Consider the following 57671-nt stretch of genomic DNA (forward strand, 5'->3'; position numbering starts at 1 on the left):
TTCTTTAATTAAGCCTGTCTACAAGCCTATTTCCTCTATAGGTTAGCTTTGCTATTCTCAATTTTGCCCAATATAAATTTTTTTATTAAACCACTTGACTAACATTAGCTGGTTTATATGATGTATGGACGGGTACTAAACTTCGTTGAAAGATGAGACATATTGATCCAATACAAGTTATTACTTCTTATTTTTAATTATTTCGGATTTACATAAATATCAAGTCCATATTTTTTGCCTTCATTGATAATTCTATCTGTTTGAAAACGGCTAAGACATTCAGCAAACACATACTTGCTACTATTCCTAGCTATTTGTAATAACTCTGGTGTACTCTTTTCAATACCCGGAAATATTTTTTTGAGATGAATTATTTGTTTTGTTAATGGAATATTAACAGACCATTTTATTGCTAAATCAAATCTGGGCGCAAAATGTGGGGTACACTCTAAATTCAACTCAAATTTCTCTCCTGTATCTGAGCATCTATATACTTCTTTATCATCTTGAATGCTAATTAAAGTTGGTATTGGTCTTTTATCTAATAAATAATTAAGTAATTCTATTCTAACTATTTTGTTTCCGTTTTGTTTCATTTGGTTTATAACAAATTTTGCTTCTTCATTATCTTCAATAATCAGTGCAGCATTGTTAGTTATATTAAATATTGAATAACTATCTTCTGAAGATTTTATAAGTACATAGTCATCCTTTTTAGATTTCCATAAATATTCATTCTCTTCACTCAAGCTTATTCACCTCGTCAAATATATTAGAATGCTTATATCTGTGTATAGAAATATAAATTTTCTATAGTCCATATGTCATATAACACTTAGTAGTGTATTTGAAGTAAAGCACGCTTTTAATCAACACCTATAAACAAAAGTTGCAGGCTCTAACTAAAAAATTAAATCATGCTCTATTTCAAATACGCTTAGTTGAACGAAGCCGGTTAGGCTGTCTATGGTATTTCAATTTTTCACACCCATCACAACAGAATAACTTAGACATCGTAATTATAATTTTACCATATTTGTCCTAGAACTCTATCTATATTTTTGAAATATTTTGACATATTCATGCTATTTAGATACACTTTCCCCCTCCCCAAGCAACCTTCGGTTTATGAAGTTTTTATTTTCACTGGATGAGAGCATGCTGTAGGCCGTAAGCTAGCCGTTCTTTTCATTATTCCGATTTCGCAGCATGGACATTTTGATATATCTTTCCCCCAAATCTTTAGTATCAGTTCTTCTACACTTAACCTCTTGTTCCTTTCTAAACTCATCGTAGTCTTAGTATTAGTCAATCTTTTGCAGTCCTTCAGCTTTGTCTTCCTATTTCTGTTGCCAAGTATTCCATAGTGTCTTATCTTAACAAACTTGTCGGGCAGAATGTGCATCAGGAATCTCCTTATGAACTCCTCAGAGGGCACAGTCATTAGCTTATCCTTATTATCCCTGTAATCTCTCCACTTATATGTAACAAAACCATTCTCACAAGATACTATTCTGTTGTTTGATATAGCTACTCTATGAGTGTATCTGCCAAGATACTGAAGCACATACTCGGCAGTCTTGAATGGGGCTTTACAGTAAACAACCCAATCCTTTTGCCTTAAGCCTTCCATAACATACAAAAACACATCTGCTTTTGACAGCTCTTCTATTTCGCCCATGAATTTTAGCTCTTTACTGAAATATGCGTTCTGAAGGTATGCTATAAACTTTCCTTTGAATTTCTTAGATAATACCCTAACGGGGATAAAGAATTTCTTTTTTGAGTTTATCCACCTTACTCCACTTGCTGAAAGTCCTCCTGAGGGTACTATGCAGTGTATATGAGGGTGAAACATAAGATTTTGCCCCCATGTATGAAGAAGCGCAGTAATGCCTACTTGAGCTCCAAGATATTTAGGATTTAAAGCAAGCTCAAGAAGAGTTTCAGAAACAGCTCTGAATAGTATTTTATATACAACCTCCTGGTTTCTGAGTGCTATCGCACTAAGTTCTGATGGCAGAGTAAAAACAACATGAAAGTAGGCCACGGATAGCAAATCAGCCTTGCGATTCTCAAGCCACTGCTCTCTAGCAAGGCTTTGACATTTTGGACAATGTCTGTTACGGCAGGAATTATAGGAAATCCTAGTATGTCCACATTCATCACACTTATCAACATGTCCTCCAAGTGCAGAGGTTCTGCAGGCCTCTATTGAGCTCATGGCCTTAAGCTGATTAAGCGGCAGCTTATGATTTTGACGATACCTAGAGCCAAATTGCTGAAATATATTTTGTACTTCAATCATGCTCGTACCATTAAAGCATATCTAGAGGGCTTTTTATGTTTCTGATTTTCATATTGGTCATATGGAGGTATATACTTGTGGACTTTATATTAGTATGACCCAAGAGCCTTTGTATATAGTAGATGTCTACTCCGCTTTCGAGAAGGTGGGTTGCAAAGCAATGCCTTAAGGTGTGTACTGTTGCAGGCTTTGCTATCCCAACCTTATGCACAGCTTTGTCCATCATCTTTTCAACACTTCGTGTTGTAAGCGGCTTATCTTTGTCTTGTCCGGGAAAAAGCCAGTCTATAGGTCTGAAATATTTAAAGTAGTCTCTTAGAAGTTTAAGATTTCCGTCTGAAAGTAACGTAAGTCTATCCTTACTTCCCTTGCCTTGTCTTACTCTTATCTGCATATTTGTACTGTCTATGTCTGATATCTTTAAGTTTACAACTTCACTAACCCTTAGGCCTGCGGCATAAATAGTAGTTAAAATAGCCTTGTGTTTTAAGTTTCTAACAGACTCTAATATATCTTTAACTTCCTTTTGGGATAGTACTTGTGGCAGCCTCTTTTCCTTCTTTGTCCTCGGTATTTTTTTCATGTCCCATTGTTTATTGAGAGTAGTCTCATAAAGAAATTTTAATCCACTATAAGCCTGATTCACAAAGGACTTGCTTAGATTTCTTTCAGAGATGAGATAATGGAGATAGGCTTTGATATCTTCAGTATCCAGTAGCTCTGGCGACTTGTTGTAGTGCTTGGCAAACAATGCTACATGGCTTAGATATGATTGTTGGGTACTAGGGCTGAAACCCTTAAGTTCCATGTCTCTTTTGAATTGTTCTCTTAATTTTGTCATAATAAAAACTCCTTTTTATATTAAGATTTTTGAATCTTATACAAAAGGAGTTATTTCCACATTCTAGTATTTAAAACACTTTATTAAATTTTATAATAAATCTTAAGTTGTTGCATATTCCCCACCGCACTCAGTGCGGTTTAGTTCAACATGCGGCATTTGCGAACCTGTTTCGCAAATGCTTAACTATATCTGATAATTCCATAGTGAGTAATATTATACAGTCCTGCATTAACTGCAACAACTTGATTAATATAACCCATAAGAGATTCTGAACTAATTACTTTTCACGGAATATTTCCATAGCCTGTCCCGGAGCGTAATATACTTGCTCCATCATCATCTTCAAGTATTTCTGCTAGTGTTCGATTATCACACATGCTATTAGAAAGAGTTGAAATAAATTCTTCAACTTGTTTTTCAGTTTTTAGCAACTTTTTTTGTATAATTCCCAAGGAATTTGCTTACCAAAATCTGATTCACATTCATAATTGATCTCACAATGATATTCAAGCAAGGTCTCCTTATATTTTGAAATGTCTATTTTTCTATATATTCACCATGAATACATACTCTCCCATTATCTGGACATCTTGCGTCAAATTGTTTTGAACGACTATTTCCATAGTCTAAATCTGCACCATTTTGCAAAGCATAAACATAAGGATATATGCAATTCCAAAACTCATGGCATAATGGAGGACATAAATCTTCTACTATGTATTCATCACCTTTTTTGAAATAACCACCTCTACATTTACTTTCAGTTACTGTTAGTTTTACTTTTCCCATTGTACTTTTTCCTCCATAAATTCCATTTATCTAACTCACAATATCTTATTATCATTCATTTGCATTATTAGCTAACCATATATAAGCATTATTCACCACTTACTTTTTTAACAATAATTTTATTCCAAAGTAAATAAGAATGATACCTACTGAAAAGTTAAGAATTTGAATAATTATTTGTGGTAAGAACCCACTTAAAATGCTCCCCAAAAACGCTACAATTGTCAAAAATGATATTGTAGACAGGATGCATCCAATCCCAAAAAAAACAAGTTGTTTTTTGCTAAAATCATTTTCAGCAACTTGAGATGAGAATACACTCCCCCAAAAGATAATAGTCAGCGGGTTTGATGCAGTTAAAAGTACACCTTGGAGGAAAACACTGTGATTAGTCGCATTTGAGAATAATGTTAAATCTGGCAATAATGTAAAACCAAATGCTCCCGTTGCTGTATTTATCCCAAACAGTACTAATACAATACACCCTAATACTTTAATGGTGGTTTTAATCTTTTCTTTATTAATAATCATGGCGACACCAAGACCAGATAATATTATGTATAGCCCATCAATAAGAGAAATTGCCATAACAAGCGATAGACCCATCAAAAAGCCATATGTAGTTGAACTGTTAAATACCATTAAGCACATTGGGCCAACAGCAAGTTGTAATAACATTCCAAACTTAAATCCCTTAAAAATCATTTCTTGTCCTCCGATTTATGAATAATATCTATTCCGCATTGTTTTACTATTGCAAATTAACCCTATTATAATGTTGAAATTGGAGGCAGCTTTGATGGGGTGCTTTTATTGGGCCATAAAAGAATATTCCTAGTTACAGAAATTAATTATTAAATATCTCAACTGTAATATCAGCATCATTTTTATTATAAAACTTTATACTGTTAATATCTAAAAATGTCCTTTCTGTTTCAGAAGGCACTGAGCAATATGCCATATAGTATTCCTGCTTTGGAATAGTAATCTTGTACTCTTTATTTTCTAATAGTACACTTGCATATGAAATTTTATTATCATAGTTTTTACCCTTTAGAATAAGATATTTTCCTCTATTTGTCTTAACTATTTCATCTCTAAAAGAGCCATTACCATATCCTGTAGTGTCAATTTTGTATTTATTATTAATTCCTTAAAATATTATTCATTAACGTTTCTTGCTGCCGACGTTCCTGAACCTAGTGCGATGCCTTTGGTGAAGAAATGTTCCTTGGCAATGGTTTTAAGATTTCCGTAGAATATACTTGGAAAAATCTCTTAGCATATTTTTATCATCAATTTGTTTTAAAACACTGTTTTCTAAAACTAAAGAGAATAGCATTAATCCAATAAAAATATCAATGTATACATCTTTTAAGTCGAAGGTAAAAAAACCATTTACTAATATATAATCTAAACTGCCATTCCAAAAGATTTTATCAATTAGTGAACACATAGCACCAGAAAATATAAAAGCAAACATAATATTTATAATTTTATTTGTGCCTAATTTCGTATTTAGATATTTATAAAACAAATATATTAATATGATCATAATTATCACTAATATAATATGTATCCATTTACCCACATTTAATTGCAACATAGAATTAACCCATGAATAATCCCTATTAAACATTGGCTTAAAATATAGCAAAGGAGGTAATATAGGCAATCTTTTATTAAGAAAATTATAATTAATTATTATTTTAATAACTTGCTCTATTGTTATTAATAAGGCCACACCTGTCCAAGTTTTTTTATTCTCTATCTTCATGTTTCTCTATACCACCTAATCTAAATTATTTTTTCTACTATGTCCTAAACAAAATCTTATAAGGTTTTAATATTGATTGATTTTAGTAGCTACAGCCAATATTACCATACATATAATTATGACTAAAGATATCCATCTACTTATGCTTGCACCTAAATTATTTTTGAACTTATACCATATAAGAAGATTACTAAGCAACTATACTTACACTATGAATACCTTATGCTGCCTGCTAATATATTTTTTCAGCCTCCTTCTTAATAGGTACATAATTACTATTGAGTCTTAGTAAAATTATTAAAGACTTTGAACTGTAAGAATTTTTATACAAAATTACATATAACATCTTGTGCTGCCTACATTTCCGAACCCTAGCACGACGCGCTTGGTGAAGGGATGTGCCTTGGCGTCATTACACATTAAGCCTATATATTGATTATAAACCATATACTTACACAGCACTATATAAAAAAGTCCTCCAGCCAGGGCGGACGGCAGCATTTTGTTATATGTATTATTAAGTTATTCACTTTAAATAGAGCTAGTTTTAATTGCTTGTTATATTTATATTATGTATTCATCATATTCACAGTTTTTGAGAACATATTTAGAAAAGTCAACCTCTGATGCATTATTAAAATATTTATAAATAACCTTTGATATATATCCATGTGTTACAATAAGCACATTTTTATCTTTTGAATAATCATTGAGTATTGTATGTAACGCCTTATGCACTCTCTTTTCCACAGTCTCCAAAGTTTCTGCACCATCAGGCGAGTTTGCTTCCCACATCAAAGGATATTGATTTTTAGCCTCTTCTCTTGTTAACCCCTCATAAACCCCCACACATTTTTCAACAAGTTCATTCATTTCTATAAATGGGAGTTTCATTTCATTACTGATGATTCTCGCTGTTTCTTTTGCTCTTTTTAATGTTGACGAAATGATAATATCGATAGACATATCTTTAAGCTTTTCAGCTAGTATTTTTGCTTGCTCATAACCTTTATCATTTAACTCTATGTCCGTACTTCCGGTATATCTACCCTCCACATTATAATTTGTTTCTTCATGCCTAACCACTATTAACTTCCCCATAGTGTTCCCCCCTCAATTTTCAACCTTTAATTTAAATAGATTTCTTGGCTAAGATAAATCATATATAGATCTATGCTCTGGCAATCTATTTATACAAAATTACATATAACGTTTCTAATTTCCGATACCGAGAAGCTTAGAAAGCTCTTTTCTTAGCTTCGCAGGTATAGCTTGGCTATCTTTTCAAGCGAAGCTGAACGGAAATTTTTTGTTATCTGTAGTTTTTGCAACTACACTTTAAAAGCCACTATCCAAAATAGTCTTTTATAGGTTAGCGATCTCTGAAAGTTTCGAAATAAAGCTTACGCCTATAATATATGGTTTTATTCTTTCGAAGTAATGTGTTCGATTCCAGTCATGATTGCTGATAGTTTCGTTTTAAAAAACTCGGGAAACACATGAAACTGTTCTAAATTCTCAATAGGCAACCAATGCAAATGTTCTTTTGCTCCTTGGTCTCCATAGCTTTTACATACAAAATTCTCATTGTTGTTTTCTTTCATCAAATAGAAGAAGGCAATTTCATGATAATGTTCTCTTGTTATTTCTTCACGAAAAAAGTGTTCGTGGATAAAGGCTAACCTGTCAATTTCAAATTTAATACCAGTTTCCTCAAATGTCTCACGAACAACAGCTTCTTCGGATGTTTCATTTAATTTTACTCTTCCACCAACTGAATAATAATAAGGTGCACTATCATTTTTAATCATAAGTATTTTTTTGTCTCTTATTATAATTGCTCCAACCCTGTAATTAAATGTCCCTTTACTAGTTTTAAATGTCAAATCTTGCTTATCCATTGTAATTCCCCCATTAGGTAAATTATATTTGTATCGTAATATTCTACAATTGTGTCTCAATAAATAATTTTAAAAACCTTTGAGCTATTACTCTGTTTTTCAAAAATTATATCTAACTATTAAAACAAAAACAGGTTCGCTAAATATGCTATATTTAGTTAGACTCGCAACCTGTTTCACTAATTATTAACTATAACTGATAATTCCTTAGTGCGTAATAAATTACCACTATCCATTTGCTTCTTTGACATATTTATATCCTCCTTTTTTGATTAACTCACAGTATTTTACACTCGCGAAACAATATTTTACTATCGCGCCATATACGAAAATTATGAACCAACTAAACTTTATATTATGCTCATTATAGGTTTCAATTCTATCTTAATTAACGGGAAGCCATCTTAGCTCATCTGCTTTAATTGCGCTGTTGACAATCTCATATCCGAGCTTATATAAAGGCTTATTATCACTTGAATATGCGATAGCATTTAAAACATTCCATGGTATACCTTTATTCCATGTAAAAATTACCACTTCGCCGTAAGGGATGTTTTTTACAAGTAAATCACTATTTGAACCCATTTTAATATAGGAAACTTTTTTGTCAAAACTCTGAACAGGAACAGTTGTAACACCTTTCTCTCCATTGTTGAGACTACACCACCCAACTAGCTTTATATTATCATCTGTTTTATTTGCCCAATACGAGTTTCCGTTTAATCTCCAAAAAGGAAATACACGTTCCGTTAAGACTGTACGATATTTATCATCATTTTCATAAAAGAACACTCTGTAAGAACCAATTTTAACGTCGCCAAGTAATATTGATTTTTCATTGACATACGAGTTGTATTTAGCCGCCTGAATAGCATTAAATCGTATTCCACTGAAATAAGAGAAAGCAATTGCAAGACATAAGCAAATAACGAAAGTTAAATAAAACTTTCGTTGCTTTAAAAACTTGTTTGTACTCATAAAACTCTCCTCCATCCTATTTACCAACAATACTGTAGAAAACTTATCTTAACTCGTCATAAATTACAGGGTTGCACTAACCTTTCAGACTTGATTAATGCAATCCATAGGAAGATTACGAAGCAAAACTGTTAAAAAATATAAGTTTTGCTTCGCCCTAATCCATTATTTATCCATCAACTTTTTACAAATAAAAATACTTATTATATTTAGCAATCCTCCAGCTAGTATGCAAATCCCTATTGGAAACTTATCAAATAGCAATCCAAATATTATTTGACCTAATGGAGCAAGTGCAAAGGATAGACTCATCATAGCACTTTCTACTCTACCTAGAATATTTAATGGTACAAAATCTTGTTCTATCGTATAAATAGCTAGATTAGCAATTAAGTCAAATAACATTATCGTAAAAAATATGATAAATAATATTATTATTGGAATTAGGCTCACTTTTGTAAGTTTGAGAAATAAGCTATTTGATATAAAACTTAAACTTAGTATTATAAGCGAACTTATTCCCAAGGATTTAATCATAAGATTTTTTAGCTGAAACTTTCTTGAGGCTAAAGTAAATAAAAGCGGAGCGATAAACATAGGTATTATTAAACCCGACTGAAATAAACCATATTGTATATCAGTGGCATTAAAGATATTTTTCAGTATATAAGGTTGACCTATAGTAATTATTGGAGATAGAAAAAAATTAATGGTCATAAGCAGTATACATATAGAAAGTATTAATTTTTGATTGACAATAAATTTAATTCCTTCAGTAAAGTCTATCCAAAAACTTTTCACTGTAATTTTTTCTGGCAAGTTATTATTTCTTGGTACTTGTATAAACACTTCACTTAACCCTGATAATAAGAAACTAATTGAATTAATTACAAGTATAAAAGATAAACCCAAATACTGCAGTAACACACCTGCAATTATCGGAGCTAATATGTTAGCTGCCGAAGAAGTTACTGTCCATAGGCTATTTGCTTCCGGAAGTTTTTCTTTATCAACAATACTTGGAAGTATTGTTGTAATTGCTGGTTGAAATATTGTTGAAATAATAGATAAAAGTACAACCAAGATTGATAATCTAAATATACTCAAGGAATTATTTATCAAGTACATGAAAGCGAATATTAGAGCCAATAACCCACTTAATACATCTAATAGAACTACTAACTTCTTTCTGTTAACCCAGTCTACAATTACACCTGAAATTGGTCCTATTATAAGTTCGGGTACAAAAGAAAGTGATAAAATGGTTGCAAATTTCGAAGCAGAACCAGTTATGTTTAAAACATAAAGAGCTAACGCAAAGCTCTGCATTTTAGAACCTGCACCCGAAACAACCTGACCAATTAATAATAAAACAAAATTTTTATTTTTTAACAGCTCAAATTTCAATTAATATATCTCCCTTCATTTAAAACTTATTAATTGAAATTTGAGCTTGAGTAAATCGTGTTTGTCACACTTGCACCTCCTGAAAGCTATATTATTAAAATTTTCTGCTCCAATCCCACGTTTCATGAATTGTCTCAACTTTAAAACTTAAATCCCAATAAAATTGCTGATCTCCGCCAAGCATTCCTCTACACTTTGGTGATATTCTCATTACGCGATTTGCTGCCTCGTATATCAATGCTCTTGCAATCCCCTTTCGTCTTTCCCACCATACAACTCCAAGGGGCTCCAGTTCGCAATAAGGCATTTTTTCATCATACCATATAATAGCAATTCCTACTGGTTTACCTTCCTCATCCAGTACGCATAAATCAAGTTCCGGCTTATATCCTGGCATTTTTCTTAAATTATAAAATCCGCTTTCAATAGTTTCTGCTATTGGCAGCGTATAGTTAAATGAAAACATATGTGTATTTGACATAAAAAAATCTGGTGTTTTGTTACCATCAGCTATGGTATATCCTTCTGTAAGAACAACATCAAATTTATCTCCTGTAAACGGTAATATCAGTGACCGTTCAACATCCTCTGATAATGAATAACCTCTCTCCTGTGCCATCTTTTTTACCAAGTCATATTCTGGTGAGATCAACAGGTGCAGAAATCTAGTCTTATTCGGATAGTTTTTAGGGATACAGGACATATGGGTTTCTGCGTGATGAAACATCCTCTCAAGAAGTTCTCTATCGCTTTGTCTTTCTATGGAATCAAAAAGAAAGAATGCCTCCCCATTCCAAGCTCCTTCACTTATAACTGCTGAAACAACTTTTCCGGCTTCTTCCCATATTCCAACAGTATGTCTCCAATTATCCACTACATTTCCCCATGCAACATGCAATCCAAGGCTAAACTCATGACGACTAAATCCCCAAGTTGGATTTCCCCACGCATAGCTTGCAAACACAAGTTCCTCTAACTTTAAAAAGTCTTTCTCCTCATAATACCTAAAAGAAATACCCATAATATTTCCCCCTTATTCATTGCAATTCTATAATATTGTTTTAGTTCGTAAAACAACAAAAAATATATTCTGTCCGCTAGTGAGTAAGACAAAGACACTAGTTATTTCTTCAATAACTTTTCAAAATAACCATAATTAAAATCCTTATTCTCTATCACATGGTTTCCACCTTCAAAGTTAGAACAGGCCGTTGTCAATTCTCTATCAACCCACCATACTGCAATCTCTTTTTCATCATGATAGAATGTGATAATAAATCGCACTTCATTAAGCGGTTTACTCATCTGTCTAACTTTCATAGAATTATAAATGCCAAGAATATTCTTAATTTCTGTTTCATCCGTAATAGTCACTTCAAAATCTACCTTATCTTTTTCTGCTTCATGAACAACTTTAATCCTATTTGCCTCTATTGGAATAACTGAAACAATTTTTTTGGCCCCACCTACTGCTATTGTTTCATGTTTGCTGCATCCTATAAGCATGGACACAATACAAACTAGTGAAAGGGTTAATACAATAATCTTCTTCATACTATCATCCTCAACTATGCTTAAATATATAATATTTACACCATATTTTTTTGAAACTATTTCAATAAGCTTGATCATTGCCATCTTTCCATATCCTCTGCCCTAGTACTTTTCATCAATCATTATTCTATCAATCCAAGTATCCTTATTAGGCTCAAAAGAACCATACATAGCATACCCAATAACTTCCTCACTATAATATATAGCTACAGGATTCCATTATTTACAAATATTTGCTTCTTTTAAACATTCGTCTACAGTCTCAATAAATTTTTATTGACCACGCTTTAATTTTATCTTCCTAACAGTGCTTTCATTATTGTGATCAACATCTTTAAAAAAACATATTACTCATCTTATTCCCCTCAACTATTTATTATTTTTGAGTAAAATGAGTTAAATGAATATCTTTAATTTAAGACTTCGAAGTCCAGCCCCGATATTGCCATTGCATATAGCATTTCTAATTTCCGACCCCGAGAAGCCTAGAGCGACCGCACTTGGGTTTTTAGATGTGCCTTAGCGTCCTATGAATTAAACCTATAAATTGATTATAAGTTATATTTTTACATATATCTATATAAAAATATCGCCTTAGCTAAGGCGAACTGCAGTACATTGTTATTTGATGTTTCAGGTCTTTTACTCTCTATATGCGTAGGGTTATTCCTCAAAATTTCTTTCCATGTTATTTACAATAGTTGATAATAGCAAACTAAAGTTTATTTTTAATATCAACAATACTATTCTTTTGAAACAATATGCTCTATGCCCACTATGTTGTCTAATAATTTAGTTTTAAAAAACTCTGGAATTATATAAGTTTCATCTAAACCTTCGATAGGCAACCAATTCAAACTTTCTTTGGGCCCTTGATCCGTAAAACTTCTATTTGATAAATCTATTTTAGGGTTTTCTTTCATTAAAAAGTAAAAGACAATTTCATGATAGTGTTTTCCTGCCATTTCAAAAAATCGCTCTTGGATAAAAGAAAGTCTATCAATTTGAAATTCAATTCCTGTTTCCTCATAAGCCTCACGTATAACGGCTTCTTCCGAGGTTTCGTTTATTCTAACCTTTCCACCGACTGTATAATAACATGGATAATCTTCATGTTTTGCCATAAGCAATTTATTATCTTTTATAATAATTGCCGCGACCCTATAAGTAAAGCAACCTTGATTAGTTTTAAATGCTAAATCTTGCTCTTCCACAGATTTCCTCCTGTTCATGATATAAATAACTTTTTTATAGTAACATCCTACTATTGCAATTTATCTTTATTTAATAAAAGTCAAAAAAATTTAGATGCGTAAACTAAGACTACCATAGACCCGAAATTTCAAATAACGTTTCGTGTTTCCGATGTCGTCAGAACCTTAGTGCTCGCACTTAGGCTGTGGCGATGTCGGAAACATATTGTTAGATGACGTCCCCCCTCGTAAATTTCCAGTAATTTCAAGCAAAATCACTATTAACTACTACGTACTTAATAGACATTATGAAGTAAAACAACTTCTGATTATGCTCAAACATCACATAAAGCATATTTTTCATACCATATGCGGACGTACGTTCACCAATCTTGTGTATATTAGATGTTTAAAATTATTATAGAAATGACTCTATCCTATGATTCTTTTGTTCTTTGTGATAACAGTTATTCTAATTATCATTGTTCTTACTTTCAAGCATGTTCTTACCGAGCACAATACATTTCAAATAGCATAACATATAATGTTACCCACTTATTAGGTTGTCCAACCATTCCAACATCGAAATATGGTACCTTGAATGAATTACTAAGTAAGTATTTTCCCTCATCGCCTTCATAACTGTGTAATATCTCCCACGCTCTTTGGCAATTATCATTATTTCCAGAACCAAGAATAGAAAGCCCATACATTATCATTTGTAGACCTATATGTACGTGATCAATTGGATAAAAGGTACTTGTCATATCTTTTATGATTATCTTTTCAGTCACATAATCATGAAACACAACATTGTGACTCATATAGAAATTAATTATTGAATCAAATTGCGGTAAAGTAATACCAATCTTTTTTAATTCAGCTGCGAGTAAAAGATATGTCGTAATCTGTCTGTAGCACCCCATATCTGGTAACTTAGAATCGTTTGTTTTCTTACCTTTGTCTAGGCAACGAACTGTTCCATCCTCCCGTATAGTAGAAAATGACAAATATATTTGCTCTTCTACCCACGGATGCTCATAATATCCAAGTGAGACTAGATTCCTTAGTAATAGGGTTTTGGCACACTTCATGCTTAGGTTTATCTTCTTTATTATACGTTCAACATATTCATCAATAGGTATATCATTACGTGTTAATCCAAATTCAGTAATAGACAAGAGAGCGTTAATATGTTCCCACTTGTTATTTACCTGAAACTTATCCAACACTAAACTAAGTGTTTCTGAATCTAATAAGTTATCATATGCTTTCTTAACCTCGATGTCGTCTTTTGTTCGCCCTTGAAGTTCTATCATTGTACGGTATTTGATTTGTGGTGTATCATCTTCAAGAAGCCAATTGATTACATTATTCATTGTTATCCTCCCTAGTATATAAGTATACCTAGTACATATTCTTTACTTTGATTATGAAATCTTCATAACAATATATATCTTAGCATTCACTCTTAAGTACCCCTTTATCGTCTAAATCAGTTTAATCCTATAATAATCGTGATAATCTCTGTATGTATCAATGTACTCCCATCTATTGTTTTCTAAAGCTTCACGACGCTCTAATGCCTTAGAAATAGCCTTTGTGACTATGCATTCATTACCAAAGAACGCATAGAAATTATCTCTTGCAAAATTGAATAGTTCAGATAGATAGCATGCTTTCTCATATTCACTACAAATATCTATACGTAGAACCCCCGTTTCACCACTAAAGCCCTCGATTGTACCTACAGTCTCTTCTGTTGCATTATCAACTATAGAAAACCTAACAAAGTATTTCTTTTGGTAAAAATTAATCCAATAGCCTATTGTCTCTTGCATCTTCTCCTCAGAATCAACAAAAAAACCGAAATCGCAATTATCATCATTCATAAATTCAACCGCTCTTATGTCATTATAGCATCTAAAAAGTGATTTGCTGTCATCTTCTCTAATAAGTCTAATTATAAAGCTCTTTGTTGTTATTATTGGGCATTCTATATATGGATTCATTCTTATAATCTCCTTTATCTCAATTTAATAATTTTGATTTGTATGTAATTATTCTATAGATATCATTTATAAGCTATGCAGCTAAATTAAGCGCGTTTCTTGAATTAATGCTTTTATTTGAACAAAACAAATACTATGTGTTTTATAAATAATCTCTAGTTCGCACTTGGAAACTAATTGTATATAGTAGCGCTCTATATATTAACAATCGATATTATACATGTGATACTAATCTTTTTTTCTAGGGGGATGTCATCTAACGTTCCCGCACTCAAGACGTTCCTGAACCTAACCCAAAAGGAATACCTCTTGGCGTGCTTGCACCGGTGAAGGAATGTGCTTTGGCTACTTTGAAGGCTTGACCCCATACAGCCAAAGCGAACTTGAGTGCTTTGTTAGATGAAGCGCGATATAACTTCAATTTCAATTAGTGCTATTTTACTCATATTTTGATAAATAATATAGGTGATATACACATAATTAAAGTTGAAACTATGCTAACAGACCCTTACAAATTGGAATTTGTACATTTCGACTTATCTTACTCTGAATGAAATAAGAATCATAACTACTCAAAAAACTTTCCCTTATAAAAATTCTCATTCCCAAGTTTTTTTGCCATCAGCCTAAACATAACACAACCATCTGGGCATACAATATCTTTGCTATATTTACTAGTTCCACCGATATTCTCTAAATCACCGCCACTCCTGACAGCCTCCATTATTGGAAACATAATCATCATGACTTTGGAACAAATACCTTGTCCATCAGTATTTACAGGACAGCCATAGGTACAGGTATACTTATCTCCGACTTCCTCTCCATTTCGGCAATATCTCTCAGTGTGGTCTCCACGAAGAAACCCTATAACCTCGATTTCCCATTCATACTCCTCATCATACCATTTTTTCATGATAAACCTCCTTATTCTAACTTTTCTGATCTTGCTAATATCAAGACAAATTACTATTTGTTTTCTACTATTGTAATAAAAATTCTTTATAAAACAATCAATATTGGCATTTCTTACTTTAGCGTTTCATCTAACGTTCCTAATTTCCGACGCCGAGAAGCTTAGAAAGCTCTTTTCTTAGCTTCACAGGTGTAGCTCGTCTATCTTCTCAAGCTAATCTGAACAAAAATTTATTGTTATACGCTACTTTAGCCTCTACACCTTGAACTGAATCTATTTAAAAACTCTAATTTACTCACATAAGAAGAAGAGCGTGAATCAAATATTATTCTTACAGATTTTTATTAGAACATGCTCTCCAGTGATTTTCATCTAAATCAAGTTATAGATAAAATTTCAATCTTTTCAATTTTCATGGTCTATAATTACCTCCATTTATGAAATACTCTTCTACTCAAGTGCATATTTTATTGCTTGTTCAACAAATTTCTTTGTCATGGCCGTTTTGCTAACTACTTCATCAACGGATAGCCCTTGTTTATAAAGACGATTCACTACACCCTCCATTGCTTCTCCAATTGATACAATGTGTTTATCAGGGTCATAGAACGTTATACCCCTTTGCCCCCAAGGTGCTTCCTGTATTTCATGTATGAATTCGACCTTTAATTGTTTGAGTTCATTATATACATCATCTAACTCTTCCGTTTCAAAATTTAACTCAACACTATTAGACCCATATAAGATTTTATGAGAACCTCTCATCATGTGTATTTCTTCAAAGTGAGTTCTTAAATGAACTGCTAAGCCACATTCAAAAGAAACATTGACTCCAAAATCATATATTACCTTTTGTCTTAAAATCTTTTCATAAAAATTCCTTGAAAGTTCGAGATTTTCAACCAATATAATTGGACCCATAAATTTCATTTTTCCATCTCCCCATATTTCATTAAATTAATACTTAGGTGTTGATTATATGTAGTACATAACTCAGCTTAATTCGTAGCATTCTGCAATTACGTATCAGTAAATTTAAATCTAAGCAACTCGTACTATTTGCTTTTTATCATCAAAGTTGCGTATAACGTTGCTTGTTCAAGACACCGAGAAGCCTAGAGCGACTGCACTTGGCTTCGCAGGTGTGCTTTGCAGTCTTTTCATGCAAAACTGACTTGAACATATTGTTATATGTAGTTTTTGCAACTACACTTCAATCTAATACTTATCTAAACAACTCCAAATAGTTTCGTGCTAAATGAATATTGTGTACTTTGGATCATCCCATTTGATGTGGGTGACATCACTGCATATTCATTGTCACGATGATTTCTTCTTCAATTCCCTCAATCCAATCACGTGGAATATTTTCTCTGTTTATCAATGCCAACATTACTACTATATCCGCTATTTTTCCTAGCTTATGCCAATTTTCAGGTAATGTTCTATAGCTCATAACATTATATCCCTCGGCAAAATCTCTTTTCATTTTATCATCTATATATTCAGAATAATTCTCTCTAGTTCTAAAAAGTTTCCCAATGTCATAATAACACGGTGCAGAAAAACAATATTCAAAATCAATAAACCATGGTGTATCATGAACGTCTATAAGGATATTCGAGGGGATAAAATCACCATGACAGAATACGTTTTTTTTGGATATTCGCTCTATTAAGTGGCGATTATCGTCAATGAAATGTTCTAAATCTCGCTTTAGTTTTTCGTTCAAATGTTTTCCTGGCATTCCAGCAAGAAAGAATTCATATTGATTTTCAAATTGTGTTACTTGTTTCTTAATGCATAAATCGTCATCTAATAATGCCGTACAGTCATATTCCTTTCTATGCAATAACGCAAGCATACTTCCGATTTTATAGGCAATATTGTTTGTGAAACCTCTGTTTTTTGCCACATACTCTCTCAATGTCAGTCCATCAATGTATTGAAAAATCGCATAAGTATTATCAATTATGGTTTTACTGTTATCAAAATGCAGTATCTCGGGTACTTTAATGATATAGTGAGCGTGCTTATAAGCAGCTATTTCAATATCGCTATGGTCATTGTTTTTAGGATAAACTTTAAGCAAATACTTTTTGTTGTTCGCTTCAACCATATAATTACTTGTACTCATTCCGTCTGTGATTGGAACTATATTTTGAATTAGAAGTCGGTTATTATATTTAGAGAAAATAGTGTGAATAACTTCTGTGTCTACGGATTCAAAATTAAATAATCTTTCGTTATTTTGTGACATGTAACCACCCCGCCTAATATAAATAATCATTACCTCACCATTATTTACAAATCCAAATTATCTTTATCTTGCAATACCCCAAGAGCCTCCTGCGTAGTATACTCTTTAATAGACCTAAAATGTCTCATAACGTCTCGCATTCGAGACACCGAGAAGCTTAGTGCGACCGCACTTGGCTTCGCAGGTGTGCTTTGCAATCTTCTCATGCAAAGCGAACTTGAACACATTGTTAGCAGATGGAATATTTCTACGCTCACTTTTTCGATAGTTTTAACTTCCTCTGCTCTGTACTATTGCATCACAATATGAGAAGACTGCGAACTATCAGTTCGCAAGTGCACATCATTTTAATATTGTTTCATTATACTAATGTCCAAAAGAATCTATTAGTCAAGGTGAATTTTTGTCTTTTCTGATCAAAAAATTATTATATTCTCTAATTCTAATTTCTCTTTATTTCCATCAACTTTTAGTATTCTTAAGCCATCTGTATTCAGCCATAGCCTCTTCTTCACTTTTAAATACCTTCATAACTCTCCCGAGTTCAACTGCAAATTCAATAAACCCCTGACCTGTTGAAGTTATTATATTACCATCAACTACAACATCCTTATTTAATATAGTTGATTTTTTAAATAATGGCATACATTCAAGATGAGATTTAAGCCCTTCACCTGCTCCAGTGCACCTTCTACCCTCAAGCATTCCATAGCTTGCCATAAGAACTGTGCCCCCACAAATCCCCGCAATAAACTTATTTTTTGCATTTAATACTCTTACAAAGTTCCTAAGCTTTACATTGTCATAAAGGTGCTTCGTATCTCCACCTGGAATTAAAAAAAGATCAATTTCATCAGGATTAAGTTCCTCGATTGTCTTGTCAGGCATAAATTTTTGTTTTGCCTCGCTTACATAGACACGATCTTCCAGGGCTACTGAAAAGATATTTTCATTTCTAAGTTCATTTAAAGCAAGCCCAACCTCATAACCCCAAAATTCATCATAATATAATATACATACATTCATACAATTACCTCCCCTTTAATATTTCAATAACTTACAATACAATCTCTAGCGCAACGCGCTTGGCGAAGGAATATGTTTTGGCTGTCTTCTCAAGCCAAAGCTAACTTGAGTGCGTTGTTAGCTTATGGAATATGCTAGCCTAATACTTTAGTCGAAAATCATTTTAGTCCTCTCTTCTTTTCTTAGGCTTTTAATTCAACATATAAGAAAAATTCGTCTTAACTCCGATAATTTATTTTATCTAAATTTAAGAATATAATTATCCTCTTGATCAGTGGAACTCTCTACTTTAAAATTACAATTAGATAATACTTTATTAGACCCTAAATTTGTTTTTAAAACCTTGGCAGATATCCCTTTACAACATTGAAACCCGTAAGCCCATTTTACTAATATTTCTAAAGCCTCTGTCATAAGTCTTTGCTTTCTATAATTAGGTGAAATACTGTATCCAACTTCTGAATAACCATTCTCATCTGGTAATCCTTTAAAACCAATAAAACCTATACCTTTCTCATTGTCCTTATCAATAATCAGCCAGTATGTATACCATTCGTGGATATCTTCACTAATATTTTTCATTTTCTCAAGTTTCTTTAATATTGCTAATTTAACAAAATCAAATATTGCTTCTAATTCAATGTGGGTTTCAACATTATCAATCTCATTGTTATAAATATGTAATAGTTCATTAAATGATAAAGGTTTTAAAAGTAATCTTTTTGATTCTAAAACTTTCCTACTCAATCCAATACCTCCATTTTATTATTTTTTTTATTGCACAATATCTTACAGGTCTTATAATATCCATGACTACGGAATAATAACTTTCTTAAGCATACTCTTTCTGCTAACGTTCCTAATTTCCGACGCCGAGACACTTAGCCAGCCTTGGCTTAGTGTCTCAGGTGTAGCTTGGCTATCTTTTCAAGTCAAGCCGAACGGAAATTTTTTGTTATATGATGTTTTAAATCTTTTGCTATCTATGTGTGTGGTTATTATCCATATAAATGTATCTTCCTTTAAGTGTACAATATAAGAATAATATGAACTAATTCGCTTTTATAAATTTCTATGTCTCACGCTGCTAATATATCAAACAGCGGTAAAAACAATATTAAGAATATACTTATAGGAACTATAAGCTGAAACTTCCAAACTAAATCATGCCCCCAATTATAAAATATTGTTATTATCACTCTGGAAAACCAAATGAATAGAAGTAAACTATAAAAACTAATTGCAACTATTTCCTTATTAAACACTTCTCTTTGGAATATTAATAATATAATACTCAATCCAGTTAAACTGATAGAGAAAAATATATTACACCAATTAATTGCAACCCATAACCATTTCGGAACATCAGGGATATACTTATGCCATTTATATATTGATGGCACAAAAAAGTGCCAAATTCCTACTCCTGCACTTAAAAATATACCTATTATGAAAAAAATTCTATATGGATTCATTGCCTCACCCCACTAAACTTGTTGAATAATAGTTTACTCTTGCATCGTCATAAATAAAGATTGCGAATTAATTTACTTCGTACTATGCTTATACTATTCGCCTGCTCTTTTTGTCGTATATCACAACGGTTACAATTGAAACAAGAAAAATCACAGCATTTTCGGCAATGGTTCCCGCCCAAGTCATAGTCATGGTGCCAAAGATGGGGGATGCCGCATTGAACATGGTGTGGAATAATACGCACATAAACACACGGCCTTTGCCTGATATTTTGTAGATTGCCCCGTTGAAAAACCGAAACACCATGAGTTGAACTGCAAACATCCAAAAGTTAATGAGTCCCTCTCCGTGATTCGTACCCGGAATGAAGAAGAGAGGGATATGCCATAAAATCCAAATGATTCCAACAAAAACAGAAGATAAAACAAAGCCATATTTTTTGTCAAGCTCAGGCTGCAATATGTACATCCAGCCAGCTTCCTCCAAGCCACCGATAATAAGACCACCAGGCAGAGAAAGGAAAAACGTATAAAATGGAAGCACCATTTCCGTGCGGCCTGAAACTGCAATATGTATCAAAAAATACAGTGCAAGCCCTGCAACAACGAACAAATAGAGGCATATGTTATTTTTGGCGTAAAAAACAGTTTTCAACCATTCCTTAAAATCTGCTATTTTGTTATTTTTCTTCAGAACGATATATGAAGCAATAGCGGGCGACAAAATATAGATTGCAAAAGGAATATTCATCCCGAATTGCTGTAACGAGTGAACCCAATTGTGAACCGAATATCCGAATTGCCCAAGAGCAATCAAAGCACCTGACACAAGATAGGCTATGCAAAATGTCAGCATCGTAAATTGTACTATGATTTTTTTATCTGTCACGATTTCTTCACCTCACGTTTTGAAATATACATTAAATTTTGACGGATGGACGCTTTGACTTTTATCACCTAATGTTGCTTTCTGCCAATTCAAAGTTGCGCTCCGCAAAAATATAAATTTTCTACGTTCGTATTAATCTACTATTGTGACTCTTCACTATATAATTAAAATAAAAAATGTAATGCGTAAACATAAACTTTATTAGATTTAAAATGTCATTTAACGTTTCGCATTCAAGACGTTCCTGAACCTAGCCAGACCTGGCTTGGTGAAGGAATGTGCTTTGGCTTCTCCAGAGGCTTGACCCTAATTTAACCAAAGCGAACTTGAATGCATTGTTATGTGAAGTGTACTTGCTATAATGTTTTTTTAAGCCTACATAATTCTTCAATTAAATATCTTTAGCTATCCCAACTATACTATAATTATTACAGTATAGCTCTAGCAATTCATATGAAAGTTTAGGTATGTATTGTTTATATTCTTTTGTCCCATACGGTGTCTTCTTGAGAATAGTTTTCAACTCAACAAACTGAGGTTGTTTCACCCTTGATACCATATATTTTGCTTTAAGTAATTCATCGTTTAGTTCATAATTTAGAGTTTGGTGATTAACTTTTAAGTTTGAAATATAATCTAAGCCAGTGTTTAGTATTAAATCGTGTTCAAGTTTGCAAAATCTGTCCTCTAAGTATTGTAATCCATGCTTTTTATAATCATTAGCTATCATAGAAACTGCATTTTTAACCGAATAAATATTATCATCATGAAAATAGTAAGCTTCTTTTATATTTGAAACTTTATTTTCATTGATGAGCACTTTTAATCTTATATTCGGGTTAAGAGTTCCGATATTTAGTGCATGGCTAAGTTCATATTTTTTATTAAAACAAGACGATATAGAACAATCAAAACTTTTTCCTTTTAAAGAATAACTAATGCTAAGCGTTTCATAGAGTTTATTACCCTTGTATCCTTTTACTCGGCTAAAATAATAAGTACTATCTTGGTACCGAATAAATGAAAATTCAGGAACTGAGATAGAAAATTCATTTATAAGTATCCCTTTTACATCTCCATTTTTTAATTCTCTACTCATGTCATCAGTATTTGTATTTCCTTTTGATTTACTCATCCATTTCATAAACTCTTCCACCTAAAAAACAATTTTTCATTTTAAATTTAATCCTACCCTTTTAAGGGCATTTCACATAACGTCTCGCATTCGAGACGTTCCTGAACCTAGCCAGACCTAGCTTGGTGAATGGATGTGCTTTGGCTTCTTCAGAGGCTTGACCTTAATATAGCCAAAGCGAACTTGAATGCATTGTTAGGTGTAGTTTTTCCTACTTTAAGCTTAAAAAACGAGGTAACTATAAACATGTTTAGCCTATATATGTCTTTACCAATAACCTTTATCTTTACCGTAATGAAATTTGTAGTTGGTATTCAAAATTTTGTCAGGCAATTCCTTATTCTTTATTCCTATTATCATAACAGAATCATTTGTTTTTTCTTTACCAAGAGCATCAATAAAATATGCATCTCTCTGAAGAAATATATACCCTAATAACTGATATAGCTTATAGGCATTATGTTTTCTGTCAACACATAAACTTGCAATATCACAGCTTATTTCATATAATTTTTCAATAGCTTTTTCTGCCAACACTTTTCCATATCCATTTCCTCTGTATTGAGGCAATATTGCTAATTCTCCAAAGCCACCTAAAATATACTCCTCTCCAACATATTCGCATTTCCTTTTATGTATCCCACAACTACCAATTGCTTTATTATTATCATACATGATAAATTTTCCAAAACTAACATCAACAAAATCTAATTCGCATTCTTCATCAGGAATATCTGCAAAACATATATTATTTATTTCCGTTATTTCTTTATTTTCTTTTTCACTAATATTTTCAGTAAGCATAAATTTTATTTCCATTACCATATCCCCCACTTCCAATCATTCAAATAATGTTGATTTACATTACTCTGCTATAGTGTTCTTATAGAATTTAATCCAAAAGTTCGTAATTTGCTACTTTAATTAGCGAAATTACACCTAACGTTTCGGATTAGAGATGTACCTGAACCGGACCCCAGAGGACTACTTCTTGGCGGTGCTTTGCACCCGGTGAAGGGATGTCTGCTAATCTTTTGTTAGGTGATGGAATTTGCTAATGTAAAACTTACATCGATAATATTTTTTATCTTAGTTTTTCCGTATTAAACCAATGACCTATAAAATACATACATTTCATTCTATTTTAAAAAACATAGAAATTGATTACTCTAAAGATATTTCTCATGTTAACTTAGTAACTTAAAACATTCTAAAAAACCTATTATGTGATATGTTTTAGTATTATTTATATGAACATCATATATTGAAAAAACAAAATAATTTCTTCTTTTCACTAACGGATGATAATCGTCTCTGTAGTCCTTTAAGTTCACTTCTCTAATCTGATTTATTATTTCACTATTATTTGTAACTGTTCTTATATTTTCAAAAACCATACTATTAAATGATCCTCTATTAGGATTTAAAATAGCTAATAATATTATAACTATAAAAGTAAATATTACGGCTAATCTAATAATATAAACAACCATTTTTTTAATTAGTTTATTTTCCATATTATTAACAAAATTACCTTTCAAAATAATCCACCTCTTATAAATTTATAAGTTTTTCACATGTAAAAAAATATTATTATGTTTCTAATAAAAATAAGAAACGGGATAAAACCTTCACAAGCAAATTCTTTCACCTAACGTTTCTTGTTCAAGATGTCTGCCAGCGTTACAGGAATTTAGAAAAACTTACATAGCTCTTATGTTAGCTTTTCTAAATTCCGACTCGGTTAGCTGGCGGATGTGATTTGCAATCTTTCCATGCAGAGCGGACTTGAACATTTTGTTAGCTGATGAGTCATGTTTATCACTCTTTAAATTCGATATTTCTACCACCTTCAGTCCTATTAGTTCAGCAAATAAGAATATTCACAACTAATAGTTCCCTCAATTCTTAATCTAGGATTTTCATAACCGTATCATATTTTTCTCGATATACTTCTTTGCTCTCATCTGATAGCTTGTTGTAGCTCCTTATTAGTTTATTCTTGACAAAGTCAATGCCCTCATCAATAGGGTAATTCCTTACTGCATATGCAAGCTGAAATAGCGATGGTAAATTATCAAAATGTGATATGGCATCAGCATCTGCGATGCATATTTCTTCCTTGGAGATTTTTTCTAGTAACTTGCTACCCCTGTGATTTAAGATGCACTTTTGAACTAGTTCTATTTTTTCCTTTGAGTAATTAAAGTTACTCAACATCTCCCCTGCAATTCTTGCACCATGGATATGATGTTCTTGATAAAAATTATAATCGGTAACAGAAGCAATATCATGAAGCCATGCACCTATTGTCACAACTTCAATGTCTGCACCATAATTTTCAGCTAAAATAATTGCATTTTTAACAACAGCTTTTATATGATAATATCCTCCAATGCCAAAAAAATTATCTTCGCTCTCACACCTTCTCTTTACCTCATCTTTTAGTGAATCTATAATATCTTGTCTCAAATATGTACCCTCCCAAGATAAATAATTTATATGACTAATCTTTTGATACTAAAATGATTCTCTTTGCTCGTAGCATTTTACTATGAACACTTCCCCCTATTCTTCTTTCAACGGAGGTATATCTATACAAAACATGACTTTTCAGCTAACGTCTCTTGTTGCTGACGTTTTGAAAACTTAGATACCCCCTATCTTAGTTTTTAAAATGTGCCTTGGCGATGATTCACTACTAACCTTTATATAGATTATAAACCATATATTTACACAATACTATATAAGAAAAGTCCACCAGCCAAGGCGGACAGCAACATTTTGTTAGATGTAGTTTTACCTCTACACATTAAACAAAGCCAAATATATCTAACCTTAAATTTATTTGGTAATAAAAGAATAATGTTAACTAAAGAGTAGTATCATTTTTCGGGGGTAACATAGATAAGAATTTTTCACTCTACAATTTGAGCGTAATCACCATATATCCATATCGCTTGCGTATTTGTTAAATAAATCTCACCTTGTTGAGGTAGATTGCCACAAGTAGTTCCTTTTTCACAGTGAACAGTTATTGTATTTTTAACATATCCCAAATTATAAGGTAAATTTCCTGCGGCAACCATACTCCCTGCACTAACTCCAAGATAGAACAATCCATTATCTACCGCTTGTATTGCAACCTCATTAAATCCTGTGCGATTAATTTCATCAAGCAAAACACTTGCGTTGCCGCCACTAAATAACAACACGTCATATTCATTCATTTCATCAACTGACAAAAGACGGAATATAGAGGGAATATTGTTCAAATTTAAAGGATGCATTCTAGAATAATTCTTTGATAAAATATATCTTAAATCATAAACAAAAATATTCTCCGGTAATATCCCCATGTTTTCCAACTCAAATATACCCAATAAAAGCCCCTCACGTGCACCATCATTATTTGTTAACGCAGAAGGTACGAGAATAATTTTTATTTCTTGAGGTTTTTTCATTATCTGAGTAAAAAACAATTTTTTTAAACTTTCACTTAATCCTGCAGAAGTAAGAAGTATTTTTTTCAACATTACACCACCTAATATAAATAATCTGTGCATCGCGTAATAGATTACAATTGAATATAATAAAAGCGACCTAAAAAATTATTGAATTATCGCTCTTTTTCTCTAAAATTACATCTAACGTCTCGCATTCAAGACGTTCCTGAACTTAGCCAGACTTGGCTTGGTGAAGGAATGTGCTTTGGCTTCTTCATTGGCTTGACCATAATTTAGCCAAAGCGAACTTGAATGCATTGTTATGTGCAGTTTTAGCTACCACATTTTAAGCTGAATTTGCCCTAGCTAACTTTTAATTTCTTTCGAATTATAAAAAGATAACGAAACAACTTTTTAATGATATTTGGGAGTATACATAGATATGATTTACACAAATCTATGTATGTTCCTTATTTATATAATTCCATAGCTCCATAACAATCAGGTGTCACTTCTCCTGTATCAGGGTTTCTTAGAGAGTTTATATTAAACATATATCCTGTTTTCCCATACCTTCCAAGCTTACTCTCATCATACCGTTCACTATCCATGCAGATATGAGTTGCTTTAAGAGCAACGGTGACACTGTTGCTGTTTTCAAAATGCTCATGTTCCCATAATAATTCACATTCAATATTGAGAAAGCATTCTTTAATACGCGGAGCATGAACTGTTATTGCTTTTTCAGCTGTCAATCCGGACATAGTAATTTCATCGTCATCAAAGCCATTATTGTCTATTGTTTTTGTACATTTGTCATACACATCCCTTGATGGGAAATTAAGAACACAGCATTTTGTCTCATTTAATGTTTGATATAAATGTCCATGCTTTGATACAGAACCAATAATACAGATAAATTCTCCAGAATCGCCAATAAAAGTTGACCAAGACTGCAAACAGGCATTTTCTTTTCCGTTTGATTTGTATGTAGTTATTAAAAATAATGGTGATGGAATAGCTGTGACAAAATCCTGCCAAGAAAAGGAGGACAGTTCTCCAGGCCATGCTTCCATTATTTTTTCAGGTTTAGTTGTAAATTCTTTTTTCATAATCTTCACCTTCCTATATACATTCAATTCTTCCAAAGTTCTTTAATACTGAAATATTTCTAAGTGTTAATACGCCCTGAAGCTTCTTCTTTACAATTTCCCAATATTCAGCGTCTCCCCATCTCCAGTCAGGAGTCCAACTACCATCTTCTTGCTGGGTTTCAATGATAAAATTTAAGTGATGTTCCACTAAGAGCTTATACTTTTCATAAAATGAATGAGTTGGTGAAGTAATAATATTACAAGGACCAGTAGTATAATCATTTTTCCATTCACTTTCGTCCAGATTCATAGAATTGTCAGCTTTTTCAAGAAGATGAGAACACAAATTATTTTTTAGTTCATTATCATCTAAAGCTTGAACAAAATACAACATTGATTTCATATCATAGGGTAATGAAGTATAAGATGTGTATACTTTTTCAATTGGTATACTAATGATACTATGTAAAATTTTTTCCGGAACCAACTCTTTATATCTATATAGTATACCCGCTAGTGCAGCATTGGTGGTTGGATTATATTGTTCTATTAACTGTTTACGGCTTTTAGGCTTGTTTATTATGTTTTCAATGTATGTATACCACATAGCATGAGGATATTCATTAACTTCTGGTACAAGTATGTTATTCCATTGCCCAATAGTATAATTATAGTTTTGTAATAAATAAGGTATTAACCTTTTAATAACAGGATGTTCATAAGAAGGATTTATTCTGAATATGTGTCGACATGCACTCTCAGTATGTCTAAGGCATGAATTGGGGTAACCTAAGTCATAATCAAGCTTGCCAAAACCACCGTCCTCACACTGATATTTTTCAAGAATGTTCATAGCTTCTTCAGAAGATTTGCCCAAAATAACAGTTTCAAATACTGCGCATTCAATGTCAGCTGCAGTATCTTTCATATATGAATACGCTCTCTCGAAAGCATCTGCTGATAAAATCATATAAATACACCTCCACTTTTATTAGCCAAAATAATCTTATAAGATAATTATTAATATCTAACTATTACCGCTCAATAAAATACAATTTAAAATTTAAAGCTATCACTCTGTAAATCTAAAATTGCACATAACTATTAAACCCATGAATCAGGTTCGCTAAATATGCCATATTTACTTAGACTCGCGAACCTGTTTCGCTAATTCTTAACTATAACTGATAATTCCTTAGTACATAGCAAATTACCATTATTCATTTATTAGATTTGCATAATTAGTCAATCATACAAAAAATTACTTATCAATTTTAAATACTATGCTTCCTTTTCAAGAATAACCAAAGCATTACAAGCCAGCCCATCCGTACCACTCATCTGAGTAATCATACTTACTGTCCAGCCACTATTTAGCAAATTATTGAGTTCTTCAGTATTATCCTTTCTACCATTTGTTGTAACAATAAATGCCATTTGCTTCTTTTCCATATTCATATCCTCCTTTTTTATATATAGGCAAAGCTTCCCCCAAAAATTGCACAATACTTTATTTTGCTTCTTTTCCATATATTATTCAATAATTATATAGTTCGATAAACATGTGTAATTACCTTCATTAATTTTAAAAATCATTTATTAAATCACTTTAGCTATGTTAACTAAAAAATGTTCAACCAGTTTATGTTAACTGCCGCTTATAAGTGCATTACTTTTTATCAAAAACTCCAGCTAGATAACTAGTTAACTTTTTTTCTATTTATCTATATTTCTAGTTAACTAGTTATCTAGCTGCACTTTAGAGCTAATAGAGCTTTCTGCAATCTCTAACAGAAATTCCTCCAAGATTATCGCACGTTTATCCTAGCCATAACCGCCTCCATCAAGGCCTCATACCCTGTCTGCTTTTTCGAAAGCACCTTAACACTTGCTCATCAATGGTTCTTTTATAAATTATATGATGCATAACCACATTATCTTTTTGCCCCAGTCTCCAAAGCCTAATATTAGCTTGCTCGTAAGTTCAAAACTCCTAGTAAGTCCAAACCATATAACTGTTAAGCCCCCTACATGAAGGTTAAATCCAAACCACATGATTGTTAAAACACCTGCTTGCAACTTAAATCAATCACCTGATAACAAAACAGAACAGAAAAACAATTTTAAACTAATTTTCCTATACGCGCCTATACCTACACCTGCATATGCTCACTCTTTCTTTTTTACTATTTTTATTTATATAGCTATCAATTTGTTCCAACTGTTCCAAACAGCTTGCCTATCTTTAACTCACTAGCCTTTTAAGTGAATCAGTTTGGAGACAAGCTATAGCACAACCCTACTGAAGTTCCTTTACTCTGGAATAAGCACGCTGTTTTCCGTAGATAGGAAAATTGCTTGTTCCGTTTTTGTTGCCGCAATACCTGTCCCAGTCGCTGATTTTTCTCATGATGGCTCCGATAGCATAGGAATCCGCTGTTTTCATAGAAGAAGCATCCTTGCCAAAGCACTCGCACCAAATTTCCATGTTGCACACAAGGTTTCGTTTTACAGTGCCTATGCGGGTGCCGCTAGCAAATTCGCTGCCGCTTAGAAAATTTCTGCGCTCATATAAAGACAGGGTGTCCCAATTCTCAGGCAAAAGAACATCAAGATAAGCACGAACCAAGCCTTCACGTTCATCCGTTTCCATGGCATCTGCCTGCTCACTGCCGGCTAGAACAGCCTCCTCACCTTCAAGGTAAAGTTTTTCCCCTCGTTGATAAAGATATAAAGCCTCTGCCCAAATCTGCTTTACTTCTTCAGGTGTAATCTGCCAGGACTTTTTATCAGCATTGCCGCTGATAGGTACGGGCCAAAATCTGCGGTTGCCTGTTATATCACGCAAAAAACCATTCTCAGCGTTGGTAGAACCAACAATGACGCACTGGCGAGGATGATTTTCTACGTTAACTCCATAGCTTGCCCTATATTTATCATCTACTCTTGACACAAAGGATTTTACAATTTCAACCTCGGTCTTGCGCATTCCTGCAAGCTCGCCAAGCTCAAGTATCCAATAACCCTGCAGCTTTTCGGGACCAGACTTATCCTTCATATCTGTAATAGTTAAGCTGTCTGAAAACCAATCTCCCGCTAGCTTTGAAAAGAAGGTGGATTTACCGATGCCTTGGGGCCCATTTAAAATAAGCACACTATCAAATTTTGTTCCCGGATGATAAATTCGTGCCACTGCCGCCACAAGTGTTTTTCTGATCACGGCTTTTGTATAACTGTTATTAGCTGCACCAAAATAATCTATAAGAAGATTTTCCGCGCGATTAACGCCATCCCATTTAGGCAAATTATCAAGATATTCCTTAATGGGATGATAAGCCCTTTCTGAAGCAACTGCCAGCACAGCATCCTTTGTTTTAGTTGGGGAATAAATTCCATACCTGCTGCTTAGATAAACCTTTAAACAGGCATTATCAGAATCATTCCAACCGCTCTTTATCTGCTCCCAAGGCAGGCCGCTCCTAGCATCTATACCATCACGATGGCAGTTAAAAGCAAGTGACTTAAGCCCTTCATCGGAGCTTAAAATCATAACAATATTATCAAGAGTATCCTTTATTCTGCCCTGCTTATCAAGTTCTAAAGCTGTCTGCCAATCAACCTCTGAAAACTCCTCCGCAGCCTGCACTTGCCTCTCTTTTACAAACTCTGCTTTTACTTTAGCATCCTTAACAGCAAAGTCCCGCATTGCAGCAAAAGAAGGAAGCTTGCTTTCTGCTGTATTTACAGCCGCCTTATCATCAAGCTGACCAAATTTATGTATACGCACAAGGTCAAAGGCATTTAAAAGCAGACCGCTTGCAGGGTCTGTGGCATGATGGCTGTAGGCAAATTTATCCTCATAAATAATTACACCTGCACTGCTGTCAGCAAGAATATAATCATAGCGGCCCTCCATCATTGAAGGTGCATAAACCTCAGCCAAGAATTTTTCAATTGCCTCGCGAATCCCATAAGTACGACAGAAGGTTCCTATAACCCCCTCCTTTAAAAGTGGGTCTGCCTGTTCTTTTAAACTTCTTTTTATAATCTGAGACTCACGGGAAGATACGGGCCAAGTAGTGGTATCCCTCCAATTATCATATTTTGCAAGGTATTCCTCCGGGTCAAGTAATATCCCGCTACTTTCCTTATATACAAATACACCATTTGAAGAGGTGGAAGGCCAGTACATAAGGCGCTCTGCTTCATAGGTTGTAGCATCAAAAAGGTCAATGCCTATTTCCTTTGCCACCATACGGCTGACAGCTGCATACTCTTCTTCGCTGATTTCACGGGCAAGAGGAATTATTAAACGAAGTCTTGGATTTTCCGGCGTATGTTTATGGGTTGAATACATGCAGCATTTAAAATCAAAAAGCATTGTAATCTGCTCCCATATGTCTGCTGTTCCATAATCCATATCCAGAGTCAAAAGTGAACGGCAAAGCACATGACCCTTCTTTCGTCTGCCATCTCTTAAGTGTCCACCCACAAAACCCCCTACGTCTTTAACAGCATCCTGCTGTCCTTTTTTTAGCTTACGATATTCTTCTACGGTTTCTGTTGTTTTTTGTGTAGTCTTTACACGAGTGGTAAAAATTTCCCAGGAAATATCTGTATTTTTCCAATTTTTATCCATGCGTCTATTTCCCACTGCTATTTTCATAAAATATCAACCTCCTCTAAGTTCTCATTAAAATACCTTATTAAAAGTTTAAGCTTCTTTGCCTTTGCAATTTCTTCAGCCATAGCCTTTGATATGGTACTTCCAAACACCCAAAGCTCACTGCATTTCCCAAGTAAAATCATGGCTAGTTCCCGTTTTATAGGATTATCAGTATCCAAAAGCTTAGAAAAAAGCATGTAAGAAGCAAGGGGAATATAATTTTTCCTTATGGCAAAGCTGCAAAAATCACGAGTCTTTTTTACATCTCTGCCGGTATTTCCTGAATAATTGGAGCAAATATACACAAAAGGCTTAAAGACAGAGTTTTTCTCTGCCTTTTTCTCATTAGAAAGGTTAGTAAAGGTTACAATAGGAATTGGATCAAAACAGCCTTCAGAATTTAATTTATTAACTCTCATATTGCTAAGCCTCCCCCAAGTATCGATTAATAAAATACTGCTGCCCTTTACCTGTAACCTTTGTTGTTTTTGAAATTGTAACGTGACCATCAGAATGCGTAATTGCTGTTTCTTTAACCTTGAACAACCCTAATTCCATAGCCATTTGTGTTGGAGCATTATAGTCTGTCCCTTTACGCTTTATAAGAAATCCTTCCTGACGCAGGCGTTCAAACAAACGATTTTGACCAATAGCTGCACCATTGCCTTTAAGGATTTTCGCAAGCTCCCCAATAAGAATTGTCCCATCCGATACTGCTACTGCATTTGCAAACACAACCTTTGGCTTATCCTCTGTTACCTTAATTTGCAGACGTTCCTTTTCCGCTCTTTCAGCCTTAAGTGCAGTTAATACCTTGATCCAGGAATCCGGATCATTCATAATCTCTTCAAGCTTCTGCGTGGTAATATAGGCACCATGCTTATTAATAGAAGGTAAAACCTCATCAAAAACCCATTGCTCAAAACGCTCTGCAGCAGGTAATTTACTGTGGGTTATAAGACGATATAGATTTCCTTCATCTATAAACTTAGCTTGCTGAGTTCTGCCAATATTGTCCATGACTGAACGAAACGTTACCCCATCTTCACGGCAATGATCTTTGATTGCTTTCTGCGGATTTGTATAACCTAGCGCTGATGCAATATCAGTTCCGCAAAATATTACCTTCCCATTTTCTTCAATGGTTCTGACTATACCAAACTCTGAATTTTTAAAAATTTGTATTTCGCTCATAGAAATACCTCCGTTAAATTTATTGAGGAAATATCCTCTGCCTATAAGCGAAAAAGATGGTATAATCGAACCCCTAATTATCTAAGATTTTTTATTCTTCTTGTTCCTCATTCCTTTTTATAAAATTCACACTCATAACCCTCAGCCTTAAGAATAAGTCCCTTTGCCCATGCCGGTGTTTCACTCATAAGTGCACATATTTCCTCTGCAGAAGATATATTATTTGGTGCTTCTATTACAACTTCATCGTGGACATGCATGACGATTTTAAAGCCACAGGAAGATAACCTAAGCATTGCCTCTGCTAAAATATCACGACTAATAGCTTGTACAATATTCTCTGTAAACTTAGGGCCATAGCTTTCTATCCTTTCCCATTTCTTACTGCCGCCCACGCCTTCATAGGTAACAGATTCGCCGCCGAATTTGTTACCTGCAATAAGTGGCTTTATATAGGAAAGGCTTCTGCCGCTTGGAAGTTTAATAAAGAGAATTCCACTTTCATAAAAAATCCTGATGCCATAAACTTCTAGAGGTTGTTTTGTTTTTATTACAGTTTTCACCGCACGGTCTATTCCCCACCAAAGAGAAGTAATATTAGGATTAGTATTTCTCCAAGCTGTAACTAAGGGCTGCAGTTCGTCCTCTAAAAGTCCCATGTTTGTTGCACCCATTGCTTTAAGGGCCCCTACAGAGCCGCCGTAGCCTAAGGCCAATTCTGCTATTTTGCCCTTCTGCCTTAAGTACCCATTAACACCGTTTTTCTCAACGGGAACCTTAAACATCTGTGAGGCTGAGGCGCAGTAGATATCTCCGCCACCTGCAAATACCTCCATTCTCCAGCGTTCATTTGAAAGCCACGCAAGGACCCGGGCCTCAATTGCACTTAGATCACTTATGATAAATCTATGCTTAGGCTTTGATGTAAAGGCTGTTCTGATTAACTCCGACAGCACAGTTGGAATGCTGTCATAAAGCAAATCCAAGGCTTCAAGGTTGCCGGCTTTAACTAAAGCACGAGCTTCTTTTAAATCGGGAATGTAGTTTTGAGGCAGGTTTTGCACCTGGATTAGCTTGCTGGAATATCTGCCAGTTCTATTTGCGCCATAAAATTGAATTAACCCCCTGGCTCTACTGTCACTGCAAACTACCTTTTCCATAGCTGCATATTTTTTTACGCTGCTTTTTGCAAGCTGCTGTCTTATAGAAAGTGCATCCTGTACTTCTCCCTCAGTGTCTTCAATAAGCTTTGAAACTGCATCCTTTGAAAGAGATGCTGTTTCCATACCCTGCTTATAAAGCCAAGCTTTTAATTGCGCTGGAGAATTAGGGTTTAGAAGCCCTGTCAGCACCTTTGCTTTATTAATATTTTCTGCTTTAAATTTTTCATCACAGAAAATTGCCTGCCTTACAAAATCCATATCAAGAGCAATACCTCGGTCATTGATTATCTGATCCAAGCAGTAATTTTCCCATTCGGTTCCCGATACAGGAAATTTAGATAATTTATTTTGTATTTCCATTTCTGTTTCCACATCACGCTTATTATAAGAAATAAACCTTTCCCATTTTTCTGCGTCATGATAAGGCAGATTACGAGTACGCCCAACCTTTGATTTGCCCTGAGCACATGGAACACAAAAATATTTAATTAAGTTTTTTCCTTCTGATAGCTTCTGCTTTTCAAGTCCCAAAACTTCTCCCACAGCCTCAAGGGATAAGGGAAGTCCTAAGGCTAATGCCCATACCCTGGTGCAGTGCCAGGACGTAGGTGAAAGATAAGTACCAGCTTTCATGCCAAGCCACCTTGACAAGCAGATTCTTTCAAACTGCGCATTAAAGGCCCACTTAATAACAGAAACATCAGTAAGAGCATTTATAATTTCAATTGGAATTTTTTCGCCGCTTGCAATATCCGCCACCACAACCTCGCCACCATCTATTGAATATCCAAAAAGCAATATTTCAAAATCCTTACTTTCTGCATAGCGATAAACACCGGACCTTTGAAGATTAATGCTGGAAAAGGTTTCAATATCTATTGAGATATATTTCATATAAATACCATCCTTTCAAAAGAATAAGGCAGCAGAATATCCTCCGCCGCCTCATCTTATAATTATTTTTTCTTATGATAAAAAATCTTCCTCTTCCAAAATAGTGAAATCCTCAGCTGCATTAGTTCTGGCGCTTAATGGCTCGCCATCCTTAATCTTTTGGAGGTTGCCAAGCCAGCAGGCAACACCTTTGCTGTTATTACTGTTAAAAGCAAAAAAATTCAAAGACACCCTTGCATAACAGCCGCTGTAAACTTCACTGTGGTCAAGAATGGGCTTTACTGCCTTGTCCACAATCTCAGGTGCAATTATACTATTGGCATTTACAAAATAATGGCCTTTGTAGGCATCATCCTCTTGACGCTCAACGTCGCCATCCCTTAAAGGCAGCTTTATGGCAGCCTTATTTGGCTTTTTGCCCCCAAACTTTGCGATACCCTCTTCAATTGCCGCATCTACCGCTGAATTAATAGCATTTATAGTTTCTGTATCCGTTTTAGGTACAAGCACTGATACAGAATATTTCTCCGGACTGCCGTTAATTGAAATGGGCTCCCAGCCGTTGAAATAGCTTAAACGAGTGTTTGTACCTGTAATAACCTTAGTTTTGTTTCCCTTTGCCATAATTTTTATCCTCCGTAATTTCATTAAATTCTTTATTTATCTTTGATGCTGAAAGCATAGCTTGGTTACTCATTTACAAGTCCCTCCGCAGCTTTCAAAACCTCAGCATAATGCTTAGGATCAATCTCGCTTAACTTGGTTGCACCATATTTCTCAATGATTTCTCGAACCTTGGCAGTCATACCAGCTTGGCTCTTTTCTGCAAGGACAGCCCTTACATCCTCAAGCTTAACTTTCTTATTAGCTGACTTTGCTGTTTTCTTTGGCTCTGACTCTTCAATTGAAGCAGGCTTCGTATCTTCAGCTGCAGGTTCACCTTCTGCCATTGCCTCGCAAACAGCCTGCAAACTATCTGCCAAAGAACGCATATCTGAAACCAAATCAAGCAGCAGCTTAATTTTACTCATGGCTTTCACCTCCTTTAACTTCACGGATTTCCACAGTTTCAACGGAATCCCCCGGTGTAAGCACAAGTACATTCATTTTTTCACCAAAAAGAAAATCTAATAATCTTTTGCGAATTTGCCTTGTGCCGCTTTCAACAACTGGCTTAGGATTGCCGCTTGGATGTGCAATGTTGATACTTACCTTATGTTTTAAACTCATAGATTTCTCTCCTTTCAAAGGTTTTTTAACCCTCTGTCCATATGCAAAAATTTTAGAGGAATCGAACCCCCACTTTTCAAAACTTTATTTAGAAAAGCTTTCTCTCTATTTTTCAAAGCTTTATTTAGGGGATTGCTCCCCTATTTTTTAGATCTTTTTACGAAGGTTCTCATAAATCTTTTTTAAACGGTTTCTAATAGCAGCCTCCTTAACACCTTCTTCTGCAGCGATAGAAACCTTGCTGCGCTTTTCATAGAATACTTTCTTAATAAGCTCCTTCTGCTGAGGCTTTAGTGTTTCAATTGCTGCTCTTAGCCTGTCTATCTTTTCCTCTTGCTCAGTTTCTTCAATAGACTTAATAATGCTTTCCAATGGGTGATAAGTATTATCAATTAAATATGGATTGCGGTCAGCTGCATCAGCTTCGCTTTCATCGTAATAAGCATTCATGTGTACTGGCACATGATAATTTTCACGTCTGTCAGCATCTACCTCTGCATCGTCAAAACTATGCAGAGTGGCAATGATAGCGGTTGTTGTTTCCTCCTCATTAAGCTTAATTGTTATTGCCTGCCCTTCTAGTGGGTAGTAGATATAGTTGGTACGGTTCTTTTGGCTGGTTTTGTAGTTTCTTGACATAATTGCACCCTTTCCGCCATCTTGCTTTGGCGGCAAAGGATACAAAAATAGGGTTTGTGCCTAAACGAAGTACACAAACCCTAAAAATGAGCGCAATAAGGGAGGGTACTTCTATTGCAACGCAGCTGTTTTTATTAACAGTGTGAAACAATATGTATCCTTTGCCTTATTGCAAATCAGGCATTGAATGTTTTGATTAACAAAATAGATTTGACTTTCTGGATATATTATGCAATAAAAAAACGTTAAAACCTCAGACACAATTGTGTCCGATATTTTCGAAAAAATGGGTCATTCTGTTGGTTTGATATGTAAGCAGTTATATTTTCTAGTTGCAAGGAATAAAAAAAGACCGGACACAACTGTGTCCGGTCTCTTAATTTTGCATGTATTTTTTGAGAGTGCCATAGAAAATAATAACAAATATCAAGAAATAACAGAAAACTAATTGAGTCTTTCTAAGTTTAGATGTATAATAATGAAGGTTATTTATAACTATTTTCAGCTTCGTGAGGTGAAATAATGGAAGAAAAATTAAATGATAAATGGATTAATATTGAAGAAGCTGCTGATTATTTGGGAGTCAAATCTGTAACAGTCCGTGGATGGATAAGAAATGGGAAGGGGGTTCCAGCGCACAAAATCGGAAAGCAGTGGAAATTCAAATGCTCCGAACTTGATGCTTGGGTGAAAAGTGGCAAGAGCGCCATTGAATAATCACTTTCAAAAACTATATTGAATAACATTAGATTCGGAGGAATAAACGAAAATGGCAGTTAAAAAAACAGAGCTATACAATTCCCTATGGGCAAGTTGTGACAAATTAAGGGGCGGAATGGATGCCACACAATATAAGGATTATATTTTAACGCTGTTATTTATGAAATATGTAACAGATAAATATTTAGGCGATGATTGGGCAGATATTACTGTTTTTGATAAATCCCATGATCCTGAGCCTGACCCTGATAAAAGAACTGGTTGTAGTTTCAATGATATTATTGCATTGAAAAATAATAAAAATATTGGTGAAGGTATTGATAAAATTATCGCTCGCTTCACCGAACCAGAAAAGAATAATCGTTTAAAGGGTGTTATTGATAACGTACATTTTAATGATGAAACGAAGCTTGGTAAGGGCCAAGAAATGATAGATAAGCTTACAGGCATTATAGCTATTTTTCAACGCCCAGAATTAAACTTTAAAAATAACAAAGCTACAGGCGATGATATTATCGGAGATGCTTATGAGTATTTGATGCGCCATTTCGCATCTGAAAGTGGTAAGAGTAAGGGACAATTCTACACGCCTGCAGAGGTTTCTCGTATTCTAACCAAGGTAATTGAAATTGATAAGTGTACAAAGAGAGCTGCAGAGGTATATGATCCAGCATGCGGTTCTGGTTCCCTTTTAATAAGAGCATTGGAAGCTGCACCATTTGATACTGTAAGTGGATATGGTCAGGAAAAAGAAGTTACCACAGCAGGCCTTGCTTTAATGAATGCAGTGCTTCATAACAAAACAACTGTTGTTATTAAGTCAGGCAATACTTTCTCTGATCCACAATATAAAAAAGATGGTGACGATACTCAACTGAAGAGATTTGATTACATTGTGGCTAATCCTCCATTTTCTCTTAAGAACTGGACAGATGGTCTTGAAGAATATGGTAGATTTGACGGATATGGTGATAGACCACCTGAATCAAATGGTGACTATGCATGGCTTATGCATATATTGAAGTCGCTGAGAAATGATGGTAAGGCTGCTGTAGTTTTACCTCTCGGTGTTCTTTTCAGAGGAAAAGCAGAATCAACAATCCGTAAAAGTATCGTTGACAAAGGTTGGATAAAAGGAATTATTGGCCTTCCACCTAACCTATTTTATGGTACAGGAATATCAGCGTGTATTCTAGTTATAGATAAAGAAGGTGCTGAAAACCGCGGCGGTATTTTTATGATTGATGCCAGTAATGGATTTGTAAAGGATGGAAACAAGAACCGTCTACGAGAACAGGATATCTATAAAATTGTTACTACTTTTAATGAACAGATTAAAACGGATAAGAAGTATGCACGTTTTGTTCCAAATCAGGAAATCAAAATAAAGAATAAGTACGACTTGAATATTTCCAGATATATTGATTCTTCTGATGTGTCGGATTTACAGAGTATTCAGGCTCATATTCATGGTGGTATCCCTGCTGTGGATGTTGAAAGCTTAGCTAAATATTGGAGTGCATTTCCAACACTCAAAGATTCATTATTAAAAGAACACAGTGAGGGCTTCTTTGCTTTAAAGGTCGATAAAGATCACATTAGACAAACAGTTTATTCTAATGAAGAGTTTGCTGCCTATGGTAATAAGGTTGATAATGCCTTTTTACGTTGGAAAAATTATGCTGAGGGGCCACTTACTACAGTAAATGCAGACACTGACATTAAGAAAATGATTATATCCTTAGCTCAGAAGCTTATAGCCGAGTATGAACCACTAACATTACTTAATAAATATGACGTTTATCAGGTTCTTCTCGCTTATTGGAATGAGATATTAAATGATGATGTCATGATGATTAAGGCTGATGAAAGAGGCTACGGTCTTGCTAGAGATACAGAAAACATCATGGGAACGGTAACATCCGGTAAAAATAAAGGTGATGAAAAGATTATTGGTTGGGAGCCAGTTTTGATACTTAAGGAAATTGTCATCGCAGCTCTTTTTCCAGAAGAAAAGAAAGCAATTGAAGATGCTCAGGTTGTTGCAGCCGAAACAGAATCAAGACTTGCAGAACTATTAGAGAACACAGATGAAAACTCAGTGCTTTCTTCTATCTCTGAGGATGGAAAAGTAAAGATTAAGGATATCGAGGCAGAAATCAGCACAATTCTTTCTCACCTTCACACTGAGGAAACAGATGCGCTTGAAAAGATGTTAGCTATTTTTCCTGACATCAAAACTAAGAAATTGTATACCGAATATATTGAAAAACAACCCCTCTGTAAAAATGCATACACTGATAAAGGTACTGTGAGCGCAAAATCAATCAATGAGCGATTAGCAGAAGTACGCAATGTTTCTGAAATACCCGAAAAGTACAAGGCCGACTACGATGAACTAACAGTAGCACTTGACCTCATAAAGAAGGCTGACGAATTTAGTAAGCTCATAAAAGAGTTTGAAGCTGCGCTTGATAAAAAATGTCGTAATCGATATAAAACTCTTACTGACGAAGAGATTATGGACTTGTTAGTTAATAGAAAATGGTTCTATACAATCTGTAATGGCATTGAAGAACTGTATTCGGCTATTTCCCACCGTCTTGCTAATCGTATCATTGAACTAGCTGAACGCTATGAAGATACTCTGCCAGAACTTTCAACAAAGGTTGAAGATTACGAGGCAAAAGTTAAGTCTCATCTGGAAAGGATGGGATTTGCATGGTAATCGGATGGATGACAGAAGAAATTAGAAATATAGCCGATATCTATAGTGGGGGAACTCCGAGTACTTGCAACCCTTCTTACTGGAATGGAGATATTATATGGTGCACTCCATCTGATATTACAAACCAAAAAAGCAAATATTTAAAGACAACTGAAAGATGCATAACTAAAGAAGGTTTGGCAAATAGTGGAGCGACATTATTGCCGAAAGGAACGTTATTATTATGTACTAGAGCAACAATTGGTGAAGTGGTTATTGCTACAACCAGGGTTGCAACAAATCAAGGCTTTAAAAATCTTGTATGCCGCGATTCCTTTGATAATGAATTTATTTATTATGCTATAAAACCTTTGAAAGACGAAATGATAAAGAAAGCTCATGGTTCAACTTTTCTTGAAATCTCAAAGAAAAGTCTTGAAGATATAAAAATAAATATACCAATTGACAAAAGCGAGCAAACAGCTGTTGCCAAAGCACTTTCCGATATAGATGACCTTATCACAAGCCTTGAAAAACTGATTGGAAAGAAAAAGGTTATAAAACAAGGTACTATGCAGGAATTGCTGACCGGAAAGAAAAGACTTCCAGGGTTTGAAGGAGAATGGAATAAATCTACACTGGAGCAGTTATGTTATCTGATTACAAAACAAACAGGATTTGACTATAGTGCAGAAATTAAACCATCACTTGTTACTACAAATCAAAATGGTACAATACCTTTTATTCAGAATAAAGATTTTGAAAGTTTTAGTATAAATTACGATACGGACTTTTATATTCCATATAGCATAGCAATTAAGTATTCAAAAATATTATTGGATGAAGTATGTTTGCTAATTTCAATTTCTGGACGTATAGGAAATGTCGCTGTATTTGATAATGAGTATACTGCATTTGCTGGTGGTGCTGTTGGTATTGCAAAGTTAAAAGATGCATCTATGGCTGAATGGTGTATGCTTTATCTATTGTCTGATGATGGGCAGAAGCAAATTTTTTCTCATGAAAAAGTAGGTGCTCAACACAATCTGACTGTTGAAGATGTTAGAACTCTAGAGATAATGATTCCTGAGGAGAAAGAAAGAAAAAGTATTATAGAAATCCTATTAGATATGGAATCTGAAATAGAACAATTACAAGAAAAATTAGTCAAGTATCGCAAAATCAGGCAAGGCATGATGAGCGAATTGTTAACTGGGAAAATACGACTTATATAAATGGGGGTTATCTAATGAGTATAGGGGAAGCTGAGTTTAAAACTCAAAAGAAAGTTATTAAATTTTTTAGGGATAAAAACATCCTTGATTATGCCTACATGGGCAATCTCAAGGATAAGGTTAATAAGAATATTGACGAAAAAAGGCTAGCTACTTTCTTAAAAGGACATGGCTATTCTGACGTTGTTATTAGACGTGTGACTGATGAATTATTACGTACTGCTAATAATGCACAACATGATATTTACAACGTAAACAAGAATGTCTATGAACTTTTGAAATACGGTATAAAAGTAAAGCCAAATGCGGATGCTGCGCCTATTACAGTGTATCTAGTTGATTTTGAACATCCTACAAATAATGATTTTGCAATTGCTGAAGAAGTTACAGTTATAGAAAACCAGGAAAAGAGACCTGATATTGTAATCTATTTGAATGGTATAGCTGTTGCTGTAATTGAACTTAAGAAAAGTAGTGTAAGTGTTTCTCTTGGTATTAGACAGAACCTAACTAATCAGAAGAAAGAGTTTATTGAGTCTTTTTTCTCTACAGTGCAGTTCTGTATGGCAGGTAATGAAATCGAAGGTTTGCGCTACGGAACACTAAAGACAAAAGAAAAATATTATATGGAATGGAAGCCGGATGGATTTCTTTCTAATGAAGATGAGCGTGATCCGGCTGACGTTCGAATTCAGAAAAAGTGCATGGAATTTAATAATATGCTATTAGAGCAGATTTATTCCATGTATGATAAGGAACGGTTTATCGATTTGATACACAACTTCATTGTGTTTGATAAAGGTACTAAAAAGGTGTGCCGCTACAATCAATATTATGGAATAAAGCGTGCACAAAGCCGTATTAGCAATATGAAGAACGGAATAATCTGGCATACACAAGGAAGTGGTAAAACACTGACAATGGTGTGGCTTTCTAAGTGGGTGCTTTCCAATAATCCAGATGCTCGTGTTTTGATCGTTACAGACCGTGATGAATTGGACGAGCAGATTGAAAAAACATATATTGGTGTTAATGAAAAAATCGTGCGAACAAAAAGTGGACGAGACTTAATTGAACGCTTAAATAAATACGATGATTCACTTATATGTTCCCTTGTGCATAAATTTGGCAAGCGCGGTGGCGAAACAAGTGAAGCTGATTACGACAAATACATTGAAGAATTACAGAAGTCACTTCCATCGGATTTTGAGGCCAAAGGAGATTTATGTGTATTTGTTGATGAGTGTCACAGAACGCAGTCTGGTAAGTTGCATGCGGCAATGGAAGCAATTATGCCAAAAGCTATCTTTATCGGTTTTACTGGCACACCTTTATTGAAAAAAGATAAAGCAACCAGTATTGAAGTATTCGGGTCTTATATTCATAGTTATAAATATAATGAAGCTGTTGCTGATGGTGTTGTTTTAGATTTGAGATATGAGTATCGTGATATTCCGCAGGAACTGTCTTCACAGGATAAAGTAGACCAGTGGTTTGACATAAAAACACGCGGCCTATCTCCCCGTGCAAAAGCAAAGTTAAAAGCTAAATGGGGAAATATGCAGAAGGTGTATAGTTCACGTTCTCGATTAAGTAAAGTTGCATGGGATATAGTTGAAGATTTTGAGATGAAACCAAGACTTGAAGATGGAAACGGTAATGCAATTCTAGTGGCGGAAGATATTTATACAGCATGTAAGTATTATGAAATCTTTTTGTCACTTGGATTCAAAAAGTGTGCCATCATCTCATCTTACACACCTCTTCCTGGTAATCTAAGAACTGATACAGTAAGTGATGAGGATGACACAGAAACCTTTGAAAAATATGAAATCTATTTGAAGATGCTTGGCCTCGACCCTACTAACTTACCAGAAAAATTGCATATTCAAAAGAAGGTAGAAGCTTTCGAGGATCAGGCAAAGAAAAAGTTTATTGATGAGCCTGCTAATATGAAACTTCTGATTGTAGTTGATAAGCTGTTAACAGGATTTGATGCGCCACCTTGCACATATCTGTATATTGATAGAAAGATGCACGATCATGGACTCTTCCAAGCAATCTGTCGTGTTAACAGGTTGCATGGTGATACAAAAGAGTTTGGTTACATTGTTGATTATAAGCAGCTTTTTGGTGATTTGACTGATGCAGTAAATGCGTATACTTCTGGTGCATTTGAAAACTATGACGAAGAAGACGTAAAGGGCCTTATTAAAAATCGTAGTACAGAAGCAATAAAACATTTCAAGGAAGTCTACGATGAGATCGAAGAATTGTGCGAAGGTGTAGAAGAGCCGCGCGAAGACTTGCAATACCTTCATTATTTCTGTGGTAGCGAGATAAACGATGAAGAAACAGAACAAGCATACCAGCGTCTTCGTGAAAAATTATATCGTTTAGTAAGTACTCTAGTTCGTGCTTTTTCTGAAGCTAAACCATATTTTTGTGAACAATTATCATCTTCTGAAATACTGGCCTATGAAAAGAAGGTTACATTTTATATTGCATTAAGAGAATCTATCGGTAATAAAAGTGGAGACTTCCTAGATTACAAAGCCTACGAGCCTGATATGCGCAAGATGATTGATAACTACATTACAGCTTCCGAGAGTGTTAAGATTGGTGAATTTGATGATTTTACATTGCTTGATTTTATTATTGATTTAGGCAAAGACATGACTGACGAAACAGATAAAGGTAAAAAAGAAGGTGCGGCAGAAGCCATTGAGAATAATATCCGTCGTAAGGTTGTAGAGAAGGTCAGCGTTAATCCTAAGTATTATGAAAAGATGTCAGCGATTCTAAGTGAACTAATTGCTCAGAGAAAAAGAGGCGTTGAAGATTATGCTGAGTTGCTTGCTAAATATATAGAGCTAGCTCGTAAGGTTGAAAAACCTGATGAAAATGAGGATTACCCTGAAAGTATCAGAAAAAGTCGCGCATTACAGGCGCTTTATGATAACACTGGCTACGATGAACAATTAGCAATTAAACTAGACGACATAGTGATTCGTGAAAAACAAGCAGCCTTCCGTGGTGACCCAATTAAAGAAAATCATATAAAACGAGGATTGTTCAAAGTCTTAAATGATAAGACAGAAGTAGAACGTATATATAAGATTATTGAGAAACAGGAGGAATACTAATGCAACTTACATTATCAGGTATTCCTATTGAAGTTGAAAAAAAGGCTATCAAAAATCTTCATTTGTATGTTAAACCACCTTATGGGAATGTTGTCATTTCAGCTCCACTGACCATGAATGACAAGGCAATTGAGATGTTTGCAAGAACGAATCTGAGCTGGATAAAGAAACAGATTAGTAAATATGAAGAACAGTCACGTTCTTCTAAAAGACAGTATGTTTCTGGCGAAACCTTATATATTTGGGGTAAACAGTATTTCTTGTACTTTGAAGAAAATCGCTCGAAAAATTCGTTTGAAATTCATGGCAATAAAGTTGTTCTTTCCATGCGCGCTGAAAGTACAGTCAAGCAACGTGAAAGCTTTGTGCGTGAACAGTACCGTGCTATGCTGCAAGCTGAGATAAAGCGACTGTTGCCCAAATGGGAAGAATTGACCAACCTCCATTGTGATTCGTGGCAAACAAAATACATGATTACTAAGTGGGGTACCTGCAATACAGATAAGAAAAAATTGTGGTTCAATTTACAACTGGTACAAAAGCCGATAGAGTGTCTGGATTATATAATTTTGCACGAATTGATTCATTTACGAGAGCGTACGCATAATGCTATATTCAGTGCATATATGAATTTGTACATGCCAAATTGGAGAGAACTGCGTAAAACTCTAAATGATTCAAAATTGGATTATTATGAGCAATATGAAAAAAGTGCTCTGCATAAATTAATTGACCAGACTCGCTTTAATGACATTAAGGATTCTATTTTAGAATATCTAGCAAATGAAAGTTCAATCTCTAAATCGGCAGATGCAGCAGATTTAGAGATTGAAAATGTCCTTCATATTGATCAACCGCAGGAAGGATATATTACTTTCGATGTTATCGTTTCCTGTGACATCGAAAAGTTATCATCAAAAAGCGGAAAATCATCCTTTACAGAAAAGTGGTTTAGCGTGCATTGTCAGCTTAGTGTAGCTACAGAGCTTAAAGATTTTACTGTTTTATGTGTTGATGCTTGTGAAGCACAAGAGGAAGCTGATAATGATAGTTTCTCAGACGAACTAGTTCCTATTATAACGAGAGATAAATTTGAAGAGGAAGCTAATAAATTCTTAACAAAATATTACCCACAGGCTTTGTGCCAATCAGTTCCGGTTCCAATAAGAGAGATTGCCAGAGATCAAATGAATCTCAATATTGTGGAAAATGTTCATTTATCTGAGGAACTTTCAATTTTCGGCTTGATTGCTTTCGAGGATGGGAAAATATATGGTAAGAATCGTAAAATTCTTATCAAGGACGCTCAGCGTGGAACAATGTATATTGACCCAAGAGTATACTACGAAAGAACCTTAGGAACGGTTAACAGCACCATTGCACATGAATGCTTTCATTGGTATAGACATCAACCATATCATATACTAATGAATATAATAGGTTCAAATGATAGGATTGGAAAGAATATCAAATGTTCTATTGAAACAAATGTAAAAGACAGTGGAAAATGGAAAGCCATTGATTGGATGGAATGGCAGGCTAATGGAATAGCAATGCATATTCTTATGCCATCTAAAACAGCTAAAATTAAAATAGAGCAGTTATTTAGAGAATATAATATTTGCTTGAATGAAGGAAAAAACATAGAAAATATTGAACTCGTGATAGATGAATTATCTCGGTTCTATGGTATTTCACGCCAAGCTGTAAAGATAAGAATGCAGGAATTAGGATATGCCATTGTTGATGGTGCATACAACTATGTGAATGGCCGCTATATTCCACATTTTACTTTTAAAGCTGAAGCCATTGGGAGAAATCAGACATTTACGATTTCTGCTGCAGATTTGTTTAAAGCCTATTGCTTTAACCCAACTTTTCGAAAAATTATCGATTCAGGCAAGGTAGTATATTTAGATGGACATTTGTGTATTAATCGACCAGAATATATTCATATTGATGATATCGGTATAGCGCATATGTCTTCATATGCTTTAGATCATGTGGATGAGTGTTGTCTATTGTTTAATGTTGGATATACTTATGAATCCAAATATCATGACCAAGCAAACTACTCATATTTTCTGACAAAAGCAGTGCTGCAACCTTCTGGTGTTGAGTATTCTTTTGTAATGACTGATTATAATAGGGCACTTCTTGAACAGATTCAGAATGCACCTAAACAATCAAATGCTATGCGCAGATACCCAGGCTCGTTTGCAGAGACTTTAGTACAGTTAATGAAAGAACAAAAGATGTCAAATAAAGAACTGGCCAACGCTTCCCTTGTAGGTGAAAAAACAATTCAGCGATTAAGAAATGATGAGGAGTATTCTACAACAATACAGTCTGTACTTGGTTTGTGCATTGGACTAAAACTCTCTCTTCCTGAAGCGGAAATGTTATTGGACAAATCAAATATTAAATTAAACTCCATGAAAACGGAAGGATACATTTATAAGTGTATTTTAGGTGCATGTGCTATAAATAATATTTATCAAATAAACGAAATGCTTGAAGCTTATAATATTCAACCTTTAGGAAGTACTTCATATGATTAGTAGTTTAAATTATTAGCCCCAACTTTATCTGAAACAACGAACATTTTACAACTAGTAGCCATTGGATATTCTCATACAAATTGTATACATAGCTATTAAATATAGACTACTTATCTTTAATCGGTCTCCACCAAATGATAAGTAGTCTAAAATAATAATTATTCCATAGTCTCTTAAACATCTATCTCGCCTACTCTTAAAAGCCACATCTATCCAGGCTTCTCAATCCTTATGGCATCTATCCTACCTGCTATACTATACAAAAATTATAATTATTAAAATATTTCTCTGCAAAATAAAAATAAGGATTCCAAGATTAGAGACATAAAAAAATAAACTTTATGTTACTATCCTAATCTCAGAAACCTTTTATTTATCAGTGTTTCACACACTATTATTTCTATTTTCTTGTTATCAATACTACTGTCTCCACGTGTGTTATTGCAATATAGTGATACTAAAATATAGAAATATGGAAGTTTCGTACACTTAGAGCCTTTATCTATTTTCCGCACGGTATATTATTACTAATGACCTTTAAAGCAATTTCACCTTATGTTTTTCTCACATACAGAAACACTCATCTAATCATCGTTGTAAAAATAACTCTTTTAGCTTTTCCCCCTCTACTTTGCTTAGAAATAATTTAGTTCTGCCGAAGGGTTGCTTCGATACTTTATCATTGAACTCACTAGCAGTTATAACCTCATTCTGCTCTATTACATATCCCTTACTTACTTCATCATACTTTAAGCACTTTTTATCAAATTCCACATTTACAAAATACTCATCCCAAACATCATATTCTATTTTATTATCTTGATTATGATCAATGTGTCTAACCAAACTGTAATCATTAACCATAAAATTTGATGTTACAGTGCCTGCTGCTATAATTCCAGTTTTATTCATATAGACAAAAACATAATCACCTGGGTTTAACCCTTCAATCACGCTTTTAGTATCTCCCCATGCTGAAACTTTATTACCAAGCAACATATGGAGATGACCTTCAGGCATATAGTAGTTATTTGAATTGATAATATAGTAACTTGGGTTTTCAGCCTTTGTATAATCCTCCACAAATTTTCCGGAAATATCACTTATAATCTGATTTTTCGATATCTCTAGTTTATCGGCAATTTCTGATATTTTATCAAGCACACTTTCATCAATTGTAATTGTTACTGACTTTTTCTTCTGAGTTTGGCTTTTCAAGCTTTTTATATAATCCAAATTTCCTGACATAATAGTTCACTCCTTTTTATGTAAACTTTTCTTATTAATTAAATTATAATATATTTAATTATTTTTGTCAATAATTAAATAACATTATTTTAATATTATTTAATTATTTTTTATTGATTTCTTATTTAAAAAGTATTAAGATCAATATAAGCAAAATTATCATCTTCCTATCTCAATTCTAATAATATTATTCATGATCCTTTATTTCTTCTATTATTTTTCAGATAAATTTCCACTTATACTAATTAAATTACCACTTTAACCTTAACCAACTGAATAAACTCTCAATTTCTGAAGTCGCCACCATTTGTATTAAAAAATATATTCAATGCTTATAAGTAATAATTGTGCTGTATTCCTACTACGCACTCCATATGTGAGGAAACATATCAATAATTTGATCACAAATAATTCTTCCAAAGAGTGAATACTCCAGCTAAAAATGCACATCCCTTCCATCAAAATTTATTAGGGGTGTGCATATCCAACATAAAAATGATAACTCTAAACTTTAAACTTTAAAAATTTCTACTATAAAATATCCAAAAAACAACGAAAACCCCTGAATTGAATGGTTTTCCATTGTATCAATATTATCGTTTTTCTAATGTGCAATCCTTCCAAGCACCTGCATTCTAAATAAAACTAAACCTCTCCATCACCACCGTAGTCTTCTCCCTATAATCCTTCACTGCCTCATCAATCTTTCCGCACAAATACCTCATATTACATCCCTCACAGCTTTTTACTATCTGTGCTTCTAAAATACTGCAGCTTGCCCCCTTGAAGCTAACATCAGGCAATGTTGCTGCAATGGCGAACTTGGCAAATACCTCCCCTCTTTCAATTTTTTTAACTACTGCATTATCAACAAACATTTTTATGTCTTTCCTAAATCAATGTATCCAGAGACTTCTCTATATATTCCCTAATAAGAGTTATCCTGTCTTTTACCCTTGGCATGAACTGCGCTGAAATCGCAACAACAAGCTCCTTTTTGGGATTAATGTATATGACATTTCCGCCATCACCCAAAGCTGCGAAGCTGTTCTCATTTTCATCTATTATCCACCACAAATACCCATACTTCTTTTCGTCCCAGTGACTATGCTCCTGAGTGCTTTGCTCTATCCACACAGATGAAACTATTTGTTTTCCATCCCATACGCCATGATTTAAATAAAGCTGTCCAAGCTTTGCCATATCTCTCGTCTTAAGTGACAATCCCCAGCCTGCGGTATTTACACCTTTGGGATCAGCCACCCAGCCTTTCATGTTTCTGTCTTTATACCACTCAATCTGTTCCTCTTTTGAATGGAAAACTACATTGCCTTCAACATTTATTCCGAGTGGTGCAAATAGATTTTCTGTTGCAAAATCAAGTACTGATTTGCCTGTTGCCTTTATCAGAATTCCTGACAAAACATCAGGTCCGATTAATGGAGCATATCTAAATTCACCTATTCTTCCTCTTCCGCCCATCAAATCAAGTGCTGATTTTACCCAGTCGCTACTACTGAAGTATTTCGTATAAGGAGCAAACTTGTACTTATACGGTACGGTCATGGTAAGTATGTCTTTTATTGTGACATTTTGTAATACCTTTTCTCCACGCTTAATCGTGTATTCAGGGAAGAAATCAAGTACTTTCTGATCAATGCTTTCAATCATTCCCTTGTCAACTGCTATTCCAATTAATATTGAAATTATACTTTTTGTTACTGAAAAAATATGAAAAGGATTGTCTTTTTCAAAATCATTAAAATACTTTTCATAACAAATATTTCCGGATTTTTGTACTACTACGCCCCCAACATTTTTGTGGTCTTCTCTGATGAGCACTTCCATTTTTTTCGTCAATTCTTTCTGTTTCATATGCTTTCCTCTCTTTCATTTTACAGCATAGAAATACAGCAACAATCATCTGATTGTGTAACTCGCAGGTCTCTGCTTACTGTATTAGAAAGAAATAGGCTCAATCGGAACGTAGATGTCTACAATATGTTTATCACCGGGCCCTGGCACATTCATATACATTTCAAACGGATAAGAATCTCTTGGTATATAGCCACTTCCCGTAATCCACTCCTGGTACATGTAATTCCATGCGTCGCTATACTGATCCGGTATAATTTCAAAATGTCCAACGGCATATAAACCTCCTGCGAGTATCATTATCTCAAGTCCTTCTCCTTCTGAAGGCTTAAGATGATTTGAAACAGTAAGACACAGACTTGTACGAAACTGTTTCTTATCTGAAAACTCCGGATTATCATGATAGATGGCAAGCACTTTGTTCTGCCCTTCTGCCATAAGATTCTGTCTCCCGGCCTGCATAAACAATCGTTGTAATAACCTTGCATACTCTTTAGCCAGAGTTTCATATGTTCCGGTATGCCTCACATATACAACTTGCATTTCCTCAAGATTAATCAGATCAATCTTACCTGTCACTGGAAACTGATAATCTGCCTTTTCTTTCTTTGCTGTACCCTTATCATACTCAGATATTAAAAATAATTCTTTGCAATTCTTGCTATATTCCTTACGATATTCTCTCGGGCCAATTCCAAAAGAATTCTTAAACGCACGCGAAAAAATCGCAGAGTCAGTAAATCCCAGTTCATAGGCAATATCAGTTATATTCTTATCCTGCCTGTGCGCAAGTAAGAAGAGCGATCTCTCCATACGAATTCGGTTGACGTAGTATCTAAGCGACTCATGCACTATACTCTGAAATATTCTGCTGAAATGATATTTAGAAAAGCCGGCAGCATCAGAAAGTTCCTCTATTGAAAGTCGCTGATCTATATGATTCTCTATATAATCCTGAACCTTATGAATTCTTCGGTTGTATTCTTCTATACACTCTTGATCCAACATATATCCCCCTTTGCAGTTCGACTAATACAGTTCATTATTGCACTTATCATCAGTCTTAGCATTTTGCATGATGCATAGCCTATTTTATAATTCATTCGATTTAAAATTTACCATAGTAATGTCACCATCTTCATGAACAAGCATAAAATTTATCCTTAACAACTTAATTTGCGTATATTCTGACCACTTACATGCCAATTCATAGCTTTTTGGTGAAAAAGGTACTGCCACCATTGGAATAATATTTTCATTCATTTCCTTACTTGTAATTAACTGTCCAATTGCCTCTCTCATTAAAGAATATTCTTGACTGTTTTTATTTTTAAGGGTTCCTTTCTTACTTTCTACATATATTTCTGTGCCATCTTTCATTCTTATGTTAACATCACCAATGCCATGCTTTGAATGAATAATTAATTTTGGCAAATCATCAGAAAGTTTATATTCACCTTGCCATCGTTCCAAATCAGCATCTGTTTTAGTAAACCCTAAATTCTTTAAAAAATTCTTTATATCAAAATGTATAACTTCTTTAGTCTTTATATGGGCTCCATCTATTGATACCAAAACATCATTATTAGTTAAGTTGTTTTTTATATAATAATTTGCAATATATAAATCTACTTCAGCTTCATTCATTTTTTCTTTAGTCATAAATTACTCCTTACACATAAAATTTTATATACTTATTGTAACATACTCCCATTTTTCTAACATTATAATGTTAATGCTAAACAATACATGACCTATATAAAAAATGCACGCCCTCTCCATCAACATCTCTACGGGTGTGCATGTCCAATATATTCTTCTTAATACAATCATCCTAGCAAATAAATTTTAAATAATATTATCCCTATTCTAAATAAAGCTAAAAGATTAATTTTTAACTAAACCTGATCTTTGAAGCCAAGCTGAATTTGCAGCACTTTTAGATAAGGCCAAAGGAGACAGGTCTATAAATCAATACGTTGGTGAGACTGGAGTAAGCGCAGCTCATATATCAAGGTTCTTAAGAGAAATGATAGAGGCACCTCCAACACCTGAAACTATATCAAAATTGGCTGCAAAAGCATATAACGAAGTTACATATCAGGATTTAGTGATTGCTGCCGAACATTTATCCAGATGACAAATTCACTATTGTAGTTAATAATGAAGAAGTTTTTCATTATTTTTTGAATAGACCACCTTTATCTCTAAGAGCAAATCTTTATGTGATGCTTATTGATTTAGACAAAGATAGAATTATAAAGGAAGAACAGATCTGTAAATACTAAAAAAAGGTCATCAACTCGCAGCTTTATATGCATGCAAAGGTAATGGCCTTTTGCTATTTTTTTAGGTTAGGTGGTTAGTATAAAACTAACGGGTTTACTTTATGGTGCAAAACCCAAAATTGTAGGCGTTTTTCCATATAGCCTACAAGAGTTTTTGTTACATATGCAAAAATGACTATAAGAGTTATAGTTAAGTACATATAGTTTTGAATATATTGGAATTACTTATGCAATTAAGGTACAATAATAATGAATACTTGTATTATAATGCGAATTAAGGCTAATTCTCAAGGGGGTTAATTTATGATTTTAGCAGTAGGATTAAAAATTGTGATTTGGCTTGTTGTTCTTGGAGTACCAATATATGTGATTTATTTATTGATTAAGGCATTAAGGATTTATATTAAGAAAAATTCTTGATGCACAACCTTCTTCTATTCTTCCTCAACAACTAAATAATGAGATGTAAAAAATCATGATAATTTCATCTAATTATCATGATTTTTCCTTTAATTTTATTAATGGCATCCATCTAATATTTTTCGTTTCATTACTGTTATTTAATAATTCTCCAACTGATCTAAATACTTCTTAAAAAATGATATAAAAACTCCTTATTCGGAATTAGCTCTTTAAGTATTTTATTGCAGGTATTATATGCCATTTCATAATCTGATTGAGTTATTTCTTTTAAATCAAGAGCTTCTTTAATCTCATCTTCATCAAGTATAACTACCTTATAGTTTGGCGAAACAGCAATATCTAAATATAAATCATCGTAAAAAGGTATCCCTTGTTTATTAATTGAATTCTCTTTAGTAATATCAAAATACCATTTAACTACTTCATTTGATGTGTTGTATATTACACTAACACACCAATTTGCTTCATCAGGTAAAAACATTAAACCTTTATATCCATCATCTAACAAAATTTCTTCTGATTGATCATAATCGACAGTAATTTTTTGTTTCACTTTTTCAATCTTAATCAATGAAATATATCCACTAAGTAGGTCATCAATATGAATATATTTGTAAGTATATGAATCTAAAAAGTCCCAGTGCGCTACATTTAAAAATTTTCTTTTCATAATACCCACCCTCCCAGACTCAAACCCATATTTTAACACCATATATTTTCTTTACAGCTACTTCCCAAAAATATTCGTGTAACTATGAACCAGTATAGTCACATAGCAATTCTTAAATTTATAGAGTACTAAACCAAGGATTATGCCAAATTGCAAAGAGAACTGTATTTACTACATAAAATGTAAGGTCACTTTTATAGTTTTGCTTCAATTCATTCCATACATATCCTCTAAATAGCAGCTCTTCAAATATAGGTATTGCTATAGTTGAAGATATAAGTACAATAGTGTCATCAGACGAAAACCGTCAATGAAAAGGCTTACTGTAATAAAAATGAATTTTACCTGCCCACTTATTCTAATTTAACTATTCTTCCTCTCGGTCTATCCACTCTAAAATGTCTCCTGGCTGACATGTTAAAGCTTTGCAGATTTTATTCAGCGTTTCAATTCTTATAGCCTTAGCCTTGCCGTTTTTTAAAACTGACATATTTGCAAGTGTTATCCCAACCTTTTCAGAAAGCTCCGTAACACTCATTTTTCTTTTGGCGAGCATTACATCAATATTAGTAATAATCATTGCACACCCCCTAGATAGTAAGTTCGTTTTCTTCCCGGATTTGTGCAGCTTTATATATAAGATGTGATAAAGCTGCAGCCGTAACAGCAACCCCAATTCCCCCAAACACTATAAAAAATCCCAATAAAATGATACCTGGATGATTCATATTAAGTAATAGTAAAATTATATTTCCTGTGAAGAAAATTACAGAATCGCTGGCTGCTAATATTGAAATAAACTTTAATAAATTTGCATTTTTTCTACAAAAAGAATTATCTTTTCCAATCTCATTTGCAATTTTCCAGCCGCAAATAAGAACAGCATAACAGGGTAACGAAGTTATCCAAATAAATATAAGCCATGGCACATACCAGAGAGCAAATTCCGGGTTGGAATTAATAATATCCTTTCCCCAAAATGGAATAACATAAAAATATATAACCGACCCGCAAATAGCCGTACCTCCAACAATAATCTTTAACCACTTGGATAATCTTAATTGATTCACAAAAATTCCCCCTAAATTTTTAATTAATACCATAATTATACTGTATGAAAATTTATAATTCAATAATTATTTATTGTTTTACGATAAATAACTGTTCTCAAAGGTGAATTTCATGTCATCCTGTGGTTAATTTGGACAGATTAGGTTATATGTTAAATTACTATAATCTAAGAGATAATAAAAACCGGTCAAGATGAAACTACTGCATCTCAACCGGCATAAATACCTTCTTCTGTAATTGTATTTGTTATAATATTTTAAATACATATTTAATAAAAACTATAGAGAAGCTGACATTCTCTATAGCTTTTATATATTTATCATTTCATTTTATTATGCGGAGGTGGATTAACAACAACTCCACATTTCTGTTCAAGAGCCCACAAGGAAGTATACAAATGGTTACGGAGGTCATATTATGCCAAGTGTAGAGTCAATAAAAAGAGATATACAGACTTTAGGTACAGCAGGACAAGAAGAAATACTAAACTATCTTGAAGAAGTTATTATATTAGGTTCATTTGCTACCGAAGTTACAAATGAAATAAAAGAAAACCGCTTTTCAAGGGGTAAAGTCTGCCCTCATTGTGGGCATGATGAAGTATCAAGAAATGGTAAGTACAAAGGAAACCAAAGGTATATCTGTAAGTCTTGCCTAAAGACGTTTACTGACTTTACACGTTCACCACATCACAACAGCAAGAAGGATATTAAAAAGTGGATACTCTATGCTAAATGTATGATAAATGGCTATTCAATAAGAAAATGTGCAAAGATAGTTGATATTAGCATACCTACATCATTTTATTGGAGGCATAAGATATTAGACGCTATTAGAGCATACATGGGAATTGGAAATGTTGGTGGAGTTATAGAAATTGACGAGGCTTTCTTAAGAGAGTCTTTTAAAGGCGACCATAAAAAAAGCATAACTTTTACTATGCCACGTAAAGCCCATAAGACAGGTGTTAAGGGTAGTAGAAACGGAAAAACGGAAAAACTAAAAAGAGGTATCTCAAAGGAACAGATATGTGTTTTATGTGCTATAGATAGAGCAGGTAATATAATTACTGAACTTATATGCAAAGGTAGGATGAAACATATCGATTTAGAAAGACTCTTTAGGGATAGAATTGATGACGAATCCATCCTTTGTACTGACTCACATAAGAGTTATATTCAGTTTGCTCAAAATTCGGGTGTTGAATTACAACAAATCAAGCGTGGTAAGCACAAGGAGGGTATATATCATATACAGCATATTAACGCTTTTCATAGCAAATTGAAGAAGTGGATGGATAGGTTTAATGGTGTTGCAACCAAGTATCTTACTAATTATATGTATTGGTTTAAATGGTTGGAAATTTTTAATACCGAAAAAGATACAATTAAAAGCAAGAACCTTTTAGTACAATCTCATACTTCTCATTCTGACACAAAATTAAAGGACTTCAAAATTAGAGAGGCAATTTATATATAGTAATGTTAAGTATTGGATTTATAATTGATATTCTGTATAATTAAATAAGAACACAATTATAATTTTTGTGAGATATTATAACAGTGATATAGGAGAATAATAAAATGATAGATTTATTTAGAGCATTTACTACAAAGGAAGATTTTTTTTATGATGGTGCATTTATTGCTAAAATAAAATATCAACGGTTTCAACCCAAATCAGATAAGGAAACTTATAAAAATGAAATTGTAAAAAATAATAGGAGACTTTGTGTAATCAACTGTAGTGGATATGCTAATAATAAAATTGCAGAAATACTAACGGTTTATTTAATGATGAATGTAACAGTTAAAGAGTCTGTTGAACCAGAAATTGTTGAAGATACTGGTATTTTATGGCGTAATTTTTCAAAAGAAGAAATTGCAGATTTTAGTCATCTAACAGGAGATACAAATTCCATTCATCTTACAGAAAATCCAGTTGTACAAGGAATGTTTATTCTAAAAGAACTTTGTGACACAACTCAAACTAATGAGATAGAAGTAAAATACATTCATCCTGTTTATGGATGTAACCCAGTTTATATAAAACACGAAGGAAATATTATAAAAGGATTTAGCAATGGAATATTGTGCTTCCAAGCAATTATATCTTAAAATCTTTTTACAAAAGAGTAAATTAAGGGAAGGTTTGAATTACTTCCCTTAAAAAATATTATATTATCAACACTATCCTTTAACATAACCTAAATTTAAAGGAGCTGCCAAATATTAATAGGCAGCTCCTTCTTTTAATCCTATTTTACAAACTCAGAAGTTCTTTCCTTACTACTTGTTTCCGTTTTTTACCCACTGTGCAACAGTAACAGTTCGTTTTGCTTGATGTTTAACAGCAGCTTCAACGTCTTCAATCATTTTGCCATTCTGATCAACGGTTACGCTTGTTCCATAAGGATTTCCTCCGGCTCCGAACAAAACTGGATCTGTGTAACCAGGAGCTGCTATGATTGCTCCCCAATGATACATCATTGTATAAAGAGATAAAATTGTTGCTTCCTGACCACCATGTGGATTTTGTGCGGATGACATGGCACTAACCACTTTGTTTACTGTCTTTCCCTGAGCCCAAAGGCCGCCTTGAGTATCCAGGAACTGTTTCATTTGCGATGCCATAACGCCAAATCTAGTTGGTGTGCTGAAAATAATCGCATCTGCCCATTCAATATCACTTGAGGCAGCTTCCGGTATATCTTTTGCTGCATCAACAGTTGCCTTCCATGCAGAATTATTTTCAATTACTGATTGAGGTGCAAGTTCGTGTACCTTTAGTATCCTAACTTCTGCTCCTGCTTCTTTTGCACCTTCTGCCGCCCACTTGGCAAGCTGGTAGTTAGTACCTCCCATACTGTAATAAATCACTGCTAATTTTACATTACTCATAATTTCTTTCTCCTTTTTTGATGAATTTTTAAATAAT

At 33.9% G+C, this 57671-nt stretch carries 58 protein-coding genes; 8 read left to right on the top strand and 50 right to left on the bottom strand.

Features of this window, described 5'->3' with window-relative positions:
• Window positions 1-197: 197 nt before the first annotated feature.
• From JK636_RS18660 to JK636_RS18855, 40 genes are all read right to left on the bottom strand, one after another.
• Complete coding sequence (locus JK636_RS18660) at window positions 198-749, bottom strand: hypothetical protein (protein ID WP_202750494.1); 552 nt, start codon at window positions 747-749, stop codon at window positions 198-200.
• A gap of 377 nt (window positions 750-1126) precedes the next feature.
• Window positions 1127-2308 (bottom strand): IS91 family transposase, encoded by a 1182-nt coding sequence (locus JK636_RS18665; protein WP_202750495.1) that lies wholly within the window; start codon window positions 2306-2308, stop codon window positions 1127-1129.
• Window positions 2309-2318: 10 nt separating this feature from the next.
• Window positions 2319-3149, bottom strand: a complete 831-nt coding sequence (gene xerA, locus JK636_RS18670; protein ID WP_202750496.1) for a site-specific tyrosine recombinase/integron integrase — start codon at window positions 3147-3149, stop codon at window positions 2319-2321.
• A 287-nt stretch (window positions 3150-3436) separates the two neighbouring features.
• Window positions 3437-3604 carry a hypothetical protein gene (locus JK636_RS18675; protein WP_202750497.1) on the bottom strand — a complete coding sequence of 56 codons (168 nt, stop codon included), beginning with the start codon at window positions 3602-3604 and terminating at the stop codon, window positions 3437-3439.
• 85 nt (window positions 3605-3689) lie between these two features.
• Entirely contained in the window at window positions 3690-3941 is a 252-nt protein-coding gene (locus JK636_RS18680) for a TIGR04076 family protein (protein WP_202750498.1), read from the bottom strand.
• Between the two features lie 99 nt (window positions 3942-4040).
• The gene (locus tag JK636_RS18685; protein WP_202750499.1) at window positions 4041-4646 is read right to left on the bottom strand and encodes a LysE family translocator; all 606 of its coding nucleotides are present in this window, start codon (window positions 4644-4646) and stop codon (window positions 4041-4043) included.
• Window positions 4647-5184: 538 nt separating this feature from the next.
• Complete coding sequence (locus JK636_RS18690; RefSeq protein WP_202750500.1) at window positions 5185-5718, bottom strand: signal peptidase II; 534 nt, start codon at window positions 5716-5718, stop codon at window positions 5185-5187.
• Between the two features lie 564 nt (window positions 5719-6282).
• Complete coding sequence (locus JK636_RS18695; RefSeq protein ID WP_202750501.1) at window positions 6283-6819, bottom strand: histidine phosphatase family protein; 537 nt, start codon at window positions 6817-6819, stop codon at window positions 6283-6285.
• A gap of 323 nt (window positions 6820-7142) precedes the next feature.
• Complete coding sequence (locus tag JK636_RS18700) at window positions 7143-7619, bottom strand: NUDIX hydrolase (RefSeq protein ID WP_202750502.1); 477 nt, start codon at window positions 7617-7619, stop codon at window positions 7143-7145.
• Between the two features lie 384 nt (window positions 7620-8003).
• A complete protein-coding gene (locus JK636_RS18705; RefSeq protein WP_202750503.1) occupies window positions 8004-8597 on the bottom strand; it encodes a hypothetical protein in 594 nt (197 codons plus the stop codon).
• Between the two features lie 165 nt (window positions 8598-8762).
• Window positions 8763-10004, bottom strand: a complete 1242-nt coding sequence (locus JK636_RS18710) for an MFS transporter (RefSeq protein ID WP_202750504.1) — start codon at window positions 10002-10004, stop codon at window positions 8763-8765.
• A 94-nt stretch (window positions 10005-10098) separates the two neighbouring features.
• Entirely contained in the window at window positions 10099-11025 is a 927-nt protein-coding gene (locus JK636_RS18715; RefSeq protein ID WP_202750505.1) for a GNAT family N-acetyltransferase, read from the bottom strand.
• 101 nt (window positions 11026-11126) lie between these two features.
• Window positions 11127-11642: a hypothetical protein gene (locus JK636_RS18720; protein WP_202750506.1), complete on the bottom strand. Its 516-nt coding sequence runs from the start codon at window positions 11640-11642 to the stop codon at window positions 11127-11129.
• A 659-nt stretch (window positions 11643-12301) separates the two neighbouring features.
• On the bottom strand, window positions 12302-12772 hold the full coding sequence (locus JK636_RS18725) for an NUDIX domain-containing protein (RefSeq protein ID WP_202750507.1): 471 nt from the start codon (window positions 12770-12772) through the stop codon (window positions 12302-12304).
• A 485-nt stretch (window positions 12773-13257) separates the two neighbouring features.
• Window positions 13258-14130 (bottom strand): hypothetical protein, encoded by an 873-nt coding sequence (locus JK636_RS18730; protein ID WP_202750508.1) that lies wholly within the window; start codon window positions 14128-14130, stop codon window positions 13258-13260.
• Between the two features lie 111 nt (window positions 14131-14241).
• Window positions 14242-14763, bottom strand: coding sequence for a GNAT family N-acetyltransferase (locus JK636_RS18735; RefSeq protein ID WP_202750509.1), 522 nt, complete (start codon window positions 14761-14763; stop codon window positions 14242-14244).
• A 568-nt stretch (window positions 14764-15331) separates the two neighbouring features.
• Window positions 15332-15679, bottom strand: a complete 348-nt coding sequence (locus JK636_RS18740; RefSeq protein WP_202750510.1) for a TIGR04076 family protein — start codon at window positions 15677-15679, stop codon at window positions 15332-15334.
• A gap of 450 nt (window positions 15680-16129) precedes the next feature.
• Window positions 16130-16609, bottom strand: coding sequence for a VOC family protein (locus tag JK636_RS18745; protein ID WP_202750511.1), 480 nt, complete (start codon window positions 16607-16609; stop codon window positions 16130-16132).
• A gap of 373 nt (window positions 16610-16982) precedes the next feature.
• A complete protein-coding gene (locus JK636_RS18750) occupies window positions 16983-17939 on the bottom strand; it encodes an aminoglycoside phosphotransferase family protein (protein WP_202750512.1) in 957 nt (318 codons plus the stop codon).
• Window positions 17940-18401: 462 nt separating this feature from the next.
• Window positions 18402-18965 (bottom strand): DJ-1/PfpI family protein, encoded by a 564-nt coding sequence (locus JK636_RS18755; RefSeq protein ID WP_202750513.1) that lies wholly within the window; start codon window positions 18963-18965, stop codon window positions 18402-18404.
• A gap of 237 nt (window positions 18966-19202) precedes the next feature.
• Window positions 19203-19712: a GNAT family N-acetyltransferase gene (locus JK636_RS18760; RefSeq protein WP_202750514.1), complete on the bottom strand. Its 510-nt coding sequence runs from the start codon at window positions 19710-19712 to the stop codon at window positions 19203-19205.
• Window positions 19713-20044: 332 nt separating this feature from the next.
• Window positions 20045-20440, bottom strand: a complete 396-nt coding sequence (locus JK636_RS18765; RefSeq protein WP_202750515.1) for a hypothetical protein — start codon at window positions 20438-20440, stop codon at window positions 20045-20047.
• 88 nt (window positions 20441-20528) lie between these two features.
• Window positions 20529-21329, bottom strand: a complete 801-nt coding sequence (locus JK636_RS18770; protein ID WP_202750516.1) for a CPBP family glutamic-type intramembrane protease — start codon at window positions 21327-21329, stop codon at window positions 20529-20531.
• Window positions 21330-21720: 391 nt separating this feature from the next.
• Window positions 21721-22473 carry a hypothetical protein gene (locus tag JK636_RS18775; RefSeq protein WP_202750517.1) on the bottom strand — a complete coding sequence of 251 codons (753 nt, stop codon included), beginning with the start codon at window positions 22471-22473 and terminating at the stop codon, window positions 21721-21723.
• Between the two features lie 258 nt (window positions 22474-22731).
• Entirely contained in the window at window positions 22732-23283 is a 552-nt protein-coding gene (locus JK636_RS18780; RefSeq protein ID WP_202750518.1) for a GNAT family N-acetyltransferase, read from the bottom strand.
• 368 nt (window positions 23284-23651) lie between these two features.
• On the bottom strand, window positions 23652-24005 hold the full coding sequence (locus tag JK636_RS18785; RefSeq protein ID WP_202750519.1) for a hypothetical protein: 354 nt from the start codon (window positions 24003-24005) through the stop codon (window positions 23652-23654).
• A gap of 367 nt (window positions 24006-24372) precedes the next feature.
• Window positions 24373-24936 (bottom strand): HD domain-containing protein, encoded by a 564-nt coding sequence (locus tag JK636_RS18790; protein ID WP_202750520.1) that lies wholly within the window; start codon window positions 24934-24936, stop codon window positions 24373-24375.
• 446 nt (window positions 24937-25382) lie between these two features.
• Window positions 25383-25997, bottom strand: coding sequence for a Type 1 glutamine amidotransferase-like domain-containing protein (locus tag JK636_RS18795; RefSeq protein ID WP_202750521.1), 615 nt, complete (start codon window positions 25995-25997; stop codon window positions 25383-25385).
• Between the two features lie 383 nt (window positions 25998-26380).
• A complete protein-coding gene (locus JK636_RS18800) occupies window positions 26381-27022 on the bottom strand; it encodes a flavin reductase family protein (protein ID WP_202750522.1) in 642 nt (213 codons plus the stop codon).
• 13 nt (window positions 27023-27035) lie between these two features.
• Window positions 27036-27974 carry a hypothetical protein gene (locus JK636_RS18805; protein ID WP_202750523.1) on the bottom strand — a complete coding sequence of 313 codons (939 nt, stop codon included), beginning with the start codon at window positions 27972-27974 and terminating at the stop codon, window positions 27036-27038.
• Between the two features lie 311 nt (window positions 27975-28285).
• Window positions 28286-28456, bottom strand: coding sequence for a hypothetical protein (locus JK636_RS18810; protein WP_202750524.1), 171 nt, complete (start codon window positions 28454-28456; stop codon window positions 28286-28288).
• Window positions 28457-28918: 462 nt separating this feature from the next.
• Complete coding sequence (locus JK636_RS18815) at window positions 28919-29059, bottom strand: hypothetical protein (RefSeq protein WP_202750525.1); 141 nt, start codon at window positions 29057-29059, stop codon at window positions 28919-28921.
• A gap of 244 nt (window positions 29060-29303) precedes the next feature.
• Window positions 29304-31670, bottom strand: coding sequence for a virulence-associated E family protein (locus tag JK636_RS18820; protein ID WP_202750526.1), 2367 nt, complete (start codon window positions 31668-31670; stop codon window positions 29304-29306).
• On the bottom strand, window positions 31667-32089 hold the full coding sequence (locus JK636_RS18825) for a DUF7768 domain-containing protein (protein WP_202750527.1): 423 nt from the start codon (window positions 32087-32089) through the stop codon (window positions 31667-31669). The genes JK636_RS18820 and JK636_RS18825 overlap by 4 nt, the downstream gene beginning before the upstream one ends.
• A gap of 4 nt (window positions 32090-32093) precedes the next feature.
• Window positions 32094-32864, bottom strand: coding sequence for a phage antirepressor (locus JK636_RS18830; protein WP_202750528.1), 771 nt, complete (start codon window positions 32862-32864; stop codon window positions 32094-32096).
• A 107-nt stretch (window positions 32865-32971) separates the two neighbouring features.
• A complete protein-coding gene (locus JK636_RS18835; RefSeq protein WP_202750529.1) occupies window positions 32972-34921 on the bottom strand; it encodes a DNA polymerase in 1950 nt (649 codons plus the stop codon).
• A gap of 72 nt (window positions 34922-34993) precedes the next feature.
• On the bottom strand, window positions 34994-35545 hold the full coding sequence (locus tag JK636_RS18840) for a DUF2815 family protein (RefSeq protein ID WP_202750530.1): 552 nt from the start codon (window positions 35543-35545) through the stop codon (window positions 34994-34996).
• A gap of 65 nt (window positions 35546-35610) precedes the next feature.
• Window positions 35611-35952, bottom strand: coding sequence for an rRNA biogenesis protein rrp5 (locus JK636_RS18845; RefSeq protein WP_202750531.1), 342 nt, complete (start codon window positions 35950-35952; stop codon window positions 35611-35613).
• Window positions 35945-36151: a hypothetical protein gene (locus JK636_RS18850; RefSeq protein ID WP_202750532.1), complete on the bottom strand. Its 207-nt coding sequence runs from the start codon at window positions 36149-36151 to the stop codon at window positions 35945-35947. Before JK636_RS18850 ends, JK636_RS18845 begins: the two co-directional genes overlap by 8 nt.
• Before the next feature lie 147 nt (window positions 36152-36298).
• Window positions 36299-36790 (bottom strand): sigma-70 family RNA polymerase sigma factor, encoded by a 492-nt coding sequence (locus JK636_RS18855; protein WP_202750533.1) that lies wholly within the window; start codon window positions 36788-36790, stop codon window positions 36299-36301.
• Window positions 36791-37312: 522 nt separating this feature from the next.
• Between JK636_RS18855 and JK636_RS18860 the strand changes: the two genes are divergently transcribed.
• The 5 genes from JK636_RS18860 to JK636_RS18880 are packed head-to-tail and all read left to right on the top strand — an operon-like array spanning window position 37313 to window position 47159.
• Window positions 37313-37507 carry a helix-turn-helix domain-containing protein gene (locus tag JK636_RS18860; RefSeq protein ID WP_202750534.1) on the top strand — a complete coding sequence of 65 codons (195 nt, stop codon included), beginning with the start codon at window positions 37313-37315 and terminating at the stop codon, window positions 37505-37507.
• Window positions 37508-37559: 52 nt separating this feature from the next.
• Entirely contained in the window at window positions 37560-40238 is a 2679-nt protein-coding gene (locus JK636_RS18865; RefSeq protein ID WP_202750535.1) for a type I restriction-modification system subunit M, read from the top strand.
• A complete protein-coding gene (locus JK636_RS18870) occupies window positions 40232-41452 on the top strand; it encodes a restriction endonuclease subunit S (RefSeq protein WP_202750536.1) in 1221 nt (406 codons plus the stop codon). Before JK636_RS18865 ends, JK636_RS18870 begins: the two co-directional genes overlap by 7 nt.
• A gap of 14 nt (window positions 41453-41466) precedes the next feature.
• Window positions 41467-44598 carry a type I restriction endonuclease subunit R gene (locus JK636_RS18875; RefSeq protein WP_202750537.1) on the top strand — a complete coding sequence of 1044 codons (3132 nt, stop codon included), beginning with the start codon at window positions 41467-41469 and terminating at the stop codon, window positions 44596-44598.
• Window positions 44598-47159, top strand: coding sequence for a YgjP-like metallopeptidase domain-containing protein (locus JK636_RS18880; RefSeq protein ID WP_202750538.1), 2562 nt, complete (start codon window positions 44598-44600; stop codon window positions 47157-47159). Before JK636_RS18875 ends, JK636_RS18880 begins: the two co-directional genes overlap by 1 nt.
• 588 nt (window positions 47160-47747) lie before the next feature.
• Here JK636_RS18880 and JK636_RS18885 read toward each other — a convergent pair.
• From JK636_RS18885 to JK636_RS18905, 5 genes are all read right to left on the bottom strand, one after another.
• On the bottom strand, window positions 47748-48407 hold the full coding sequence (locus tag JK636_RS18885; RefSeq protein ID WP_202750539.1) for a ribbon-helix-helix domain-containing protein: 660 nt from the start codon (window positions 48405-48407) through the stop codon (window positions 47748-47750).
• A gap of 635 nt (window positions 48408-49042) precedes the next feature.
• Complete coding sequence (locus tag JK636_RS18890; protein WP_202750540.1) at window positions 49043-49285, bottom strand: hypothetical protein; 243 nt, start codon at window positions 49283-49285, stop codon at window positions 49043-49045.
• A gap of 13 nt (window positions 49286-49298) precedes the next feature.
• Window positions 49299-50282: a serine hydrolase domain-containing protein gene (locus tag JK636_RS18895; protein ID WP_202750541.1), complete on the bottom strand. Its 984-nt coding sequence runs from the start codon at window positions 50280-50282 to the stop codon at window positions 49299-49301.
• A gap of 84 nt (window positions 50283-50366) precedes the next feature.
• A complete protein-coding gene (locus tag JK636_RS18900; protein WP_202750542.1) occupies window positions 50367-51290 on the bottom strand; it encodes an AraC family transcriptional regulator in 924 nt (307 codons plus the stop codon).
• Window positions 51291-51374: 84 nt separating this feature from the next.
• On the bottom strand, window positions 51375-51944 hold the full coding sequence (locus JK636_RS18905; protein WP_202750543.1) for a hypothetical protein: 570 nt from the start codon (window positions 51942-51944) through the stop codon (window positions 51375-51377).
• Between the two features lie 452 nt (window positions 51945-52396).
• Between JK636_RS18905 and JK636_RS18910 the strand changes: the two genes are divergently transcribed.
• Window positions 52397-52570 carry a hypothetical protein gene (locus JK636_RS18910; RefSeq protein ID WP_202750544.1) on the top strand — a complete coding sequence of 58 codons (174 nt, stop codon included), beginning with the start codon at window positions 52397-52399 and terminating at the stop codon, window positions 52568-52570.
• A gap of 580 nt (window positions 52571-53150) precedes the next feature.
• On the opposite strand, the gene JK636_RS18915 is transcribed toward JK636_RS18910, so the two are convergent.
• From JK636_RS18915 to JK636_RS18930, 4 genes are all read right to left on the bottom strand, one after another.
• Window positions 53151-53663: a DUF402 domain-containing protein gene (locus tag JK636_RS18915; protein WP_202750545.1), complete on the bottom strand. Its 513-nt coding sequence runs from the start codon at window positions 53661-53663 to the stop codon at window positions 53151-53153.
• A 118-nt stretch (window positions 53664-53781) separates the two neighbouring features.
• Window positions 53782-53949, bottom strand: coding sequence for a CPBP family glutamic-type intramembrane protease (locus JK636_RS24180; protein WP_202751111.1), 168 nt, complete (start codon window positions 53947-53949; stop codon window positions 53782-53784).
• 81 nt (window positions 53950-54030) lie between these two features.
• Window positions 54031-54243, bottom strand: coding sequence for a helix-turn-helix domain-containing protein (locus tag JK636_RS18925; protein WP_202750546.1), 213 nt, complete (start codon window positions 54241-54243; stop codon window positions 54031-54033).
• 10 nt (window positions 54244-54253) lie between these two features.
• On the bottom strand, window positions 54254-54733 hold the full coding sequence (locus JK636_RS18930; RefSeq protein WP_202750547.1) for a DUF2975 domain-containing protein: 480 nt from the start codon (window positions 54731-54733) through the stop codon (window positions 54254-54256).
• Window positions 54734-55151: 418 nt separating this feature from the next.
• On the opposite strand from JK636_RS18930, the gene JK636_RS18935 reads away from it, so the two are divergent.
• Window positions 55152-56213 carry an IS1595 family transposase gene (locus tag JK636_RS18935; protein WP_202750548.1) on the top strand — a complete coding sequence of 354 codons (1062 nt, stop codon included), beginning with the start codon at window positions 55152-55154 and terminating at the stop codon, window positions 56211-56213.
• Window positions 56214-56317: 104 nt separating this feature from the next.
• Window positions 56318-56851: a MaoC family dehydratase gene (locus tag JK636_RS18940; protein WP_202750549.1), complete on the top strand. Its 534-nt coding sequence runs from the start codon at window positions 56318-56320 to the stop codon at window positions 56849-56851.
• 171 nt (window positions 56852-57022) lie between these two features.
• Here the strand turns inward: JK636_RS18940 and wrbA are convergent, their stop codons facing one another.
• A complete protein-coding gene (gene wrbA / locus JK636_RS18945) occupies window positions 57023-57634 on the bottom strand; it encodes an NAD(P)H:quinone oxidoreductase (protein ID WP_202750550.1) in 612 nt (203 codons plus the stop codon).
• Window positions 57635-57671 lie beyond the last annotated feature (37 nt).

Origin of the sequence: Clostridium rhizosphaerae, assembly GCF_016765585.1 — a bacterium.
Taxonomy (GTDB): domain Bacteria; phylum Bacillota; class Clostridia; order Clostridiales; family Clostridiaceae; genus Clostridium_AT; species Clostridium_AT rhizosphaerae.

Coding starts and splice junctions, on each gene's coding strand:
- xerA (WP_202750496.1), bottom strand. CDS start 3,149: ATGACAAAATTAAGAGAACAATTCAAAAGAGACATGGAACTTAAGGGT.
- JK636_RS18835 (WP_202750529.1), bottom strand. CDS start 34,921: ATGAAATATATCTCAATAGATATTGAAACCTTTTCCAGCATTAATCTT.
- JK636_RS18815 (WP_202750525.1), bottom strand. CDS start 29,059: ATGTGGTTTGGATTTAACCTTCATGTAGGGGGCTTAACAGTTATATGG.
- JK636_RS18690 (WP_202750500.1), bottom strand. CDS start 5,718: ATGAAGATAGAGAATAAAAAAACTTGGACAGGTGTGGCCTTATTAATA.
- JK636_RS18845 (WP_202750531.1), bottom strand. CDS start 35,952: ATGAGTAAAATTAAGCTGCTGCTTGATTTGGTTTCAGATATGCGTTCT.
- JK636_RS18820 (WP_202750526.1), bottom strand. CDS start 31,670: ATGAAAATAGCAGTGGGAAATAGACGCATGGATAAAAATTGGAAAAAT.
- JK636_RS18810 (WP_202750524.1), bottom strand. CDS start 28,456: ATGGAAAAGAAGCAAATGGCATTTATTGTTACAACAAATGGTAGAAAG.
- JK636_RS18730 (WP_202750508.1), bottom strand. CDS start 14,130: ATGAATAATGTAATCAATTGGCTTCTTGAAGATGATACACCACAAATC.
- JK636_RS18825 (WP_202750527.1), bottom strand. CDS start 32,089: ATGAGAGTTAATAAATTAAATTCTGAAGGCTGTTTTGATCCAATTCCT.
- JK636_RS18665 (WP_202750495.1), bottom strand. CDS start 2,308: ATGATTGAAGTACAAAATATATTTCAGCAATTTGGCTCTAGGTATCGT.
- wrbA (WP_202750550.1), bottom strand. CDS start 57,634: ATGAGTAATGTAAAATTAGCAGTGATTTATTACAGTATGGGAGGTACT.
- JK636_RS18800 (WP_202750522.1), bottom strand. CDS start 27,022: ATGAAAAAAGAATTTACAACTAAACCTGAAAAAATAATGGAAGCATGG.
- JK636_RS18765 (WP_202750515.1), bottom strand. CDS start 20,440: ATGAATCCATATAGAATTTTTTTCATAATAGGTATATTTTTAAGTGCA.
- JK636_RS18685 (WP_202750499.1), bottom strand. CDS start 4,646: ATGATTTTTAAGGGATTTAAGTTTGGAATGTTATTACAACTTGCTGTT.
- JK636_RS18940 (WP_202750549.1), top strand. CDS start 56,318: ATGATAGATTTATTTAGAGCATTTACTACAAAGGAAGATTTTTTTTAT.
- JK636_RS18705 (WP_202750503.1), bottom strand. CDS start 8,597: ATGAGTACAAACAAGTTTTTAAAGCAACGAAAGTTTTATTTAACTTTC.
- JK636_RS18875 (WP_202750537.1), top strand. CDS start 41,467: ATGAGTATAGGGGAAGCTGAGTTTAAAACTCAAAAGAAAGTTATTAAA.
- JK636_RS18905 (WP_202750543.1), bottom strand. CDS start 51,944: ATGACTAAAGAAAAAATGAATGAAGCTGAAGTAGATTTATATATTGCA.
- JK636_RS18775 (WP_202750517.1), bottom strand. CDS start 22,473: ATGAAATGGATGAGTAAATCAAAAGGAAATACAAATACTGATGACATG.
- JK636_RS18850 (WP_202750532.1), bottom strand. CDS start 36,151: ATGAGTTTAAAACATAAGGTAAGTATCAACATTGCACATCCAAGCGGC.
- JK636_RS18870 (WP_202750536.1), top strand. CDS start 40,232: ATGGTAATCGGATGGATGACAGAAGAAATTAGAAATATAGCCGATATC.
- JK636_RS18750 (WP_202750512.1), bottom strand. CDS start 17,939: ATGTCACAAAATAACGAAAGATTATTTAATTTTGAATCCGTAGACACA.
- JK636_RS18805 (WP_202750523.1), bottom strand. CDS start 27,974: ATGATTTTATCAGCAGATGCTTTCGAGAGAGCGTATTCATATATGAAA.
- JK636_RS18900 (WP_202750542.1), bottom strand. CDS start 51,290: ATGTTGGATCAAGAGTGTATAGAAGAATACAACCGAAGAATTCATAAG.
- JK636_RS18890 (WP_202750540.1), bottom strand. CDS start 49,285: ATGTTTGTTGATAATGCAGTAGTTAAAAAAATTGAAAGAGGGGAGGTA.
- JK636_RS18885 (WP_202750539.1), bottom strand. CDS start 48,407: ATGTCAGGAAATTTGGATTATATAAAAAGCTTGAAAAGCCAAACTCAG.
- JK636_RS18700 (WP_202750502.1), bottom strand. CDS start 7,619: ATGGATAAGCAAGATTTGACATTTAAAACTAGTAAAGGGACATTTAAT.
- JK636_RS18830 (WP_202750528.1), bottom strand. CDS start 32,864: ATGAGCGAAATACAAATTTTTAAAAATTCAGAGTTTGGTATAGTCAGA.
- JK636_RS18740 (WP_202750510.1), bottom strand. CDS start 15,679: ATGAAAAAATGGTATGATGAGGAGTATGAATGGGAAATCGAGGTTATA.
- JK636_RS18680 (WP_202750498.1), bottom strand. CDS start 3,941: ATGGGAAAAGTAAAACTAACAGTAACTGAAAGTAAATGTAGAGGTGGT.
- JK636_RS18780 (WP_202750518.1), bottom strand. CDS start 23,283: ATGGAAATAAAATTTATGCTTACTGAAAATATTAGTGAAAAAGAAAAT.
- JK636_RS18755 (WP_202750513.1), bottom strand. CDS start 18,965: ATGAATGTATGTATATTATATTATGATGAATTTTGGGGTTATGAGGTT.
- JK636_RS18895 (WP_202750541.1), bottom strand. CDS start 50,282: ATGAAACAGAAAGAATTGACGAAAAAAATGGAAGTGCTCATCAGAGAA.
- JK636_RS18865 (WP_202750535.1), top strand. CDS start 37,560: ATGGCAGTTAAAAAAACAGAGCTATACAATTCCCTATGGGCAAGTTGT.
- JK636_RS18735 (WP_202750509.1), bottom strand. CDS start 14,763: ATGAATCCATATATAGAATGCCCAATAATAACAACAAAGAGCTTTATA.
- JK636_RS18715 (WP_202750505.1), bottom strand. CDS start 11,025: ATGGGTATTTCTTTTAGGTATTATGAGGAGAAAGACTTTTTAAAGTTA.
- JK636_RS18745 (WP_202750511.1), bottom strand. CDS start 16,609: ATGAAATTTATGGGTCCAATTATATTGGTTGAAAATCTCGAACTTTCA.
- JK636_RS18840 (WP_202750530.1), bottom strand. CDS start 35,545: ATGGCAAAGGGAAACAAAACTAAGGTTATTACAGGTACAAACACTCGT.
- JK636_RS18855 (WP_202750533.1), bottom strand. CDS start 36,790: ATGTCAAGAAACTACAAAACCAGCCAAAAGAACCGTACCAACTATATC.
- JK636_RS18860 (WP_202750534.1), top strand. CDS start 37,313: ATGGAAGAAAAATTAAATGATAAATGGATTAATATTGAAGAAGCTGCT.
- JK636_RS18915 (WP_202750545.1), bottom strand. CDS start 53,663: ATGAAAAGAAAATTTTTAAATGTAGCGCACTGGGACTTTTTAGATTCA.
- JK636_RS18880 (WP_202750538.1), top strand. CDS start 44,598: ATGCAACTTACATTATCAGGTATTCCTATTGAAGTTGAAAAAAAGGCT.
- JK636_RS18720 (WP_202750506.1), bottom strand. CDS start 11,642: ATGGCAATGATCAAGCTTATTGAAATAGTTTCAAAAAAATATGGTGTA.
- JK636_RS18695 (WP_202750501.1), bottom strand. CDS start 6,819: ATGGGGAAGTTAATAGTGGTTAGGCATGAAGAAACAAATTATAATGTG.
- JK636_RS18925 (WP_202750546.1), bottom strand. CDS start 54,243: ATGATTATTACTAATATTGATGTAATGCTCGCCAAAAGAAAAATGAGT.
- JK636_RS18935 (WP_202750548.1), top strand. CDS start 55,152: ATGCCAAGTGTAGAGTCAATAAAAAGAGATATACAGACTTTAGGTACA.